This window comes from Micromonospora halotolerans (genome assembly GCF_032108445.1).
In the GTDB taxonomy this organism is placed as follows: domain Bacteria; phylum Actinomycetota; class Actinomycetes; order Mycobacteriales; family Micromonosporaceae; genus Micromonospora; species Micromonospora halotolerans.
Map to the genome: position 1 here is coordinate 4,295,436 of NZ_CP134876.1, position 57,671 is coordinate 4,353,106.

The 57,671-nt window shown below is 72.1% G+C and carries 36 protein-coding genes and 3 pseudogenes (2 of these 39 cut by a window edge); 24 read left to right on the forward strand and 15 right to left on the reverse strand.

Annotation, left to right across the window (positions count from 1 at the left end):
- On the forward strand, positions 1-375 hold the end of the coding sequence (locus tag RMN56_RS20485) for an SGNH/GDSL hydrolase family protein (RefSeq protein WP_313719117.1). The gene continues 429 nt to the left of window position 1, outside the view; the window shows 375 of its 804 coding nt (coding positions 430-804); its start codon lies off the left edge, out of view; the stop codon is at positions 373-375.
- Between the two features lie 46 nt (positions 376-421).
- Here the strand turns inward: RMN56_RS20485 and RMN56_RS20490 are convergent, their stop codons facing one another.
- Together RMN56_RS20490 and RMN56_RS20495 are read right to left on the reverse strand one after the other, a co-directional pair.
- Complete coding sequence (locus RMN56_RS20490; RefSeq protein ID WP_313719119.1) at positions 422-1,714, reverse strand: exo-beta-N-acetylmuramidase NamZ family protein; 1,293 nt, start codon at positions 1,712-1,714, stop codon at positions 422-424.
- Between the two features lie 80 nt (positions 1,715-1,794).
- Positions 1,795-2,286 (reverse strand): glutathione peroxidase, encoded by a 492-nt coding sequence (locus RMN56_RS20495; protein WP_313719121.1) that lies wholly within the window; start codon positions 2,284-2,286, stop codon positions 1,795-1,797.
- A gap of 143 nt (positions 2,287-2,429) precedes the next feature.
- Here RMN56_RS20495 and RMN56_RS20500 point away from each other — a divergent pair, with 143 nt between their 5' ends.
- Positions 2,430-4,070: a glycosyl hydrolase family 18 protein gene (locus RMN56_RS20500; protein ID WP_313719123.1), complete on the forward strand. Its 1,641-nt coding sequence runs from the start codon at positions 2,430-2,432 to the stop codon at positions 4,068-4,070.
- 69 nt (positions 4,071-4,139) lie between these two features.
- Here the strand turns inward: RMN56_RS20500 and RMN56_RS20505 are convergent, their stop codons facing one another.
- A complete protein-coding gene (locus tag RMN56_RS20505) occupies positions 4,140-5,177 on the reverse strand; it encodes an AraC-like ligand-binding domain-containing protein (RefSeq protein WP_313719125.1) in 1,038 nt (345 codons plus the stop codon).
- A 187-nt stretch (positions 5,178-5,364) separates the two neighbouring features.
- Between RMN56_RS20505 and RMN56_RS20510 the strand changes: the two genes are divergently transcribed.
- The 3 genes from RMN56_RS20510 (at position 5,365) to RMN56_RS20520 (ending at position 8,636) form a co-directional block, all read left to right on the forward strand.
- Positions 5,365-5,859: a hypothetical protein gene (locus RMN56_RS20510; RefSeq protein WP_313719126.1), complete on the forward strand. Its 495-nt coding sequence runs from the start codon at positions 5,365-5,367 to the stop codon at positions 5,857-5,859.
- 114 nt (positions 5,860-5,973) lie between these two features.
- On the forward strand, positions 5,974-7,380 hold the full coding sequence (locus RMN56_RS20515; RefSeq protein WP_151465666.1) for a class II 3-deoxy-7-phosphoheptulonate synthase: 1,407 nt from the start codon (positions 5,974-5,976) through the stop codon (positions 7,378-7,380).
- A gap of 224 nt (positions 7,381-7,604) precedes the next feature.
- Positions 7,605-8,636, forward strand: a complete 1,032-nt coding sequence (locus RMN56_RS20520) for a threonine aldolase family protein (protein ID WP_313719127.1) — start codon at positions 7,605-7,607, stop codon at positions 8,634-8,636.
- A 132-nt stretch (positions 8,637-8,768) separates the two neighbouring features.
- Here RMN56_RS20520 and RMN56_RS20525 read toward each other — a convergent pair whose 3' ends face one another.
- Positions 8,769-9,629 (reverse strand): deoxyribonuclease IV, encoded by an 861-nt coding sequence (locus RMN56_RS20525; RefSeq protein ID WP_313719128.1) that lies wholly within the window; start codon positions 9,627-9,629, stop codon positions 8,769-8,771.
- Positions 9,626-11,608, reverse strand: a complete 1,983-nt coding sequence (gene pknB / locus RMN56_RS20530) for a Stk1 family PASTA domain-containing Ser/Thr kinase (protein WP_313719129.1) — start codon at positions 11,606-11,608, stop codon at positions 9,626-9,628. The genes RMN56_RS20525 and pknB overlap by 4 nt, the downstream gene beginning before the upstream one ends.
- Before the next feature lie 143 nt (positions 11,609-11,751).
- On the opposite strand from pknB, the gene RMN56_RS20535 reads away from it, so the two are divergent.
- On the forward strand, positions 11,752-12,144 hold the full coding sequence (locus RMN56_RS20535; RefSeq protein ID WP_376787210.1) for an Rv2175c family DNA-binding protein: 393 nt from the start codon (positions 11,752-11,754) through the stop codon (positions 12,142-12,144).
- Positions 12,145-12,240: 96 nt separating this feature from the next.
- Here RMN56_RS20535 and RMN56_RS20540 read toward each other — a convergent pair whose 3' ends face one another.
- On the reverse strand, positions 12,241-13,323 hold the full coding sequence (locus RMN56_RS20540; protein ID WP_313724806.1) for a polyprenyl synthetase family protein: 1,083 nt from the start codon (positions 13,321-13,323) through the stop codon (positions 12,241-12,243).
- Positions 13,324-14,061: 738 nt separating this feature from the next.
- Between RMN56_RS20540 and metF the strand changes: the two genes are divergently transcribed.
- Both metF and RMN56_RS20555 read left to right on the forward strand, forming a co-directional pair.
- Positions 14,062-14,979 carry a methylenetetrahydrofolate reductase [NAD(P)H] gene (gene metF, locus RMN56_RS20550; protein WP_313719130.1) on the forward strand — a complete coding sequence of 306 codons (918 nt, stop codon included), beginning with the start codon at positions 14,062-14,064 and terminating at the stop codon, positions 14,977-14,979.
- 44 nt (positions 14,980-15,023) lie between these two features.
- Entirely contained in the window at positions 15,024-15,713 is a 690-nt protein-coding gene (locus RMN56_RS20555) for a CDP-alcohol phosphatidyltransferase family protein (RefSeq protein WP_313719131.1), read from the forward strand.
- Between the two features lie 71 nt (positions 15,714-15,784).
- On the opposite strand, the gene RMN56_RS20560 is transcribed toward RMN56_RS20555, so the two are convergent.
- The 7 genes from RMN56_RS20560 to RMN56_RS20590 all read right to left on the reverse strand — a co-directional run bounded on the left by RMN56_RS20560 (position 15,785) and on the right by RMN56_RS20590 (position 21,821).
- Positions 15,785-17,272 (reverse strand): phytoene desaturase family protein, encoded by a 1,488-nt coding sequence (locus tag RMN56_RS20560; RefSeq protein WP_313719132.1) that lies wholly within the window; start codon positions 17,270-17,272, stop codon positions 15,785-15,787.
- A gap of 11 nt (positions 17,273-17,283) precedes the next feature.
- Positions 17,284-18,408, reverse strand: coding sequence for a glycosyltransferase family 2 protein (locus RMN56_RS20565; protein ID WP_313719133.1), 1,125 nt, complete (start codon positions 18,406-18,408; stop codon positions 17,284-17,286).
- Positions 18,405-19,217: a carotenoid biosynthesis protein gene (locus RMN56_RS20570; protein ID WP_313719135.1), complete on the reverse strand. Its 813-nt coding sequence runs from the start codon at positions 19,215-19,217 to the stop codon at positions 18,405-18,407. The genes RMN56_RS20565 and RMN56_RS20570 overlap by 4 nt, the downstream gene beginning before the upstream one ends.
- Positions 19,214-19,783 (reverse strand): GNAT family N-acetyltransferase, encoded by a 570-nt coding sequence (locus tag RMN56_RS20575; protein ID WP_313719136.1) that lies wholly within the window; start codon positions 19,781-19,783, stop codon positions 19,214-19,216. The genes RMN56_RS20570 and RMN56_RS20575 overlap by 4 nt, the downstream gene beginning before the upstream one ends.
- Positions 19,780-20,511 (reverse strand): monooxygenase, encoded by a 732-nt coding sequence (locus RMN56_RS20580; protein WP_313719137.1) that lies wholly within the window; start codon positions 20,509-20,511, stop codon positions 19,780-19,782. Before RMN56_RS20580 ends, RMN56_RS20575 begins: the two co-directional genes overlap by 4 nt.
- Positions 20,508-20,996 (reverse strand): YbaK/EbsC family protein, encoded by a 489-nt coding sequence (locus RMN56_RS20585; protein WP_313719138.1) that lies wholly within the window; start codon positions 20,994-20,996, stop codon positions 20,508-20,510. Before RMN56_RS20585 ends, RMN56_RS20580 begins: the two co-directional genes overlap by 4 nt.
- A 105-nt stretch (positions 20,997-21,101) precedes the next feature.
- Positions 21,102-21,821: a TetR/AcrR family transcriptional regulator gene (locus RMN56_RS20590; RefSeq protein WP_313719139.1), complete on the reverse strand. Its 720-nt coding sequence runs from the start codon at positions 21,819-21,821 to the stop codon at positions 21,102-21,104.
- A 76-nt stretch (positions 21,822-21,897) separates the two neighbouring features.
- Here RMN56_RS20590 and RMN56_RS20595 point away from each other — a divergent pair, with 76 nt between their 5' ends.
- The 16 genes and pseudogenes from RMN56_RS20595 (at position 21,898) to RMN56_RS20670 (ending at position 54,286) form a co-directional block, all read left to right on the forward strand.
- The gene (locus RMN56_RS20595) at positions 21,898-23,085 is read left to right on the forward strand and encodes an FAD-dependent monooxygenase (RefSeq protein WP_313719140.1); all 1,188 of its coding nucleotides are present in this window, start codon (positions 21,898-21,900) and stop codon (positions 23,083-23,085) included.
- A gap of 488 nt (positions 23,086-23,573) precedes the next feature.
- Positions 23,574-24,077 carry an SAV_6107 family HEPN domain-containing protein gene (locus tag RMN56_RS20600; protein ID WP_313719141.1) on the forward strand — a complete coding sequence of 168 codons (504 nt, stop codon included), beginning with the start codon at positions 23,574-23,576 and terminating at the stop codon, positions 24,075-24,077.
- 164 nt (positions 24,078-24,241) lie between these two features.
- Positions 24,242-24,556, forward strand: a pseudogene (locus tag RMN56_RS20605) (ImuA'/RecA-like NTPase); the annotation flags it as partial.
- A gap of 151 nt (positions 24,557-24,707) precedes the next feature.
- A complete protein-coding gene (gene imuA' / locus RMN56_RS20610) occupies positions 24,708-25,400 on the forward strand; it encodes a DnaE2-dependent mutagenesis accessory factor ImuA' (protein WP_313719142.1) in 693 nt (230 codons plus the stop codon).
- A gap of 379 nt (positions 25,401-25,779) precedes the next feature.
- On the forward strand, positions 25,780-27,807 hold the full coding sequence (locus RMN56_RS20615) for a hypothetical protein (protein ID WP_313719143.1): 2,028 nt from the start codon (positions 25,780-25,782) through the stop codon (positions 27,805-27,807).
- Complete coding sequence (locus tag RMN56_RS20620; RefSeq protein WP_313719144.1) at positions 27,804-28,166, forward strand: GIY-YIG nuclease family protein; 363 nt, start codon at positions 27,804-27,806, stop codon at positions 28,164-28,166. Before RMN56_RS20615 ends, RMN56_RS20620 begins: the two co-directional genes overlap by 4 nt.
- A 181-nt stretch (positions 28,167-28,347) precedes the next feature.
- A complete protein-coding gene (locus tag RMN56_RS20625) occupies positions 28,348-29,487 on the forward strand; it encodes a hypothetical protein (protein ID WP_313719145.1) in 1,140 nt (379 codons plus the stop codon).
- Positions 29,488-30,503: 1,016 nt separating this feature from the next.
- Positions 30,504-30,710, forward strand: a complete 207-nt coding sequence (locus RMN56_RS20630) for a hypothetical protein (protein ID WP_313719146.1) — start codon at positions 30,504-30,506, stop codon at positions 30,708-30,710.
- A 207-nt stretch (positions 30,711-30,917) separates the two neighbouring features.
- On the forward strand, positions 30,918-31,916 hold the full coding sequence (locus tag RMN56_RS20635; RefSeq protein WP_313719148.1) for a hypothetical protein: 999 nt from the start codon (positions 30,918-30,920) through the stop codon (positions 31,914-31,916).
- 176 nt (positions 31,917-32,092) lie between these two features.
- A complete protein-coding gene (locus tag RMN56_RS20640) occupies positions 32,093-33,667 on the forward strand; it encodes a reverse transcriptase domain-containing protein (RefSeq protein WP_313719149.1) in 1,575 nt (524 codons plus the stop codon).
- Positions 33,668-33,678: 11 nt separating this feature from the next.
- Positions 33,679-34,260 (forward strand): hypothetical protein, encoded by a 582-nt coding sequence (locus RMN56_RS20645; protein ID WP_313719150.1) that lies wholly within the window; start codon positions 33,679-33,681, stop codon positions 34,258-34,260.
- A 316-nt stretch (positions 34,261-34,576) separates the two neighbouring features.
- Entirely contained in the window at positions 34,577-41,950 is a 7,374-nt protein-coding gene (locus RMN56_RS20650; protein WP_313719151.1) for a SpvB/TcaC N-terminal domain-containing protein, read from the forward strand.
- 18 nt (positions 41,951-41,968) lie between these two features.
- On the forward strand, positions 41,969-49,078 hold the full coding sequence (locus RMN56_RS20655) for a neuraminidase-like domain-containing protein (RefSeq protein WP_313719152.1): 7,110 nt from the start codon (positions 41,969-41,971) through the stop codon (positions 49,076-49,078).
- Positions 49,075-52,383 (forward strand): Tc toxin subunit A-related protein, encoded by a 3,309-nt coding sequence (locus tag RMN56_RS20660; protein ID WP_313719153.1) that lies wholly within the window; start codon positions 49,075-49,077, stop codon positions 52,381-52,383. The genes RMN56_RS20655 and RMN56_RS20660 overlap by 4 nt, the downstream gene beginning before the upstream one ends.
- Before the next feature lie 165 nt (positions 52,384-52,548).
- Positions 52,549-53,040 (forward strand): annotated as a pseudogene (locus tag RMN56_RS20665) (transposase); the annotation flags it as partial.
- Between the two features lie 148 nt (positions 53,041-53,188).
- Complete coding sequence (locus RMN56_RS20670; protein WP_313719154.1) at positions 53,189-54,286, forward strand: type II restriction enzyme NmeDI-related protein; 1,098 nt, start codon at positions 53,189-53,191, stop codon at positions 54,284-54,286.
- A gap of 105 nt (positions 54,287-54,391) precedes the next feature.
- Here RMN56_RS20670 and RMN56_RS32875 read toward each other — a convergent pair.
- Together RMN56_RS32875 and RMN56_RS20675 are read right to left on the reverse strand one after the other, a co-directional pair.
- A pseudogene (locus RMN56_RS32875) lies at positions 54,392-54,522 on the reverse strand (IS701 family transposase); the annotation flags it as partial.
- A gap of 107 nt (positions 54,523-54,629) precedes the next feature.
- Positions 54,630-57,671, reverse strand: partial view of a type I restriction endonuclease subunit R gene (locus RMN56_RS20675; RefSeq protein ID WP_313719155.1) — the 3' portion only. It continues 66 nt past the right edge of the window; 3,042 of the gene's 3,108 nt are visible here — the last part of the coding sequence; its start codon lies beyond the right edge, outside the window — the gene reads right to left on this strand; the stop codon is at positions 54,630-54,632.

Sequence of the window (57,671 nt, forward strand, 5' to 3'; positions counted from 1 at the left end):
CGCACGCAGCTCCCCGGCAAGCTGGCGAACGTCTACAACGGCATCCGGAGCCGCGCACCCTCGGCCCGGGTCGTGGTGGTGGGCTACCCGGTCTTCTACCAGCTCGGCACGGTCTGCGTCGGGCTGAGCGCCACCTCCCGGGCGAAGATCAACGAGGGGATCAACCTGGTCGACGACATCACCCGCACGGCGGCCACCTCGGCCGGCTTCACGTTCGCCGACGTCCGCTCGATCTTCGTGGGCCACCAGCTGTGCAGCTACGGCGAGAAGTGGCTGCACGCTTTGAACGTCCTGAACCTCACGAAGTCGTACCACCCGACGGCCGCGGGGCAGTCCGGTGGCTACTACCCGGTGTTCCGCTCCGCCGCGGGCTGAACCGGCGCGGGCCCGGGGTGCGCACACCCCGGGCCCCGTCGCCGGCTCAGTAGAGCAGGTACGGACGCCGCTGCCGCTCGAAGGCCGCCAGCTCGTCGGCCCAGGCGCCGACCACGTCGTCCACGTCGGCTCCGGCGTCGATCATCGTGCGCAGCCGGGGCGAGCCGGTCAGCTTGTCCACCCAGTACGGCCGGACGGTGTCGTACGAGTCGAACCGCCACGCGAACGCCGGGTACTTCCGCGCCTCCACCAGCATGGCCACCGCGGTGCGGATCGGGTCGTACGCGGACCGGTCGACGACCTTGACCTCGACACCGGCGCAGAGCTTGTTGAGCAGGGCCGGCTTCTGCCCCGCGGCGGTCGGGGAGAAGTAGGCCTCGCGGAACTCGACGCCCGGCAGGTTCCGGGCGTTGAGCCGGTCTCCCCAGTGGTGGTCGAAGTCGCCGGCGAGCCCGCCGATCAGCTCGAACGGCCGGCAGGTGCCCCGCCCCTCGGTGATCGAGGCGACGCCCTCGAACAGGCAGGTGCCGGGGTAGACCAGCGCGGTGTCCGGCGTGGGCATGTTCGGACTGGGCATCACCCACGGCAGGTCGGTGTCGGCGGCGAGCCGGTCACGCTTCCAGTTCCGGCACCGCACCACCTCCAGCTCGACCGGGCGGCCGGCGTCGGCGGGCAGGAACTCCGCGTTGAAGAACCGGGCCAGCTCGCCGACGGTCATGCCGTGCTGCTGGACGATCTCCTTCAGCCCCACGCCGGAGGTGAAGGCGGGCGTCATCATGGGCCCGCGCGCCCGCCCGCCCACCGGGTTGGGCCGGTCGAGCACGACGTACCGCTTGCCGACCCGGGCCGCGGCGACCATCGACGTGTACATCGTCCAGATGTACGTGTAGAAGCGGGCGCCCACGTCCTGGATGTCGAAGACGATCGTGTCCACGCTGGCGGTCGTGAACAGGCTCTCCCACTTGGCCTGACTGGCGCCGTACGCGTCGTAGACCGTGATGCCGGTGCGGGCGTCCGTCCCGGTGCCCTCGCTGCCGCCGGCCTGGGCGGAGCCCCGGAAACCGTGTTCGGGGCCGAACGCCGCGACGACCTGCACGCGGCCCGAGGCGTGCATGAGGTCGACCAGGTGTCGGTAGGCCGAGTCCACGCCCGTGGGGTTGGAGACCACCCCCACCCGCTGGCCGGCCAGTGCGGCGAATCCGGAATCGACCAGCACGTCCAGGCCGGTCGCCACCCGGCGGACGCCGGGCACTGCCTGCCCCGGCGTGCCCGGGCCCGTCGCGACCACCGCGCCCGCGGTGACCGCGCCCGCGCCGGCCAGGAACCTTCTGCGCTCCATCATGACCTCCTCGTCCGGGGGTCATTGAAACTTAGCTACAGCTCGATGGGCGGTCAAGGAAGGTTCCCTACAAGGCGGCGTCAGCCGACCGGCAGCACCTTCTCGACGGCGGCGCGCAGCTCGGGGGCGTCCGGGGTCACCGTCGGGGCGAACCGGGCCGCCACTGTGCCGTCCGGCGCGACGAGGAACTTCTCGAAGTTCCACCGCACGTCACCGGTGTGCCCCTCGGCGTCCGGCGTGGACACCAGCTCGGCGTAGAGCGGGTGCCGGTGCGGCCCGTTGACGTCGACCTTCTCCGTCAGCGGGAACGTCACGCCGTAGTTGACCTGGCAGAACTCCTCGATCTCGGCGGCGCTGCCCGGCTCCTGGCCGGCGAACTGGTTGCACGGCACGCCGAGCACGGTCAGGCCCCGGTCCGCGTACTCGTCGGCGAGGGCCTGGAGGCCGGCGTACTGCGGGGTGAGGCCGCACCGGGAGGCCACGTTGACCACCAGCAGGGCGCGGCCGCGGTAGCGCCCGAGGTCGGCCGGCCCGCCGGCGAGGGCGTCGATCTGCACGTCGAAAACGGTCATGGCACGAGGCTACGGGGCCGCGAGGCTCCGTCGACGCCGGACCCAAGGAATCGATGTATCTACATCTTGACGAAGTGGTGACGCGTGAGTAGCGTCTCAGCATCCAATCTGGAAAGTTTCCTAACTGTTTGGGGAGACGCCGTATGAAGAGATCGCTCCGCCGGGCCCTGTGGGCCACCGGCGCCGTGGTCGCGCTCGCGGTCGCGGCGGTGCCGATGGCGACCGCCTCCGCCGCGGGAAGCGTCACCGCCACATTCACCAAGGTGCAGGACTGGGGGACCGGTCACGAGACGAGGGTGACCATCACCAACGGCACGAGCGCCAGCGTCGCCACCTGGCGCGTCGAGTTCGACCTGCCCGCGGGCACCACCGTCAGCAGCTCCTGGGACGCCGACGTCACCAGCAGCGGCAACCACTACGTGGCGGTCAAGAAGAGCTGGGCCGGCCCGCTCGCGCCGGGCGCCAGCTTCAGCTGGGGCTACAACGGCACCGGGGCGTACAAGGCGCCCCTGACCTGCACGGTCAACGGCGCGTCCTGCTCCGGCGGCGGCACTCCTCCGACCACGACCCCGCCCACCACGACGCCGCCGACGACCACCCCGCCCACCACGACGCCGCCCACGACCACCCCGCCCACGACCACCCCGCCCACCACGACCCCGCCGACCGGGGGCAAGAAGGTGGTCGGCTACTTCGCCGAGTGGGGCGTCTACGGCCGGAACTACCACGTGAAGAACATCCACACCAGCGGGTCCGCCGCCAAGCTCACCCACGTCCTGTACGCCTTCGGCAACACCACCGGCGGCCGGTGCAGCATCGGTGACAGCTACGCCGACTACGACAAGGCGTACACCGCCGCGGACAGCGTCGACGGCGTGGCCGACACCTGGGACCAGCCGCTGCGCGGCAGCTTCAACCAGCTGCGCAAGCTCAAGAAGATGTACCCGAACCTGAAGGTGATCTGGTCCTTCGGCGGCTGGACCTGGTCCGGCGGCTTCACCCAGGCCGCGCAGAACCCGGCCGCGTTCGCCGACTCCTGCTACTCCCTCGTGGAGGACCCGCGCTGGGCGGACGTCTTCGACGGCATCGACGTCGACTGGGAGTACCCGAACGCCTGCGGCCTACAGTGCGACAGCAGCGGCCCGAACGCCTTCAAGAACGTGGTCAGCGCGTTGCGGAGCAGGTTCGGCTCCAGCGCCCTGGTCACCGCGGCGATCACCGCCGACGGCAGCAACGGCGGCAAGATCGACGCGACCGACTACGCCGGGGCCACGCCGTACCTCAACTGGCTCATGCCGATGACGTACGACTACTTCGGCGCCTTCAACGCCCAGGGGCCGACCGCGCCGCACTCCCCGCTCTACTCCTACACCGGGATCCCGCAGCAGGGCTTCTGGTCGGACGCGGCGATCCAGAAGCTCAAGTCCAAGGGCGTGCCGTCGGACAAGCTGCTGCTCGGCGTCGGCTTCTACGGGCGGGGCTGGACCGGCGTGACCCAGAGCGCCCCCGGTGGCACCGCGACCGGCCCGGCGCCCGGCACCTACGAGCAGGGCATCGAGGACTACAAGGTGCTCAGGAACAGCTGCCCGGCCACCGGAACGGTCGGCGGCACCGCCTACGCCAAGTGCGGCAGCAACTGGTGGAGCTACGACACCCCGGCGACCATCGGCGGCAAGATGACCTACGCGAAGAACCAGGGCCTCGGTGGCGCGTTCTTCTGGGAGCTCTCCGGAGACACCAGCAACGGTGAGCTCATCGGCGCCATCAAGGGCGGTCTCGGCTGAGCCGAGGGCCGACGCACCACCCACCCGGCGGGGAGGGGCCGCACCGGCCCCTCCCCGCACGGTGTCCGCTCAGGTACGGATGCTGCGGGCCCGGTGCTCGCGGGGCGAGAGCCCGTACGCGGCACGGAACGCCCGGCTGAAGTGGGCCCGGTCGCGGAAGCCCCAGCGGGCGGCCACCTGGTGCACGGCGAGGTGCCGCAGCCGCGGGTCGGCCAGATCCCGGAAGCAGCGGTCCAGCCGGGCGGTGCGGATCAGGGCCGCCACGCTCGTGTCGCCACCCTCGAAGAGCCGGTGCAGCGCGCGCACCGAGAGGTGGTGCGCCTCGGCCGCGGCGGCCGGGGTGAGCCCGGGGTCGGCCAGATGCTCCCGGATCCACGCCTCCACCCGGGCCCGCAGGCCGGTGATCCGCACCTCCACGGGGAGGTCCCGCTCCGCCTCCACCTGCCCGGCCAGGGTGCCGGCGATCAGATCGAGGGCGATCCGGTCGAGCCGCGGCGCGTCCGCGGCCGCGTACTGCTCGGGATGGGCCACCAGCCGGCGCAGGAAGCCGGCCAGCAGGGCGCCCATCCCGGCGTCGGCGGGGATGGGCGCGGCGAGCAGCGCCGCCGCCCGGTGCGGGGGCAGCGGCAGCGCCCGGTGCGGCACCAGCACGGTCAGCGTCTCCAGCGGGGCGGCGGTGCGGTCCGGCGCGTGCCGGGAGCCGTGCGGGCGGACGGTGTCGATGAGGGCGAAGCCGGACGGGCCGAGCCGGCCCGATCGCCGCTGCTGCGACACCACGCCGTGGCCGTTCAGCGGCAGGGCGAGCTGGTAGAGCTCCGGGTCCGAGCTGCGGATCAGCCGTGGGGTACGGGCCAGCTCCAGTGACGGGTACCGCCAGGCGCCGAGCCGGACCACGCCCAGGTCGACGGCCCGGGCCGAGGCGGCGAAGTCGGCCGCGTGCGCGCTGCTGATCCGGGCGGCCACCGACTCGCGGGCCACGACGTCCTGCCAGAAGTCGAACCGCTCGGCCGGGGGCAACCCGGCGGTGTCGACCGATGCCACGGCGAGGATGACCGTCACCTCCTTGGGGGGTACGCCATTGTCGGCGCCGGCCGGCACGGCGTCCACGGCCCCCCACCAGGTCGATCCGCGTGCCGCTCTGGCCGGCCGGGGTGATCCGGGCGAGGATGGCAGGATCGTCGGGGATCCGGTGGCGGCGGCCGTCGGCGCCCCCGCGGGCCGGCATCCGGCGACGTCGATGTGACAGACTCGCCGCTCGGCATGTGCCGATGTCCACGCCGAGGGAAGGGGACCGATGGGCCTGACGCACCCGAGGGCGGTGGCCGGCGCGGCCCTGCTCGCGCTCCTGCCGGTCACGCTGGCCGGCTGCGGCCTCGGCGGCGGGGACGACGCCCCGGGCGGCCCGGCCAGCCAGTCCCAGCGGGCACCGGCTGAGGAGGCGGCGGCCAAGAGCCGGGAGCGGGTCCAGGCGTACCTGGACGCCATGGCGGCCAAGGACGTCGACGCAGGCCGCAGCCAGCTCTGCGCGCCCATGCAGACCGCCTTCGACGCCGCCGCCACCGGCCCGAACGGCGACTTCGCCGACCACTTCACGGTCCCGCAGGCCACCATCACCGACGTCCGGTCCGGCCCACACGGCGAGGAGGTGAGCACCTCGGTCACCGTGGCCGTCGGGTCCCGTAAGGCCACCCGCTCGCTGCTGTTCACGGTCACCCGTACGGGCGCCGACTGGTGCATCGCCGGCGAGGCGCTGGGCGGCAACACCCCGGAGCCCGGGGTCACCCCCTGACCCCGCACCCGCCGCGACCTGCGGCGGTCCCCGGACGTGTCGCTGATCTCCCAACCACCGGAACCGTCCCCCTCGGCGGCGGGCGGTCCCGGCCGTCGCCGTACGCTTTCTCCCATGCGCCATGAGTGGCATCAGCTGAGTCACCCCGCGGTGGGCAGCCCGGGGCTCCAGACCAGTCGTCCGACCGCCGACTCCGCCGAGGACGCGGCCCTCGGCCTGGACCGTTGGCGGGAGCTGCCGCGTGCGCAGACCCCGCCCTGGCCGGACCAGGAGCAGGTCGCCGAGGTCTGCAAGGTGCTGGACACCGTGCCGTCCGTGGTCGCCCCCTACGAGGTCGACCAGCTCCGGCAGCGGCTGGCGCTGGTCTGCGAGGGCAAGGCGTTCCTGCTCCAGGGCGGCGACTGCGCGGAGACCTTCGCCGACAACACCGAGAGCCACCTGCTGGCCAACGCCCGCACCCTGCTCCAGATGGCGATCGTGCTGACCTACGGCGCGTCGCTGCCCGTGGTCAAGGTGGCCCGGGTCGCCGGCCAGTACACCAAGCCCCGCTCGCTGCCCACCGACGCGCGCGGCCTGCCCGCCTACCGCGGTGACATGATCAACTCGCTGGAGGCCACGCCGGAGGCGCGGGTCGCCGACCCGCAGCGCATGATCCGGGCGTACGCGAACTCCGCCGCCGCCATGAACATGCTCCGGGCGTACCTGGCCGGCGGGCTGGCCGACCTGCACGCGGTGCACGACTGGAACAAGGGCTTCGTGAAGCAGTCCCCGGCCGGCGAGCGCTACGAGGCCATCGCCCGGGAGATCGACCGTGCGCTGGCCTTCATCCGCGCCTGCGGGATGACCGACGACGAGGCGCTGCGCACGGTCACCCTCTACTGCTCCCACGAGGCGCTGGCGCTGGAGTACGACCGGGCGCTCACCCGGATCTCGGGCAACCGGGCGTACGGGCTGTCCGGCCACTTCCTCTGGGTCGGCGAGCGGACCCGGCAGCTGGACGGGGCGCACCTCGACTTCATCTCCCGGATCGCCAACCCGATCGGGGTCAAGCTCGGCCCGACCACCACGCCGGACGAGGCCATCGAGCTGTGCGAGAAGCTCAACCCGGACAACATCCCCGGCCGGCTCACCCTGATCAGCCGGATGGGCAACCACCGGGTCCGGGACGCGCTGCCCCCGATCGTCGCCAAGGTCACCGCCGCCGGCGCCAAGGTCGTCTGGCAGTGCGACCCGATGCACGGCAACACCCACGAGTCCTCGAACGGCTACAAGACCCGGCACTTCGACCGGATCGTCGACGAGGTGCTCGGCTACTTCGAGGTGCACCGCGGCCTGGAGACCCACCCGGGCGGCCTGCACGTCGAGCTGACCGGCGAGGACGTCACCGAGTGCCTGGGCGGCGCCCAGGGCATCGAGGACCTCGACCTGCCCGACCGGTACGAAACCGCCTGCGACCCGCGACTCAACACCCAGCAGTCGCTGGAGCTGGCCTTCCTCGTTGCGGAGATGCTGCGTGGCTGACGCGAGGAGTGAGCTTGCGAGCCCCGCAGTCGGCAGCCGAAGGAATGACAGTGGCTGACGCGAGGAGTGAGCTTGCGAGCCCCGCAGTCGGCAGCCGAAGGAATGACAGTGGCTGACGCGAGGAGTGAGCTTGCGAGCCCCGCAGTCGGCAGTCGAAGGAATGACAGTGGCTGACGCGAGGAGTGAGCTTGCGAGCCCCGCAGTCGGCAGTCGAAAGGATGACAGTGGCTGACGAACTGATCGATCTGCGGTCCGACACCGTGACCCGGCCCACCGCCGGGATGCGCGAGGCGATGGCGACCGCCGAGGTCGGCGACGACGTCTACGGGGAGGACCCGACCGTCGCCGCCCTGGAGGCCGAGGTCGCGGCGCTCTTCGGGCACGAGGCGGCACTGTTCGCGCCGAGCGGCTCGATGGCCAACCAGATCGCCCTGCAGCTCGTCGTCCCACCGGGGGACGAGCTGCTCTGCGACGCCGACGCGCACGTGGTCACGTACGAGATCGGCGCCGCGGCGGCGTACGGGGGGATCTCCTCGCGGACCTGGCCGGCGGTGGGCGCGGAGGTCGACCCCGAGGTGGTGGCCGGGATGGTCCGGCCGGACGGCTACTTCGCGGTGCCGACCCGGGCCATCGCCGTCGAGCAGACCCACAACCGGGGCGGCGGCGGGGTGATCCCCCTGGCGACGCTGCGGGAGCTGCGCCGGGTCGCCGACGACCACGGGCTCGCCCTGCACTGCGACGGCGCCCGGATCTGGCACGCGCACGTCGCCGACGGGGTGCCGCTGGCCGAGTACGGCGCGCTGTTCGACACCCTCTCGGTCTGCCTCTCCAAGGGCCTCGGTGCGCCGGTCGGCTCGCTGGTGGTCGGCAGTGCCGAGAAGATCGCCCGGGCGCGGTTCGTCCGGAAGCGGATGGGTGGCGGCATGCGGCAGGTCGGCATCCTCGCGGCCGCCGGCCGGTACGCGCTGGCCCACCACGTCGAGCGGCTCGCCGAGGACCACGCCAAGGCGGCCCGGCTGGCCGAGGCGGTCGCCCCGTACGGGGTGCTCGCGACCGTGGTGCGGACCAACATCGTCCCGCTCGACCTGGCCAAGCACCCGCTCGACGCGCCCGCCCTGGCGGCCGCCGCCCGGGAGCGGGGCCTGCTGATCTCGGTGCTCGGCCCGCGCACGGCCCGCCTCGTCACCCACATGGACGTGTCGGACGACCAGATCGACCGGGCCGCCGAAACCCTGACCACCCTCCTGCGCGCCTGACCCGCGCACACCGCGTCCCGCCCGACGCCTTGTCGATCAAGAGGTTTGCGTCTCCCACGACGCGGATCCCGACGCAAACTTCTTGATCAACGCCGGGGTCCGGGCGGGCGGGGGGCGCGCGCGTGCGCGGGGTCAGGGGTGCAGGCGTTTCAGGGTTGCTATGTCGGCGGCGTGGCCCACGTGCTTCTCGGTGGGGGTTTCCACCAGGACGGGGACGCCGGCGGTGGCGGGGTGGCGCATCAGCTCCGCGAACGCGGGCTCGCCGATGGTGCCCTTGCCGATGCTCTCGTGCCGGTCCCGGGTGGAGCCGCACAGGTCCTTCGAGTCGTTCGCGTGCACCAGCTTCAGCCGGTCCGCGCCCACCGCCGCGACCAGCGCGTCCAGCGTGGCGGTCATCCCGCCCTCGGCGGCCAGGTCGTGCCCGGCCGCCCAGGCGTGGCAGGTGTCGAAGCAGACGCCCAGCATCGGGTGGCGGTCCACCGCGTCGAGGTAGGGGCCCAGGTGCTCGACCCGGGAGGCCAGTGACCGGCCGCCCCCGGCGCTCGGCTCGACCAGCAGCATCGGCCCGCCGGTGGCCGCGCTCTCGTCCAGCAGCGGGAGCAGGGCCTCGCGGACCTGCCGCATGGCCGCCTCGGCGTGGCCCGCGTCGACGGCGCTGCCGGCGTGGAACACCACGGCCTCGGCGCCGATGGCCCGGCCCCGGCGCAGCGCGTGCGCCAGGGTCTCCGCCGACCGCTCGACCGTGGCCGGGGTGGGGGAGCCGAGGTTGACCAGCAGCGAGGCGTGGATGAAGACCGGCAGGCCGCGCTCGCCGCAGCCGTCCCGGAACAGCACGTCCTGCTTCGGGTCGCCCGCCGGCAGCGCCCAGCCCCGGGAGTTCGAGACGTAGACCTGCACCACCTCGGACGCGGCCGCGTCGGCGTAGGGCAGTGCCGCCTTGGCCAGGCCGCCGGAGGTGGGGGTGTGCGAGCCGACCCGCCGCCGGGTGCTCACAGGCAGGTCACCGTGACCGGGGTGCCCGGCGGCACCGGCGTGTTCTCGCCCGGGTTCTGGAAGCGCGCCACCCCGTTGGGGTTGAGCTGGATGTTGACCGGGAAGCCCTGGCTCTCCAGCACCTGCTTGGCCTGCTGGCATGGCAGGTCGACCACCCGGGGCACGGGCACCTGGGCGGGCCCCTTGCTGACGTCCAGCTTGACCTGGGCGCCCTTCTCCACGCCGGTGCCGTCGGCCGGGCTCTGGCCGAGGACCTCGTCCTTCGGCTTGTCGGAGTCCTTGTACGTCTCGACCGGGGTCAGCCCCAGCCGGCCGAGGGTGGCGCGGGCCTCGGTGAGGTTCTTGCCCACCAGGTTCGGCACGGTCACCGGCGCGCGGCCCTTGCTCAGGACCACCGTCACCTTCGCGCCCGGCTTGACCACCGTGCCCACCTTCGGGTCGGTGGCCAGCACCACCCCGGCCGGCAGCGCGTCGTCGTAGCGGGAGCCGCCCTTGACCGGCACCAGCTTCGCGTCGGTCAGCTCGGCCTCGGCCAGCGCGAAGTCCTTGCCCACCACGTCCGGCACCGGCAGCCGCTCCGGACCGAGCGACAGGGTCAGCGTGATCGTGCCGCCCTTGACGATCCGGGTGGCGGACACCGGGTCCTGGCCCAGCACCGTGTCCTTGGGGATCTTCTCGTCGTAGCGGGGCTCGGCGTAGCGCAGGGTGAACCCGCCCCGGGTGGCCTGCGCCTCGGCGTCGGCCTTGCTCAGGCTCACCAGCTGCGGGGCGACCGTGTAGCGGCCCACCCCGAACCACCAGCCGCCCAGGGCGGCCACCAGGCCGAGCACCACGGCCGCCGCGGCGACCGCCAGCCGGCCACGCGGCGAGCCCATCACCCGGGTGCGCAGCCCGGCCAGCCGGGCGCCCAGGCCCTCGTCGGGGACGGCGCGGCGGCGGTGCGGGCGCTGCGGGCCGCCCTCGGGCAGCCGGGCCCAGGCGGGGCGCTCGGCCGGGCGGACCGCCGCCACCACCATGGTGGGCTGCGCGAGCACGCTCGTCTCGTCACCCACCTGCCGCAGCACCGCGGTGTGCGAGTTGCCGTTGCCCAGCTCGTCCCGCGCGGCCTGCACCTCGGTGAGCAGCGCGCCGGCGTCGGCCGGGCGGGCGGCGGGGTCGCGCCGGGTGGCCCGGGCGACCAGCCGGTCGAGGACCGGGGGCAGCGCCGGCACCAGGGTCGACGGGGCCGGCACGTCGCGGTCGACGTGCTGCCAGGCGACCTCCACGGGGCGGTCGCCGTCGTAGGGCACCCGGCCGGTGAGCATCTCGAACAGCACGATGCCGGCGGAGTAGACGTCGGTGCGGGGGTCCGCGTGGCCCTGGGCGACCAGCTCCGGCGCCACGTAGGCCACGGTGGCCATGAGCTGGTTGCCGTTCTCCTCCTCGGCGCTCGCCTCGACCGCGCGGGCCAGCCCGAAGTCGGCCACCTTGACCACGCTGTCCACCAGGCTGGCGGTGCCGCCGGTGGGCGGCTCGGCGACCAGCACGTTCTCCGGCTTGACGTCGCGGTGGACCAGGCCGGCCCGGTGCGCTGCGGCGATCGCGGCGAGCATCTGCTCGGCGATGGCCAGCGCCTCGTCCGGGTTGAGCCGGCGCCGCTCGGCGAGCACGTCGCGCAGGGTGCGGCCGCGCACGTACTCCATCACCAGGTAGGGGAGGCCGCCGTGGCTGCCCTGGTCGTAGACCGCCACCACGTTGGGGTGGGTGAGCCGGGCGATGGTCTTGGCCTCGTCGGTGAAGCGCTCGACGAAGCCGGCCATCCGGGCCCGGGCCTCGGGCGCCTGGGTCGGGTGAATGATCTTGACCGCCACGGTGCGCTCCAGGCGCTCGTCGGTGGCGGTGTACACGGTCGCCATGCCGCCACGGGCCACGCGACCGCGAATGCGGTAGCGCCCGTCGATCAGCGAGCCCAGCAACGTGTCGGCGACCTGTGTGTCCATCGGCAGGCAGTCTATGTGTCGGGAGGGTGAAGGTTGAACAGGATGCTACAGCCGGCATGCGACGGGGCGGCACCGGCGCACGCTCCCGCCGCGGTACGGGGTGCCGCCGACCGGCCCCGCCGGGCACGTGGCAGGGTGGTCGGGTGACCGATTCCGTACCCGCCGAGAGCGCCACCACCGGGGCCGACCTGCCCGGACCGACCGACCCGGCCGGCTGGCTGACCCTGCCGGACGTGGCCGAGCGCCTCGACCTGTCGATCAGCAAGGTGCACCAGATGATCCGCGACCGGGAGCTGCTGGCGGTGCGCCGCGACGGCGTCCGCCGGATCCCGGCCGACCTGGTGGCCAACCGCACCGTGCTCAAGCACCTGCCCGGCGTGCTCAACCTGCTCGCCGACGCCGGGTACGACGACGAGGAGGCGTTGCGCTGGCTCTACCAGCCCGACCCGACCCTCGCCGGCACCACCCCGGCGGCCACCCTCGCCGGCGACCAGGCCCGCGAGGTCAAGCGCCGCGCCCAGGCCCTGGGCTTCTGACGGCCACCCCGACCAGTCGATCATGAGGTTGGCGGCACGATCAGAGATCGACTTCGCCGCCAACCTCATGATCGCCCAGCGGGGGGTGGGGGTGGGTCAGTCGGTGCGGCGGGTGGCGGCTATGGCCAGGTCGACCAGGGACTGGCGGGCCTCGGTGTCCAGGTCGACGGTCGTGAGGGCGGCCAGGGCGCTCTCGGTGAGGGCGGTGATGCGCCGTTCGGTGCGGTCCAGGGCGCCGCTCACCGTGATCAGCTCGCGCAGGCGGGTCACCCCGGCGGCCTCCAGCGCGGGGTCGCCGAGGCCGCCGAGCAGCAGGTCGCGGCCGGCGTCGTCGAGCGCCTCGAGGGCCGCCGCCACCAGGTAGGTCCGCTTGCCCTCGCGCAGGTCGTCGCCGGCCGGCTTGCCGGTGCGCTCCGGATCGCCGAACACCCCGAGCACGTCGTCGCGGAGCTGGAACGCCTCGCCGAGCGGCAGCCCGTACGCCGAGTAGGCCGCGTGCACCTCGGCCGGGGCGTCGGCCAGCGCGGCGCCGAGCAGCAGCGGCCGCTCGACGGTGTACTTCGCCGACTTGTAGCGGGCGACCTTGCCGGCCCGCTCCAGCGAGGTGTCCCCGGTGGCCTGGGTGAGCACGTCCAGGTACTGCCCGACGGTCACCTCGGTGCGCATCTCGTCGAAGACCGGCCGGGCCCGGGCCACCGTGCGCGGGTCCAGGCCGGCGGAGTGCAGCACCTCGTCGGACCAGACCAGGCAGAGGTCGCCCAGCAGGATGGCCGCCGCGTCGCCGAACCCGTCCGGGTCGCCGCTCCAGCCGGCCGCGCGGTGCCGGGCGGCGAACCGCCGGTGCACCGCCGGCTCGCCCCGGCGGGTGTCCGAGCGGTCCATCAGGTCGTCGTGGATCAGCGCGCTGGCCTGCACGAACTCCAGCGCGGCCAGGGCGGCGACCACCTGGTCGGAGTCGACCCCGCCGGCGCCCCGGTAGCCCCAGTAGCCGAAGGCCGGGCGCAGTCGCTTCCCGCCGCCCAGCACGAACGCCTCGATCGTCTCGGCGACGGGCACCAGGCCCTCGTCGAGGGTGGTCAGCCAACCGCGCTGGCCGGCGAGGAACTCGGTGAGGGCCTTGTCGATCCGCTGGCGCAGGCCGGCGCGGTCGACGGGGGAAACGGGAGCAGCGTGGGTCACGCCGACGACGCTAGCCGGTCCCCGCCGCTGACGCCCGACCGCCGTCCCGGCGTGCCGCGCGCGGCGTGGGCCCGGATCGGCGTGCCGGCGGCGCCCGGGGACCGCCCGCCCGGGCGACCGGGAGGCGGGGGCGGTGCGCGGCCCGGGCCGGCGGAGTCGGTCCGGGCGGCCCCGGCCAGCCCCGGCCCGGCGGCGCGCGACCGGCCGGCGAGGGCCACCCGGCGCGGCGGCGGCACCCGCGGGACGGGCGAGGCGGCGGCTGCGCGCGGCGGCCTCGGCGAGCAGTTCGCCCGGCACTCCGAGGACCACCGCCAGCCAGCCGGACCAGAAGCCGCCGGGGAGCCGGCGCTGCCGCTCCCACCGGGACACCTCGTGCCGGGTCAGGGTCGGCACGCCGGCGGCCGCGCACAGCTCGGCGGCGACCCGCTGCTGGCTCCAGCCGCGAGCGGCCCGCAGCTCGGCCAGGAGCGGCCCGAGCTGGCGCGGGCCGGGTGGCGGGGACGGGGTCATCGGGTCCTCCCGGGGCGACGGCGCGGGTGGCGGCGCGGAGGCCCGGCGGTGCCGGACCGGCGCGTCGCCGATCGTGGCGACCCCCGCGCGGGCCCCCCGGGACCGGCCACCGGCCGGCCCCACCGCGCTGCCCCCTTCCTACCCCCGGGGTACGACGCTCCGCCGCCCTCGTGCTCGCGGGCTGGGAAGATCCTGGGTCGGCCCGGACCCGCCGGTTACAGTCGGTCCGTGGCGCTCGGTCTTCCCTCGGTCCTTCCCAATCCCCAGCCGGCCATCGGGGAGCTGATCCGTCACGGCCGACCCACCTTCTCCTTCGAGTTCTTCCCACCGAAGACCCCGCAGGGGGAGCGCCTGCTCTGGCAGGCCATCCGTGAGCTGGAGTCGTTGCGACCCTCGTTCGTCTCGATCACCTATGGCGCGGGCGGTTCGACCCGGGACACCACGGTCGCGGTGACCGAGCGGATCGCCACCGAGACCACCCTGCTGCCGATGGCGCACCTCACCGCGGTCAACCACTCGGTCGCCGAGCTGCGGCACGTCATCGGCCGGCTGGCCTCGGTGGGGGTGCGTAACGTGCTGGCCGTGCGCGGCGACCCGCCCGGCAACCCGGGCGGCGAGTGGGTCAAGCACCCGGAGGGCGTGCGATACGCCGAGGAGCTGGTCCGGCTGGTGCGGGACGCCGGCGACTTCAGCGTCGGGGTGGCCGCGTTCCCCTACAAGCACCCCCGCTCGCCCGACGTGGCCAGCGACACCGCGCACTTCGTCCGCAAGTGCCGGGCCGGGGCCGAGTTCGCGATCACCCAGATGTTCTTCGACGCCGACGACTACCTGCGGCTGCGTGACCGGGTGGCCGCCGCGGGCTGCGACACCCCGATCCTGGCCGGGGTGATGCCGGTGACCCAGCTGGCCACCATCGAGCGGTCCGTGCAGCTCTCCGGCGCGCCCTTCCCGCCGGCCCTCGCGGAGCGGTTCGCCGCGGTGGCCGACGACCCGGAGGCGGTCCGCCGGCTCGGCGTCGAGCAGGCCGGCGAGATGTGCGCGAAGCTGCTGGACGAGGGCGTGCCGGGGATCCACTTCATCACCCTCAACCGGTCCACCGCCACCCGCGAGGTCTGGCAGCGGCTGCGCGCCCACGCGCGGGTGTGAGCACCCGGCCCACGCCACCGCCGCCGCCCTTCTACGGTTGATCCGTGGTGGGCACACGGCTGAACTGGGACCAGTACGCGACCGCGTGGGCGCGGCTGCACGGCGGCTTCGACCCCCGGGTGGCCGCGCCGGTGGTCCGCGCCTGGCTGCGCTTCGCCTACCACGTGGGCTACATCCTGGGCCGGCTGCGGATCGGCCCCACCCCGGTGACCGTGGTCGGGGTGCTGCTCTGCCTCTGCGTACCCCTGCTGGTGGGGCGGGCCGGCGACGGGCCGTTCCTGGGCGCGCTGTTCGTGCTGCTGGCGGCGGTGGCGGACAGCGTCGACGGCGCGGTGGCGGTGGCGACCCACCGCACCACCCGGCTCGGCTACGTCTACGACTCGGTGGCCGACCGGCTCGGCGAGGCCGCCTGGCTGACCGCGTTCTGGCTGCTCGGCGCGCCCGGGGCGCTGGTCGCCGCGGCCGGGGGCCTGTCCTGGCTGCACGAGTACGTGCGGGCCCGGGCGGTCTCGGCCGGCATGCGGGAGATCGGGGCGGTGACCGTCGGGGAGCGGCCCACCCGGGTGTGCGTGGCCCTGGTCGGGCTGGTGGTCGCGGGCCTCACCGGGCTGATCGACACCGACCTGACCTCCGGCACCATCACCATGGCCACCACGGTCTGGGTGCTGCTGGCCGGCTTCGGCCTCGGCCAGCTGCTCTCCGCCGTCCGCCGCGCCCTGGTCGACGCCGGCTGACCCGCGTCCCGTCCCCGCCGGTGTGAGAAGGGGACCCTTCTCGACCGTAGGCGTTAAGAGGGGGCCCTTCCTTACCAGGCCGGGCCGACGGCGTCGGCGACGATCTCCGCGGACAGCGTCACCATGGGGAGGCCGCCGCCGGGGTGGCTGGAGCCGCCGACCAGCCAGAGCCCGGCCACCGGGCCCCGGTTGGCCGGGCGGAGCAGCCCGCCCGCGGTGCCGTAGATCGCCCCGCCCGGCGCGCCGGTCGCCGCGTCCAGGTCGGCCGGGGTGCGGATCTCCCGGAACGCCAGCCGGTCCCGCACGTCCACGCCCCGCTCGGCGAGCACGTCGAGGATCCGGTCGGCGTACGCCTCGGCCAGCCCCGGCCGCCGCCAGTCGACCGCGCCCGCGGCCGTGCCGTGGCGGGCCGCGTTGACCAGCACGAACCATGCCTCGTGCCCGGCCGGGCGGACCGCCGGGTCGTCGGCCACCGTGACGAAGACGGTCGGGTCGGGCGCGGGCCGGGCCCGGACGCCCCGCCCCGGGTCGCCGAAGACCGCGTCGAACTCGGCGTCGTGGTCGCGGGGGAAGAAGACGGTGTGGTGGGCCAGCCCGGAGTCGCCGCGGACGCCCAGCAGCAGGACGAATCCGGCCAGGCTGCGGTCGGTGAGCGCGGCCAGCCGGCGCGGGGTGGGCAGCAGGTCCCGGTAGAGGGTCAGCGCGTCGACGTTGGCCACCACGACGTCGGCGGGGACGGGGGCGGCCATCCCGGCGAGGCGTACGCCGTGGACCCGGCCGCCGGCCGCGTCGATCCGGGTGACCGTGGCGCCGGTCCGCACCACGACGCCGAGGTCCAGGCAGCGCGACAGCAGCGCGTCGGCCAGGGTGCCCAGCCCGCCGCGCAGGTACCAGCCGCCGTACGCCAGTTCGGCGTAGGGGACGGCGACCAGCGCGGCCGGGGCGCGGCGGGGGTCGGCGCCGGTGTAGGTGGCGTAGCGGTCCAGCAGCATCCGCAGCCGCGGGTCGGCCAGGTGCCGGCGGCTCAGCCCGCGCAGGGTGCGGCCGGGGCCGATGGCGGCGAGGTCGCCCAGCCGCCAGGCCAGCGCGGCCAGGTCGCGGGGGGAGTCGACGGTGCGGCGCAGCACGTCCCGGTGCGAGGCCGCCCACACCCGGCCGGCCCGCCGCCAGAGCCGCTGCCAGTCGGCGGCGGCGCGGTCGCCGAACGCCGCGCCGACGCGGGCGGTGAACTCGGCCGGGTCGGCGCAGGAGTCCAGGGCGGGCCCGCCGCCGGGGAAGACGTGCCGGACGATCGGGTCCAGCGGCACCAGGTCCAGGTATTCGTCGAGTTTCGCGCCGGTCGCCTCGAACAGGTCGTGGAACACCTGCGGCAGGGTGAGCAGGCTCGGCCCGGTGTCGAAGTGCCACGACCCCTCGGGGGTGTCGTGCCGGTGCCGGCCGAGCTTGCCGCCGACCGTGCCGGCCCGTTCGAGGACGGTGACCTCGTGCCCGGTGACCGCCAGCCGGGCGGCGGCGGCCAGACCGCCCACGCCGGCGCCGATGACCACGATCCGCGCCATGCCGCCGCCTCCTAGCTGGTCGGACGACCCCGCCAGGTGAGCCGGCGTCGCTTCCGCAGATGGTACGACCGGAATGTCAGCCAACCGAGGACCACGACCGACACGGGGTGTGCCAGCGCGTCGGGCCAGGCCCGCCCGCCGGTGGCGCGGGCGCTGACGGCCCGTCCGAGCACCCCCAGCAGGTATGCGACGAGCGCGACCATCGACACCAGGGGAGCTGTCGAGGCGAGCCCGAGCGCGATCAGCGGGGGAGCGGTGTAGAGCAGGAGCAGCAGGGCCACCACCAGGGCCGCGGCGGCCGGGTGCCCGAAGGAGGCCCAGAGCGACTTGGTGTAGCCGTCGCGCAGCTGCGGCCAGCTGTCGTACATCCGGCAGGCGGCCAGCCGGGAGCCGTCGGCCAGGGCGATCCGGCCGCCGGACCGCTTCACGGCCCGGGCCAGCTCGATGTCCTCCAGGATCCGGTCGGCCACCGCGGCGTGCCCGCCGGCCCGCAGGTAGCCGGCCCGGTCCACGACCAGGAACTGCCCGCCCGCCGCGGCGAGGGACGGCCGTGGCGAGCGTTCCATGGCGCGCAGCGGCAGGAAGGTCAGCCACAACCACTGCAGCAGCGGCTGCACGAGCCGGTCGGCCGCCGTCCGCACCACGATCCGGGGGTACGGCGACAGCAGCGTCGCGCCCGCCGCGCGCAGCCCGGTCACCGCCGCCGCGACGGCGTACGGGGTGAGCACCACGTCGGCGTCGACGAAGGCCAGCACGGTCGGGGCCGGGTCGGTGCGGGTGGCGAGCTGCCAGCAGGCGTGCGGCTTGCCCAGCCAGCCGGGCGGCGGGGCGACCCCGGTGAGCAGGGTGACCCGCGGGTCGTCGCCGGCCACCGCGCGGACCACGTCGGCGGTGCCGTCCGTCGAGCCGTCGTCGAGCACCACGATCCGCAGCGCGGGCACGCCGCGCTGGGCGAGCAGCGCGCGCAGGCACGGGGTGACCCGGTCGGCCTCGTCGCGCAGCGGCAGCAGCACCGCCACCGCCTCGGTGACCTCGACCGGGCCGGCGCCGGGGCGGCGCAGCCAGGCGGTGGCGTTGACGACGGTGTGCGCGGTGAGCACGGCGACCGCCGCGGCCAGGACCAGCGCGGGGATCATGCCGGCGCGTCGACGCGGGGCGTCGGTTCCGCCACCCCGGCGCCGGCCCGGCGCCGGCGGGCGCGCAGCAGCGTGACCGCCAGCGGCACGGCGGCCACCGCCATCCCGGCCGCGCCCCAGGCCGCCGAGGCGGGCAGCCGGAGGAAGACCGCGTGCGCCAGGACGCTGGAGGCGTACGTCCACAGGTAGAGGGCGAACATCGGCGCGTCCCGGGCGTCGGTGCGGTCGACGGCCGGCCCCGCGAGCGGGCGCAGCGCGGCCGTCAGCAGCACCGCGAAGAGCAGCCAGCCGAGGTAGTTGCTGACCGGGATGCCGGGCAGGCCGGGCAGGGCCGGGACGGCGTCCCGCCAGCGCCAGTAGCCCTCGGCCACCATCTGCGGGTCGAGGAAGAGGTCCCAGGCGGCCAGCCCGACCGCGGCGAGGGCGATCCGGCCCGGGCGGGAACGGGTGAGGCGGACCGCGGTGAGCCAGGCCGGCCAGGCCATCCAGGTCCAGGCCAGCGGGATGACCAGCGGCACCCCGGCCAGCTTCGGGCCCAGTTCCCCGGAGTAGTCGTAGCTGCCGAACGGGAAGCCGGTGGCCACGCCGAGCGCCTCGATCGCGAAGCCACCGCCGGTGGCCACGGCGACCAGCGCGAGCGCGGCGCGCGTGCCCCGGGTGAGCAGGGCGTGCCCGACGGAGAGCAGCCAGCCGAGCCCGACGGTGGCCACGGTCAGCCCGGCCCGGGTCGCGCCACCGGTGAGCGGGTAGCAGATCTGGGCCAGGACCAGGACGGCCAGCAACGCCCAGGGCAGCCGCTTCCCGCTCACGGCGTATCCGGTGCGGGGGCGGGGCCCGCGGGCAGCGGCAGGTCCCGGCCGAGCACGCCGAACGGCCGCTCGTCGCCGGGGAAGTGGAAGTGGCGCAGGATGTCGACGAAGCCGAACCGACGGTAGAGCCGCCAGGCCCGGGACTTCTGCTCGTCGGCCTCCGGCGTGGAGAGCAGGGTGGTGCTGCCCTCGGCCATGGTGAGCAGCGCGCGCAGTTGGCCGGCGCCCAGGCCGTGCCCCTGCGCGGGTGGGCGGACGTGCAGCTCGACCACCTCGAAGCAGTGGGTCAGCCAGCGCTGCCGGGCCTCGCTGTCCAGCGCCCGGTGCACCTGGTCGTGCCACCACTGGCCGGCGGCGCCGAGGTAGCCGTACCCGAAGCCGGCCAGGTGTCCCTCGGAGGTCAGGCTGGCGACGGCGCGGAAGCCGGGACGGCGGACGTGGGTGGCGATGTAGCCGCGCCGGGCCTCCAGCAGGTCGGCGCGGTAGCCCATCGCCTCGCCGTAGACGGCCACCACGTCGTCCAGCCGCCGGACCAGATCGTCCGGCGTCCACCGCACCAACCTCATGCGTTCCCTCTCGCCGCTTCCGGGCCGCTCTCGGGGGCGACCCATCCCAGCACCGCGCGGTCGCCGACCACGTCGGCCACCGCGAACCGCGCGAACAGTTCCTCCGCGTACCAGCCCTCGGTGGGGGTGCGGGTGATCGCGGCCCGGTGCTCCGGGTGACGGTACGCGAACGCGACGAGGTCCGCCGCGTCGCGCCACACGCTCACCGTGCCCTGCCAGCCCAGCGGGGCCTCGCCGACGCCGAACCGGGCGAGCAGCCCGGGCGCGGCGTGCAGGGCCGCGGCGACCGGCGGGATCGCCCGCCAGAAGGTGACCGCCCGGCGGGCCCGCAGCCGGGCCCGGGTCAGCGCCAGCACCGGCCCGGCGACCCGCCCGCCGGACGGCTCGCCGAACGGCCGGTGGCCGGACCACTCGCCCCGGCTGGTCAGCGGGCGCAGCTCCACCCGTACGCGGGCGCGGGCGAGCCGGGCCCAGGAGCGGCCGACCGGGGAGGCGTCGAAGCCGGCCGCCGCGGCGGGGGAGTCCCACACCACCAGGGCGGCCCACCGGGTCAGGTCGGTGTCGCCGGGGCCGAAGCCGGTGCCCGTCCCGGTGCCGAGCAGCTTGGCGAAGCGGACGCCGGGCATCCGGCGCAGCCGCGCCGGGTGGGTCGCCATCCGGGCCAGCGCCCGGGGGACGGCCGTGCGCGGGATCCGCCACACGTGCAGCGTGACGAGCTCGGGAGTCACGCCACCTCGTGCGGGGTGCCGGCGGTGAGCCGCAGCAGCTCCGCGTGCGTGGTGGGGAAGACCGCCTGCGGCACGCCGCCGGCCGCCCACACCTCGTCGTACGCCGCCAGCGCGGTGTCCACGATGGTGCGCAGCGGCCGCGGGTGCCCGACCGGGGCGACCCCGCCGATCACCTGCCCGGTGTGCCGCTTGACGAATTCCGGGGTGGCCCGGCGCAGGTGGGTGACCCCGAGGGACGCGGCCAGCCCGGCGGTGTCCACCCGGTGCGCGCCGGAGGTGAGCACCAGCAGGGGCGCGTCGTCGGCGTCGAAGACGAGCGAGTTGGCGATGGCGCCGACTTCGACGCCGAGCGCCTCGGCCGCCGCGGCGGCGGTGTGCACGGCCTCGGGCAGCAGGCGGACCTGGCTCGGGCCGCCGGAGCCGTCCCGCGCGCCCGCGTCGTCGAGCGCCCGCTGCACCGCCTGCACGTTCGGGTGTGGCTGCATGTCGTTCATTCTCCCCACCGCGCCCTCCCCGCCGCGCCCGGTCCCACCCCGGACGCGTCGATCATGACGTTGGTGCAGCGGCCGTCGGCGTGTCGCGACAACAAATCATGATCGACGGGGTGAGCGGGCGGTGATGAGCGCCTCGATGCCGTCGAGGATCCGGGCCAGGCCGAAGTCGAGGGCCGCGTCGGTGGCCTGCGGGTCGGTGTCGCGCAGGGCGGCGTCCAGCGCCGGGAACCGCTCCTCCCGGCCGCGGATCAGGGCGCCGAAGGCGGCCTCCCGGCCCGCGCCGGGCGCGTCGTCCGGCGCCGCGTGCTGGGCCAGGTTGCGGGCGTGCCCGACCAGCAGCACCGCGACGTCGAGCTGCTCGGCGCCGGTCAGCCCGGTGCCGGCGAGGGCGGCGACCACCCGTTCCAGCCAGGCCAGCTCGTTCGGGCCGGGCAGTCGGGCGCCGGCGGTCGCCGCCTGGGCCCACGGGTGCCGGCGGAACCGGTCGAAGAGCTGCCGGGTCCAGTCGTCGAGCTGGCCGCGCCAGTCGGCCCCGGCCGGGGGCGGGGGCGGCTCGCCGACGGCCGTCTCCAGCATGAGCGCCACCAGTTCGGCGCGGCCGGGCACGTACCGGTAGAGCGCCATCTTGGTGACGTCCAGCGACTCGGCGACCCGCTGCATGGTCAGCCCGTCGAGCCCGTCGGCGTCGGCGATGGTGATGCCGGCGCGGGCGATCGCGGCCAGCGTGAGGGTGGGGCGCGGCCCGCGCCGGGGACCGGTCGGGGTCCCCCACAGCAGTTCCCGCAGCCGGCCCTGGTCGGCGGTCTCCACGATCACCCCTCTTGTCCTCGGTCCGAAACTGTGTCTAGAGTACTCTGTATCCAAGGGACACAGTTTTAGGACGGGGAATGACATGTCCACTCCACTTCGCGGTTTCCGTGTGCTCGTCTCCGGCGCCGGGGTCGCCGGCCCGGCGGTGGCCTGGTGGCTGACCCGGCACGGGGCCGAGGTCACCGTCGTCGAGGCCGCTCCCGCGCTGCGGACCAGCGGCTTCGCGGTCGACTTCCGCGGACCCACCCACCTCGGCGTGCTCGCCGCCATGGGCGTGCTCGACGAGTTGCGCGCGGTGCAGACCCACGCCGGCGCCATGAGCCGGGTGGACGAGCACGACCGGGAGATCTTCCGGCTGCCGGCCGAGTTCGCCGGCGGCGAGCTGGAGGTCCTCCGCCGGGACCTGTCCCGGATCCTCCACGAGCACAGCGCCGACCGGGTCGGGTACGTGTTCGGCGACCGGATCACCGCGCTCACCGAGACCGCCGACGGGGTGCGGGTCGACCTGGCCCGGGGCGCCTCCCGCACCGTCGACCTGGTGATCGGGGCGGACGGGCTGCACTCCGGCGTGCGGCGGCTGGCGTTCGGGCCGGAATCGGCGTACGTCCGCCACCTCGGCTACCACCTGGCCGGCTGGGACGTGCCCGACGACGGCTTCGACGTCGTCCCCCGGCAGTACAACGTGCCCGGCCGGATGGCCAGCGTGGCCGCCGACCAGCGCGCCCCGGGCCGGGCTGGCGCCCTCGTCGTGTTCGCCTCGCCCCGGCAGGACCACGACCGGCTCGACCTCGACCGGCAGAAGGCGTTGATCACCGACGCCTTCGCCGGGCTGGGCTGGCACGTGCCCCGGCTGCTCGCCGGTCTGCGCGCCGCGCCCGAGCTCTACTTCGACGCGATCGCCCGGGTCAGCGTGCCCCGCTGGCACACCGGCCGGGCGGTGCTGCTCGGCGACGCGGCCTGGGGGGTGACCCTCGGCGGGATGGGGGTGGGCACCGGGCTCGTCGGGGCGTACGTGCTCGCCGGTGAGCTGGCCCTGGCCGGCGGCGACCACCGGGTGGCGCTGCCGGCGTACGAGCGGCGGATGCGGGGCTACGCCGGCCGCTGGCAGCGCGGTGCCAGCCCCGGCCACTTCCTCGCGCCGGCCAGCGGCTGGGGGCTGTGGCTGCGCGACCGGCTGCTGGCCACCCGCCCGGTCCGGTCGCTGCTGGTCCGCAGCACCGACTCGCTGGCCACCGAGGCCGACCTGCCCGACTACGCGGCGCGGGTCTGAGCCGCCGGTGTGGACGAGGGCCGCCTCGCGCCCTGGGACCGGAGTTCGGCGCTCCTCTGCCGGTGCTGTGCGCGCCCGGAGAATCCGGTCGTCTCCCGGCGCGCCACACGTTGCGTTTTCGTCGGAGGGGAGGTGTACTGTCAGAGCAGTTAGAACGAGTGTTCGATTCAGTCGTACGCTCGTTCCAACGTCCGGGAGCGGTGTTTCGCGGCTCCGGCTCCCGGGAGGTGCGGTTCCGCGGACCGCACCGGGCTCCGGACAGTCGCGAGTCCGGACCCGTCAAGGCAGGATCGTCGCCCGCCGCCCACGACCCCCGGGCGGCGGGCGACGGACCCGCCGGTACGCCGGCCGGGTGTGGTGTGGGGAAGCATCCACACCCGGCCGGCCCCCACCTGGTGCGTCTTCCTCCGCACCGCCCGTTCCGGGCGTCCCGGGCGACGGTTCCCGTCGCGCGGCCGCCCCGCCCCGGCCCACGCGGAGGAGAGACCATGTCGACCAGTCCGGCCCAGGCGCCCACGGTGCCCGCGCACGTGCTGCCGCACCGCACCCCCGCCCAACTGCTCGTGGTGGCCCGCCACGGACTGGCCGAGGCCGCCCGGACCCGCCCCGACGGCCTCCGGTACGCCGCCGCCCACCTCGCCGCGCTGCGCGCCGCCGCCGCCCTGCTGGCCGCCCGCGCCCGCCCCGCACCGACCCGGCGCAACCGGATCACCAGCGTCTGGGTGCTGCTCGCCGCCGTCGCCCCCGAGTTGGACGAGTGGGCCGCCTACTTCGCCGCCGGCGCCAGCAAGCGGGCCGCCGCCGAGGCCGGCATCCCCCGCGTGGTCACCGCCCGGGAGGCCGACGACCTGCTCCGCGCCGCCGATGAGTTCGTGACCGTGGTGGAGACCGCGCTCGGCCTGGCACACCAACCGGCGCTCGACGAACCGCACCGGCCACTCCGGCTCGGCGTGCCTGACGCCCTGCCGCGACCCGGAGCAGCCGCCGCCTGAGTCGCGGCGCCCGGCCACCACCGGCGGGACCCCGGGTGGCCGGGCGCCGCTCCCGGCGACGGCGAGCACGCCGCGCCGGGCCGCACGCGCGTCCCGCACCGCACGATCCAAGCACCATCCACGGGCCGGTGCCCGTGGTGAACACACGACGGGGGGTAGGTCCGATGGCGGGCCGCATGGTGGTCGGTTCCGCCGCCCTGGCCGAGTTGGTACGCCCGGCCAGCGCGCCCGACCCGGCGGGTGGCCACCGGGTGCTCCCCGTCCGGCCCGAGCTGACCGGGCTGCTGCCCAACCGCGGGCTGCGGCGCGGCAGCACCATCGCGGTCGGCGCCGGCCAGCCCCGGCGCAGCGGCGCCACCTCCCTGATCCTCGCCCTGCTCGCCGAGGCGTCCCGGGCCGGCTCGTGGTGCGCCGTGGTCGGCGTGCCCACCTTCGGGGCGGGCGCGGCGGCCGAGGCCGGCATCGCCCTGGATCGGCTCGAAGCGGGCGGGTTCGCAAATTCCCGCGCGGCAGAGGGTTGGAACCGGCGCCAGACTAACGGATCAACACGTCATGGCAGGTCGGGTTCGCTGGACCCCTGGCGCCGCGCCTCATGGTTGAGGACTCTCGGCGAAAGGGAGGTCGAAAGGCATGGCTGACCTCGCGCGGCTGCGGGCGATGGTTGGACAGACGGATCCACGGGCCGCTGTAGGTGATCGACTGCCGCTGGTAGCTCCGATGGAGAGGTTGCTCGGCCAGAAGCTGCGTCGCGGCACGGTGATAGCGATCGAGGGCGATGCGGCGCGCTACTCGCTGGCGATGGTGCTGCTGGCTGGAATATCCCGGGCAGGGGGTTGGTGCGGAGTGGTGGGTGCCCCCGAGTTCGGCTATGCCGCAGCCGAGGGGTACGGCGTCCAGCTGGACGCGTTGGGCCTGGTCCCGCATCCTGGCCCGGAATGGCCGACAGTGGTCTCCGCCTTGTCCGCCGGCATGGCAGCTGTACTCGTCCGTCCACCCGAGCGGGTGTCCGGACAAATGGCGCGCCGATTGATCGCGAAGGCCCGTCAGGCCGGCTGCGTGGTGCTCACGATGGGATCTGCCTGGGAAGGCAGTGACGTGCGGTTGTCCGTCGTCCGGCGGGAGTGGGTGGGGCTCGGTCAGGGCAGGGGCCGTATCCGGCGGTGCCGGGTCACGGTGGTGGCTTCGCATCGTCCCCATGTCAGGCTCGACATGTGGATGCCAGCCGATGACGGCACGGCTCAGGCGGTTCAAACCGTGTCGGACCTGGCGGGGCCGGCGGTAACAGCAACGACCCAGGTTGGCATTGGAGCTCGGACGGCTTGACCTAAAGAGCCCACTACCCGGAGTGGACCGCCTCGGTGGCGTTTCAGGAGTGACCAATCCATGGACGAGTGCTACGATCGCCGATGCCTGCGACGCGTGGAGCGAAGCAGGATCGCCGCGGGGCTTGCTCCCCCGGAAGGCAACGTGGAGGCTCGCTTCCTCACGCCGCAGATCCTGTCTAGTACCGCGTTGCCGCCGAAGACCACATCGGGGCTTGCTCCGACAAGTTGGAGGGGATGCGCTCGACGGCCTCGGTCGTCCGACCTCCCGGGCACGGATCCCACACCACGTGTGGCACTCCGGGAGCGGACGAGACAATTAGCAGCCTCATCGTCTCGACCTCTTTCGGCGTGCCCGAGACATGCCAGGAGGCATCGAGATGACCACGACCATGGACGAGTCGGTCGCCGTCCACGACCACGTCCCGCCCCGCCCCGTGAGCAAGCTCCCGGAACTCGCGCCGATCGCTGCGCGCCGCAAGGCAGCCGACAAGTTGATCGAGACCTTCAACCTCGACGAGGAGGCCGCGAGCTGCATCGCTGATGCAGTTGTCGATCCCGCCGAGCTGCGTCGCTCAATCGAGACCCCCACCCAGCTTGCCATCACCGGCGGGACGCTCCTCGCCGTACGGGCGAAGGTCTGGGCGCGCCGTACCCTGCCCGACATCCGCAACCCGCGGATCGGAACCGCCCGTCGCCACCCAATCGCCGTCGAGCCCGGCACCGATGAGGAGTCCCGCTTCGCGCCGGTCGGTGACCCGACCAGCGAGGGCACGACCCCGCATCTCACGGTCGAGGTCGAGTCGGCCGAGCACATGCGATGGGCTTCCGGCCTGGCCGCTCGTGCCGTCATCGAGGCTAACGACTGGCGGTACTCCATCCGCAACCAGGGCGTGCTCACCGAAGTGTGGCTGGTCGCCACCCGCTACGACCACACCGAGGACGGCAGCCCCGCGCTATGGGCTATGACCACTGCTGAGGGTTCCTCACGCACCACCGCCGCCCACGACATCCTCGGGATCGGCAACAGCATCGACGCTGTCGTGACGGCCGCCTCCGACACCTACATGCGCGGCCAGATCAAGGAGCTGAATACCGCCTTCGAGCAGGGCCCCACGACCAAGCAGTCCGAGGCGCTGCGCTGTGAAACGCTGCCGGCGCTCATCCTCGTCGGCTACCAGCCCCTCAGCGGAGGACCGGACCGGTTCTCGTCGGCGGTGAAATCGCTCGTGGCGCTGCGCCACGTCGACGCGCCGAAGGCGTGGGGCGACGGCCCCGAGATGGAGTCCCTCGCCGATGAGGCCCTGGCTGTCATGGAGGACCGCGGCATCCTCACGCCCCTGCGGCGCCGCTGGTTCGCCGGTTCGATCAGCCGCGCCCAGGCGAACGCCGCTCACTTGCCCACCGACCAGGCCATTCGGGCGGCCGAGATCATCGCACTGTTCACCAGCGACGACCAGCTCGTGCGCGACGCGATCCGCGACGCCGTCACGCGCCAGTCGACCCGCAAGCGGATCACGAAGAATGTTCGGGTCAGTCTCGCCGTGGCCCTGATCGTCCGGGCTGTCGCCGGCGAAGGCGCCAGCCCAGACCGGGTCCGCCGTTACATGCAACATGGATTCGTCGCCGTACGCGACAGGTACTTCAAGCCCACGCACCGCACCGCCGACGTGGTCGTCGCCGAAGCCTTGGACGAGCTGGACCAGGATCCTGCCGGTGACGCAGGGCCGGCGCGTCTCGAGCTCGCGGCCCGCTCGGCCTACCCGCTCATCGCCACGCTGTCACTGTGGGCCGACCGCGGCACGAAGGACAATCCGAACGCCGACGACCGGCGCCGCCCCGGCGAGGTCATCGACACCATGCTCACGTCGAGGCTCGGCATCCGGCAGCTGCACCGGGCGATCGTCGACCATCACGAGGGCCGCTCAACGCTGCGGGCGGTGAATGAAGACGGCAGCATCCGCCGTACCGAGGACCGTGCCCAGGACCAGACCCTTAACGACGTCTACCTGCGCTCGACGTTCCCGAAGCCGGGCTCGCCGCAGCGGCCGACCAGCACCGACACCCCGGACGACGCGCTGCGGGACGCCGCCGCACAGCTCGGCGCTGCCGTGCGGGCTGTCGAGGACGCGATGGCCGCGATCCGTGGGGTCAAGGCGCTCGACGGCACCGACCACGTCGAGACGGTCGGGGTTGACCGTAACCACGTCAGGGAGTGGAAGAACGTCCTGGATGATGCGACCTCGGACCTGGAGTTCTGGGGCCGGATCTGGGAGCGGCGCAACCGCGGAGCCCGGGCTGCCGCTCGGCGCGATGACAACTGGGAGGCCGAGTACGACGACGATCCCGATCGCGCGGTCGAGGCGTGGGAGGACGAGGAAGCCGACGACCTGAAGGTTGTGTCGTGACCCCTGTCCGCCTCGCGTCGCTCGCCGCCTATGCCGGTGACAAGCTCCATCCCGACGGGCCGTCTGGGCCGTTGCCCTTCAGCCCGCACATCAGCGTCAGCGCACGCAACGTGGTCTACCTCGTGTGCGGCTGGTCCGGAAGGATCCTCTACGTCGGATCCACCACGGTCGGCGTCCGCACGCGCTTCTCTCAGCACCTCGCGAGCCTGACAAAGACGCTCGATTGGGCGAGCGTGTACATCATTCCGCTCACCGATGGCACCTCAGAGAGGGACGTGCGCCGGATCGAAGGACGCATCGGGCTCGCTGTTGGGCCTGAGCGGAACAAGGCGTTGCCTCGCATCGCCGTCGATTGCTGAACTGCGTTGCGCTGGCCCTGGCCTTACCCAGGGCCAGCGCAACGCCGCGGCGATGCAGATGGGCAGATCTGACCGCGCTGGCCCGGCTTGCCTCATCCCGACTAGGGCGTGTCCTCCGCTGCTCAGGTTGCCGAGGCGTGGCAACCTGGCAGGGCGTAGATCAGCTGGGGGTGGACCTGCCATGGCCGAAGCTTCGATCGAGGTTGCCGACGACGGCGGCGAGGGAGGTGTTGACGCTTCCTGGCGGGCGGCTGTCGTACGTCGAATGGCCGAGCTGCGCGAGTTCGCCAAGGGGCTGAGCGGGGCCGACTTCGAGTCGGGCGACTGGTTCACCAAGTTGTGCATGCATGTGCTGAGGACATACGCCGCCAAGGTCGATGCGGAGTACCTGCTGAGGCGGAATCCCGGCATGCCCGCGAACGCCTTGGTCGACCAGCGGATCAAGCTGGCGGCCCGGGAGGCCGCGATCGCGGGCGGAGTTGCGGGCAGTGTGTACACGGGTGTCTTCGTGTCCAAGCTGGGCCCACGTGGTGGCGCTGGCTCTTCCAGCTCTGCCACCCTCGCGGCTGGCGGTATGTCCGCCCTGGGCAACCTCGCGTACGTCTCGCGGGTGCAGCTGAGGTTGGCCTGGGACATTGCGGTGCTCTACCGGGTGCCGCCTGACCTGAACGACCCGGAAGAGCTGGGAGAGTTCGTCCGGGTGGCGTTCGGGATCAAGGCTGGGGAGCTGCCTGTTGCGGGCGCGGTCACGGTGGCGCCGGAGATGACGCGCAGGGCCGTCAAGAAGGTTTACTCGGGGAAGAGGCTGGAAGCGGCGAAGCAACTGCCGATCATCGGTGAGGACCTGCTGCAGCGCAGGGTCATGAGAACAGCGATCCCGGGTGTTGTCGTCCCTCTCGCTGCGCTGGCGAGCCGCACCATGACCAAGGCCGCGGGCGAGCACGCGCGGTTGGTCTTCGGGGATAAGGCGAAGGTGTTGGAGCGGGCCGAGAGGCTGATCAGACGGACCCGGCATGTGGAGTTGATGTTGTGGGTCGCCTGGCTGGTCATCGAAGCCGACCAGAAGAGAAGCGACGAAGAGTACCTGCTGATGAGGCACCTGCTGAGGCTGGCGAAGGAGCAGCATCAGCACGTCGACGACCAGCTCGAGAAGGTCATCGCGGTTGAACCCGCCGAGGTGTGGGAGCGCGTGGCCGCCGCGACCGGGGAGCTGAGTGACGTCCTTGACGCTGCGCAGCAGGTAGCTGAGGTGGACGGGCCGGTCAACGAGCAAGAGAAGGCCGTCCTCGACGAGCTTCACGACCGCTGCCGGCGGGACTGACGCCGCCGTCCCGACCTCAGCCGACCTGATGCACGGGCGTCGGTGGACTGGTGGATCAGTGGGCGGGGTGCAGGATGCGGCCGGCGGTGGCGAGCAGCTCCGCCGGGCGAACGTGTCAGCGATGTGGTGCAGGCCGGCAGCTTCGCGCAGCTGAACGTCGGTGTCATGGTGGGTCGGGGATCAGGGTCGCGGCGATCTGCTCGGCCGGTTCGGCGGTGCTCAGCCCGCCGACGTGTAGGTCGTTCTCGAGCCACAAACCTGCGTCCGAGCACAACTGCTCCTCTGGACCAGTACAACGTTCGCCCTGTTGTTGCCTGGCGTTAGCTCGTGCTGGCTAGCGTGGTTTGCTCAGTCTCCGGCGACGCCGGTCGCCATCGCCTCGGCCAACCGATCCAGGCGCTACTGCCGAAGCCGTCCGACTCGATCAAACTCTCACAGTCTGCTGAGGGCGCCGTCGTATGGGTCAACGTGCACAACGTGCACAGCCAGGTACATCGTGCAGATGGCGGAGGCACGTCCGAGCCTTCAACCGACCGCGAGCCGGCCGGCCAGCGGACTCAGCGAGACCCAAAGGAACGAGCGGGCGGCCATCGTGACGTTCCGTTACCAGCGAGCCGGCACCGACCGTGTGGCGTATCCGCGTCTGCCGATGCCAGCTCGTCGAGATGACCAACAACGACGTGCACTCACCGCGCTCGACGTGCAGTCAGGGCCGGTCCTCTAGGCAGAAGCCATAGCGGGTCCCTTCGCCGGCCTAGCCCGCGTTTCCACAGAAGCCGCAGGGGTCAGAACCTATGAGGCCCTCGGTACTCACAGTCGCGGTAGCCGGGTGGAGCACCCCACGATTTTCCGCACGAGCAGAAGTAGACGTGGGTGTGGACGCCCGGGTAGATCATCGCGTCGCGCCGGACCGAGTGGCCGAGGCGTAGGGCGTGCCACAGGGCTCGGATCACAGCTGCCACCTTACTGGGTGTCCCTATTCGTCATCGCGCGCTGGGCATCCGTGTTCTCCGGACATGCCTGCGGGTTCAGGCAGCCGGGCGGAGGACGCCGCCCGCCGGGTCGGCGCCGATGTGGCCGCCATCGGCGAGGTCGAGCTGATGGCGTTCGCCGGTGCGAACTGCCAGGGCGAAGCTGACGAGTGGGCGCTGATCGAATGGCGGGCGATCCGGTTGGCAATGGTGCTGTCCGGGCTTGACTTCGGCGGTCCGCTGCCCCGATGAGGCTGTGGCTGTGGACGATTCGCTGCACCGCAACCTCGGTGATCTGATGCGGATGACCGGCTGAGGGCGCTACGTCGACACCTCGCCGCGTTCGTAGTGGTCCCCAGCCATATCCGTCGGTTTTTCCGCTAGGACTACGGAAACCCGTACGACTGGTCCGAAGGCGACGATGTCGAAATGGTCGGTGGCCGATCGTAGGATGCGCTCGTGGCGCTGATCTATGCATTTGAAGACGAGGACGGCAGTTGGCACGGCAACCCTGGCAGGACCTATCGAGGGATGGGCCGGGCGACGTACGCGACGTTGACCTTTTGCCCTGGCCCCGCCGAGCCGGGTGCCGACAGCAGCTTCGCCGGGCAGACGTTGCGCGTCGCGGTGGCTAGCATTGACGAGCAGGTGGCCGGCGAGATCGCGTATCGGCTCGACAACGGTACGGTGCACTACGCAACCGACGAGGTCGACGAGCTGCTGTTCGGCATCGACGTGCACCGGCTGCCCATCAGCTCCTGGCCACCGGTCGTGCACCATCCGGTGCCAGCTGCTCCCGCCACACCAGCGGAGCCGGATCCGACGCCGCTGGTGCTGTCGTGGGAGGTCAGCGACGCCGGGCGGCACTACACGCTGACCCTCACCAGGGGCATGGTCGGCCCGACCGTCGAGGTGACCGGCGCCGACACCGAGGGCCAGCTCATCGCCCAGCTCGCCGGACACCTGCCGGGCGACGATCTGTCCCTGGTGGCGCGGGTGTTCCTTGCCGCCGTGGCGAACCCCGGCGTGTCGACACGCGTTCCGGCGGCCCGCCGTCCCCGATCCTGGTCGGAGCAGGAGACCGCGTACGTGGCCAGCCGGCACCGCGACGGCGCCGATGCCGAGGCGATCGCCGTGGAGCTGGGGCGGACCGCCAACAGCATCCGGTACAAGCTGCACGCCCTGGGCCTGGCCCCGTTTCCCGGGCCGAACACCAGCCGCCCACCGGCACCCCCGCGAACGCCGGCGTACACGATGGAAGACCTGCGCCAAGTCCACTCGAACTCGCACAGGCCGTGGGAGCCCGAGGACGACGAACGGCTCGCCCGACGCGCCGCAGAAGGCGCGAGCATCTCCGAGTTGATGGAGGAGTTCGGCCGTAACCACGGCGCGATCACCTCCCGCCTGGCACGGGTACAGCCCCCGGTCGCCCCCAGCCCGCCGCCAGCCGCTCCCTGAGCCCACCAGGCGGCCGCCCGCAGGCATCGATAGCCGGTTCCTCGCGTACCTGACGCGGCTAGTCCGCTGAGGGGACCAGCGGGCGCGGGAAAGTAGCCAACGGAACGCCACAAACTACATAGCCGGTCTCAATGGCCGTTGCGGCCACCTGAGTGCGGCGTGCTTTCATACCGGCTATGCGATCCGTCCCTCTAGACATCCTCTCTCGCCTGGATCTGGAAGGGGCCGCGCGACGGGAGGCCGACGCCACGGAGCCGCTGATCCCGTCGTCGCCCGGCACCGACCAGTTGAAGGACAACGCAGCTCCCTTCGCCTCCTGGCTCGGCGGCCAGCTCCGGGCCGGGCTGCCGACCGGCCGCGGCCTGGTAATCGCCGTCGCCAAGCCGGTGACCGGCAGCCGGCCGGTCGCGATCTGGGGATTCGCCGAGCGGGTCACCTACCGGGCACTCACCGACCTGCTCATGACCGAGGCGAAACACGAGGTGGACCGCTCGCCCGAACGGTACCGGGACTTCATCTCCGCGCCGATGACCTACGCCGAGGAGCGCGGCACGCGGCCGGACGACAACGAGGATGGCTCCCCCTTCGCCACCCCCTGGCCCGCCGATGCGATCATCCAGTACGTCGTGAAGGCCGACCTCGCCTCGTTCTATGACTACATCGACCACGACATCCTCGGCCGTGAACTTCTAGTTCGCACCGGAGACCATGCCGCCGTCGAGTGTCTGCTCGACCTCCTTGGCGAGGTCCAGGGCCGGCGGTACGGGCTGCCCCAGTTGCTCGAGCCTTCGGATCGTCTCTCCGATCTCTACGCGGGCCGGGTGCTGCGCGCGCTGCGCCGGAAGCAGTGGGCGGCCTGGCGCTTCAACGATGACTTCCGGATCGCCGTCGAGACGTTCGAGGATGCCAAGCGCGCGCTTGATGATCTGGCGGCGGCCGCTCGCGACAACGGCCTTGTGCTGAACGAGTCCAAGACCCGCACTCCGTCAATCACCAGCTACTGGCACGAAACAGTGATTAGTCAGGTCGACGCCCATCTGCCGAGGGACGGGGCCGAGCACGACCCAGCTGACTTTGTGGCCGACTACACTGAAGGGGCCCGCGACAGCGACCCCGAGTGGGCCCTCAGCTTCCTCGAGTCGACCGTCACACCCCGCGGCCTAAGAGCTGGGGTGCAGGCCGAAGGACAGACAAACCTGCGCGATGTCGACCGCTTCGGCATCCGGTACATCCGACGTGCGCTGATCAGACTGGCCGATCCCGGGGAACCGCGCGCGCTCTCGGTGCTGTCGAAGACGGAAGGCATCGTTGCATTCGTCGCGTCCGCGACGCCATACGTGCTGCGCTATCTGCGGGCCATGGTCGCGCTCGACCGGTCGGCGGTGACCCGCATTGTTGAGGCCATCACTGCGGACGTCAGCCTCAGCAGCTGGCAACGGCTCTGCCTACTTCGCGCAATCGGTGATCTGGACTTGCTCGACTCGGAACCACTCTCCACCTGGGTCGAGGGCCACCGCGCGCAGCGTTTCGAGCCCGTCGTGCGCGCCGAAGCCGCCCTGGCCCTCGCGGCCGTGAACCGAATCGAGGCGCAGGAGATCACCCGCGGCCTCGACGAGGAACCGTCGGCTCTAGCCTCCTGGTATTTGGTGGCCCTGCAGCGACTGCACGACTGCGGAGCCGTCAACCGGGAGACCTGCGACGCCGTCCGCGAAGAGGGCGGCCTGCACGAGACGCTCCTGGTCCGGTCATGACCCTGGAACCCGTGATGCTCGACATCACCGAGGGCGCCCTAGAAGAGCTGACAACGACCTATGCCAGGCACAACGCCACGACGACCGGCCGGCCGCCGGCCCGATCCCTGCGCCGTTACCGAGACGGAATCGTCGGCGACGCTGCTGCGGCTGACCGGGCGGCCTGCTGGCTACGCCTGGTCAGCGTCGTCGAGATCTATACGGAGACTCTTCTGCGGCGTCTCTCCGATGAACAACCGGGGCGGGCGCCGCGCGGTTGGAGTGACGTCACGGAGTCGTTGAAGCGCCACCACAACATTGACGTCGCAGCCGTCGAGGGTTGGGCAAGGTTGGATGCCAGCTTCACCGTTCGCAACGCTGTCGCCCACGGGCTGGGACGCTTCACCGCCAGGCAGATCGAAAAGGGGGAGCCCCGCAAAATGCGCCTCATCGCCGTGCAGGTGCGCGACGGAGCGGTGGTGATTACTCCCGAGGCCCTCGCTGCCTGTGCCGAAACCTGCCGGGTCTTCGTCACTGCGCTGGACGCGTGCTCGAGGCCGTCCACGGCATTCGGACCAGCGCAGACGGAGGCTTGCCGACGCTTATCTGGCTAGGCGCCAGCCGGGCGATCGATTGAGCCGCATCTGCTGGAGTCGGATCAACGACGCGTGGGCGGCCCTAGGAAACGGTGCCGCTAGCCTTTCTGCAAGGCCGGTGCGTGTCGCTACGGAAAGGCTAGATTCGCCGCGGGGGCTTCTAGCCGGCTCCGAAGTCCGGCGCGCAGACCGTGAGGTCATGCTCGGGTCGCTGCTCTTCATCCACGGCATCGGCAATGGGGATAAGCGCATGTAAGGCGAGACCGGCAGCTGGCCCGGGACGGCGTCCAACATTCGTCAGGCCCTGGGGCCGTCGATCAAGGGATGAACCGCGATGGCTGACGACGCGTCCTCGACGGTCCCGCCCCGGGCGGCCGCCCCATCGATCACGATGCCCAAGGGCGGCGGTGCGGTTCGGGCGATCGGGGAGAAGTTCGCCGCCAACCCGGTCACCGGCACCGGCACCCTGACGATTCCGCTCCCGACCAGCGCAGGCCGCTCCGGCTTCGGGCCCGAGCTGCGCCTGGCGTACAACTCCGGCACCGGGCAGACCGCGTTCGGCCTGGGCTGGGACGTCGATCTGCCGCGGATCACCCGCCGGACCGACAAGGGCCTGCCGACCTACGACGACGCCCGGGACGCCGACGTCTTCGTCCTCTCCGACACCGACGACCTGGTGCCGGAACTGGACGCGGACGGCCGCCTGGTGCGGCGCGACAGCCCGCAGGGCGATTTCCGGGTGACCCGCTACCGACCGCGGGTGGAGAACCGGTACGACCGGATCGAGCGCTGGACCGGGCCCGACGGGCAGATCCACTGGCGCTCGATCAGCCGGGACAACGTCACCACCGTGTACGGCCGCGACGGCAACTCCCGGATCGCCGACCCGGCCGACCCGCTGCGGCGCATCTTCAGCTGGCTGATCTGCGAGTCGTACGACGACCGCGGCAACGCGATCGAGTACCGATACGCCGAGGAGGACGACGCCGACGTCCCACTGTCCGCCGCCCACGAGCGCAACCGTCCGCCCGCCGCCCGTACCACGAACCGATACCTCAAGTCGGTCCGCTACGGCAACCGGATCAGCCGCCTCGCGCCGCCGCGCCCGGTACCCAAACGGCCCTGGCTGTTCGAGCTGGTCTTCGACTACGGCGAGCACGACACCGGCGGTTGGGTGTGCCGCGCCGACCCATTCTCCACCAACCGCGCCGGCTTCGAGGTCCGCGCCTACCGGCTCTGCCAGCAGGTGCTGATGGTCCACCACTTCGCCGGCGAGCCCGGGGTCGGCGACGACTGCGTGGTCCGGTCGCTGCGGCTGGCCTACCGCGGCGACGCCCAGCGCGGCGAGCCGGCCGGGTCGCTGCTGGCCTCGACCACGCTGACCGGCCACCGCCGCTCCGGTGCCGGCTACGTCCACCGCAGCCTGCCCTCGCTGGAGTTCACCTACACCACCGCCACCGCCCACCCCGAGGTACACGACCTGGAGCCGGCGGGTGTGGACACGGCCGGCGCCGAATGGGCCGACCTGGACGGCGACTCGATCAGCGGCCTGCTCACCCGGTACGCCGGCGCCTGGTACCACCGGGCGAACCAGGGCGGCGGACGGCTGGCCCCGCCGCGCCGCCTGCCCAGCATGCCGTCGGCCGGCGACCGCGGGCAGCTCATGGACCTGGCCGGCGACGGCCGGCTCGACGTCGTCGACTTCGCCCGCCCCGTCCCCGGTTTCGCCGAGCGAACCGACGACGGCGACTGGTCGCCATGGCACAAGTTCGGCGCGCTGCCGGCCCGCGCCTGGGACGACCCGAACCTGCACTTCGCCGACCTGGACAGCGACGGCCTGACTGACGTGCTGGTCACCGAGGTCGACGCAATCGTCTGGCACCGGTCGCTGGGGGAGGAGGGCTTCGGCGAGGCGATCAGGGTGCCGCTCCCACCGGACGACGACACCGGCCCACGGCTGCTGTTCGCCGACGGCTCCCAGTCGGTGTACGTCGCCGACATGACCGGCGATCGCCTGCCCGACGTGGTCCGGGTCCGCAACGGCGAGATCTGCTACTGGGCCGGCCTGGGCCGTGGCCGGTTCGGGCCGAAGACGGTCATGGACGGCTCGCCGCTGCTCGACCACCCGGACCGCTTCGACCAGCGCCGGGTACGCCTGGCCGACCTGGACGGCAAGGGCCCAGCCGACCTGCTCTACCTGGGCGCCGACGGCGCCGTCCGATACACCAACCTGATGGGCAACGGCTGGTCCGGCCCGGACCGGTTGCCGCTGGTCCCACCGGTCGACGACGTGTCGGTGGTGGACCTGCTCGGCTCGGGCACCGCCTGCCTAATCTGGTCCACGGCGGCCGGCGGCCGCCGCCGGGTCCGGTACGCCGACCTGACCGGCCAGAAGCCGGATCTGCTGGAACGGGTGACCAACAACTTCGGCGGCGAGACCACGATCAGGTGGACCACCTCCACCCACTGCTGGCTGCGCGACGACGCGGAAGGCCGCCCGTGGCTGACCCGGGTGCCGTTCCCGGTCCACGTCGTCGAACAGGTCGAGACCGTCGACCGGGTCGCCCGCACCCGCTTCGTCACCCGCTACCGCTACCGGGACCCCTGGTTCGACCCGGACGACCGGGAGTTCCGCGGCTTCGCCTTGGTGGTGCAGGACGACGCCGAGGAGATCGCCGCGCTCGGCCGCACCGACCGGCTCGCGGCGAACGAGGACCCCGCCCACCGGCTGCCGCCAACCCGTACCCGCAGCTGGTTCCACACCGGCGCGTTCCTCGGCCGCGACCGACTCTCGAAGCTCTTCGCCGAGGGCTACTACCCGCCGCCCGAGCACGCCACCCCGGCCGCGCTGAGCTGGCTGCTCGACGACACCCCGCTGCCCGGCAGGCTGCCCGAGGGGGAGGAGCGGGAGGCCTGCCGCGCGCTGAAGGGCCGGCTGCTGCGGCAGGAGGTGTACGCCCTCGACGGCACCGAGCGGGAGCCGCACCCGTACACGGTGGTGGAGCACAACTACGGCATCCGCACGCTGCAGGCCCCGGTCGCCGGGCGCGCCGGGGTGTTCGCCGTGGATCCGCGGGAGACGGTCACCGCCACCTGTGAACGCCAGCCGGACGACGCCCGGGTCAGCCATGAGGTGGTGCTGGACGTCGACCCGTTCGGCACGGTGCTGCACTCGGTGACGCTCGCCTACGGGCGATCCGCCGAGGACTCCACCCTGCCGCCGCGCACCCGGGCGGTGCAGGCGACCACCCTCGCCCTCGAAACCCGGGTCGAGGTGACCGGGAAGGTCGACGAGGACGGCGCGTACCGGGCGCCGGTGCCGTACGACACCAAGCGGTTCCAGCTCAGCGGCCCGGCGATCGACGGCGCACGGCCGCGACTGGACCGTGCGTACGTGAAGAAGATCCTCGCCGGGCTCACCCGCCGCCTGACCGGACGCGAACGCGTCCGGTTCTTCGCCGACGACCTGAGCGGGCCGCTCGCCTGGGGCGAACGGCAGTCGCGTGGCCTGGTGCACGAGACGTACCGGCTCGCGCTGCCGGACGCGCTGCGTGACGAGCTCTACGGCGTCCGGGTGACCGGCGCCGACATGACCGCGGCCGGCTACGTCGCCGCGGACGGCGGCTGGTGGGCGCCGTCCGGCACGGTCCGCTACGGCGCGGACCTGGACGACACCCGGCAGCACTTCTTCGTGCCGCGCTCGTACGTCGACCCGTTCAACGCGGTCACCGCCGTCGAGTACGACGACTACGACCTCCTGCCGGTACAGACCGTCGACCCGCTCGGCAACACCGTCACGGTGGGTGAGCGGGACGCGGCGGGCGGCCGTACCCCCGGCATGGACTACCGGGTGCTCGCGCCGACGCTGACCACGGACCCCAACCGCAACCGCACCGCGGCGCTCTTCGACACGCTCGGCATGGTTGCCGCGATCGCGCTGCTCGGCCGGGTGGGCGCGGAGACCGGCGACCGGCTCGACGGCATCGACCCCGACCTGCCGGACACCGCGATCACGGCGTTCTGGACCGATCCGTACGGCGCCGCCACCGCACTGCTCGGCGAGGCGACCAGCCGTACGGTCTATGACCTGGACGCCTACCGGCGCACCGCCGCCGGCGCCGACCCGCAGCCCACGGGGGTGGCGACCATCGCCCGCGAGAGGCACGTCAACGACCCGCCCGCCGCCGGTCCACCGCAGGTGACCTTCGCCTACGCCGACGGCGGCGGCCGCGAGCTGCAGCGCAAGCTGCCCGCCGAGCTTGACCCGGCGATGCCGGGCCCCGGTCCGCGGCCGCCACGCTGGGCCGGCACCGGCTGGGTGGTCCTCGACAACAAGGGCAATCCGGTACGTCGCTACGAGACATTCTTCACGCCCCGGCACACCTTCGAGTTCGCCGTCATGCACGGCGTCAGCCAAGTGCTCTGCTACGACCCGCCGGGCCGGGTGGTGGCCACGTTCCACCCCCACCACACCTACGACAAGGTGGTCATCGGCGCCTGGCAGCAGCAGGCCTGGGACGCCAACGACACCGCGGGCCTTCCCGACGGCGCCGGGCGCCCGGCCGGCGACCCCACCGGCGATCCGGATGTGGCCCGCTTTGCCGCTGCCTTGCTCACCGCCGACTACCTGCCCACCTGGATGCGGCGGCGGCTCAACGGCGGCCTGGGCCAGCGGGAGGCCGACGCCGCTAAACGGACCCTGCCGCATGCCGGCACGCCACTGACGACCTGCCTGGACCCGCTCGGGCGCCCGGTGCTCACGGTGGCGCACAACCGCACCCCCGACGAGGCCGGCGGCCCGCCGGTGGACACCCTGCACCGCACCCACACCGTTCTCGACATCCTCGGCAATCACCTGGAGGTGGCCGACTGCACCGACGGCACGCCCGGGCCGGGCGATGGCACCGCAGACCGGACGCTGGCCCGCATCGACCACGACCTGCTTGGCAACCCGCTGCGCGAGCACGGCGTGGACACCGCGGCGCGGCTGCTGCTGGTAGACGTCGCCGCCGAATCGGTCACCGGGTGGGAGGTCGTGGACGAAGCCGGTGCGGAGCGGGCGCGGACCACGAGCCGAGACCAGCTGCGCCGGCCAGTCGAGGCGATGGTCCGGGAGAGCGGCCAGGACCGAGTCGTGCACCGGATCGAGTACGGCGAGCAGGCCTCCGATCCGGAGGCGGGGAACCTGCGCGGGCGGGTGTGGCGGGTGTACGACGGCGCGGGTCGGGCCGAGTCCGCGTACGATTTGCACGGCAACGAGGTGCGCGCGACGCGGCGGCTGTTCGCCGGGGCGGCGTACCAGGACGCCGTGGACTGGGCCGCCGGGCCGGCGCTGGAGGGTCACGAGTACCTCGGCGCCGCCCGATTCGACATCTCCGGCCGCAGGTACGAGCAGACCCATCCGGACGGGACGGTGGTGCGCCACGAGTACAACCGGGCGGGTCTGCTCAGCGGTGTGGCGGCGACGTTGGCGCCGTCCGGCCGGGAACTGACCGTGGTGGCGAGCGTCGAGTACGACGCCAAGGGCCAGCGCACCGCGATCACCTACGGCAACGGCACGACGACGACCCTGACGTACGACCCGGATACGCTGCGGCTGCGGACGGTTAAGAGCAGCGGCGGGGCACAGGATCTCGGGTACGTCTACGACCCGGCCGGGAACGTCACCCACGTCGCCGACGCCGCCCAAGCGTCGGTGTTCCGGCTGAACACGCTGGTGGAGGCGGCCACCGACTACACGTACGACGCGCTGTACCGGCTCGTCGTGGCGCACGGCCGCGAACACGTCGCCCCGCTCACCCCGACCGGCGCCAGCGACGCGTCCCGGGTGAACCCGGCGGACCCCAACGCCCTGGGCCGCTACCGCGAGCGGCACACCTACGACGTCGTCGGCAACCTCACCGAGCTGCGGCACCGCGGCACTGACCCAGCGCATCCGGGATGGACCCGCACGTTCGCCTACCAGGCGCAGAGCCGCCTGCCCGGGACGCCGGCCGGCGTGCACGGCAATCGGCTGACCGCCACGGAGACAGCGAACGGCGGGCTGGACGCACAGGCGTACCACCATGACATGCGCGGCAACATGGACATCCTGCCGCCGCTGACGCTGGTCCGCTGGGATCACGACGACCGGTTGCGGGCCACCTCCACGCAGAGCGTCGGGCCTGGGCTGGTGCCGGAGACCACGTACTACTGCTACGACCAGGGCGGCGAACGGCTGCGGTGGGTGCGCGACGGGCAGGTGGCGGCCCCTTCCTCGGCAGCGCCCGTGGACGAGCGGATCTATCTCGGCGAGTTCGAGGTGTACCGGTCATTCGGCGGGACTGGCGCGGTGACGCTGGAACGCACCACGGTGCACGTCATGGACGGTCCACGACGGATCGCGCTGATCGAGACGCGGGTGGACCCGGGCGCGGCCGCCGACCCGGACCGGCTGGTGATCCGCTTCCAGTACGCGAACTACCTGGGCTCGGCGGTGCTGGAACTGGACGACCAGGGCGGGTTCGTGTCCTACGAGGAGTACTACGCGTACGGGTGCACGGCGCTGGTGCACTGGCGGGCCAACGCGCCGCCGAAGCGGTACCGGTTCACCGGCAAGGAACGCGACGCGAACGGCCTGTACTACCACGGCGCCCGCTACTACGCGCCCTGGCTCTGCCGCTGGACCGCCCCCGACCCTGAGCCCGCACCCAACCTGTACCGCTACTGCGACGGCAACCCGGTCATGTTGTCGGATCCCAGCGGGCGCAGCCCGAACGGGAACGAGTGGGTGGCCAGCCCGGCCTTCCCTGAGGACATCGAGAACCTGCACCAGGTGCTCGGACCCGACTACGACCAACTGCCGCAGGCGCTGGATCTGGAAACCGGAACGTCATCGCCGGTGCTGCCGAGCGAAACGATGATCGTCCGGAAGCAGCTGAATGAGGGAGGCGCCTTTTTCCTAGCCGGGAAGTATCAGGCCCTGACGGTCCACGAATACTTCATGATCGAGAAGTCGGACGTGTTCGTCGCCAACCGCGACGGCTCGTTCACGGTGCACAGCCGGCCACAGATAACTTCGCTCGGAAGGATGGCCCCCGCGCTCCGGGACACCCCGATATCGGAGCAACTGCAACTCGCCGTCGAGTTGGGGCTGATGTTCTTCCCGTGGGACGAGGCCGCAAAGGCGCTCCCGGGCGTCGCCGCGGCGGCCAAGGGTGGCGGCAAAGCAGCACAGGTGGCCGTGTCGGGAGTCCATGAGTCCTTGCTTCAGCAGGCGCAGGTTGTCGCCCTCCGGTCCACCGAGGAGCAGGCTCGGTTCCTTGCCGAGCTCGTCCCCGGGCTGGAGCGGGAACAAGCCATAAAAATCCTGGAGAGCGCCTTCAAAAACGATTCTTCCGCGGTATTCGGCGGGAGCCGTATCCGGGGGAATTTTCATATGGGAAGCGACCTCGATGTGGGCTTCAGCAAGCTCACCGCGAATCAGGCGACGAAGGTCACGGCCCGCCTCTCGAGAGCGGGGCCGTTGGGGTTGGAGCAAAACGTTCGCATCGTCACGGGAAATATTTCGAGAAATATTCCCCACATCGTCTCGCCGGAGGAATTCTTCCAGCGTATCGGTATCCGCGCGATGCAGGACGCCCAGGCAGGCCGGGTCTTCCTGCCCTCCGGGTCGGTCACGGCCGTTCCCGGAGGAAGGATCTTCTACATCCCACCCGGCATCCGTTGACGAGGTGAAGGGTTTCGCATGGAAGCGGCACTCTGGCTCAACAGTCGTGGGGATGACGTGCGGGTGTTGCACGAGGACCTGCAGGCGCTCGGCTTCCACTTACCGGACGCCGAAATCGAGGAAGCCGTGTTCGGTGTCGGCACCTGTTCCGCCGTGCGGGGTCTGCAGGCCCAGGCGGGTCTGGAACCGACCGGGACCGTCGACGCCGCGAGCTGGCAGGCCCTCGCGCGGGCGCAGGCCGTCGCGACCCTCGCGGTGCCGCGGGTCGAGGGGCGGCTGCGCACCGAGTTGGCCGGGCCGGCCAGCGGCGCCCAGGTCCGCCTCTACCTCCACCTGCCGAACGGCCGGGCGGTCTCGATCGGCGAGGCGCAGGCCGACCCGGACGGCTACTTCCGGATCGACTACGACGTGACACCGGAACCCGGGACCGCGATCGACCTGCGCGCCGTCACCCCCGACGGCACCGAGGTGCCGCTCACCACGCCGCGGCCCACGGCCGGCCGGTACGAAACCCTGAACCTCGTCGTCCCGGCGCCTGTGACTCCGGTCGCGGACGAGCTGGACCGGGTCACCACCGACGTCGAGCGCGCCGTCGGCGGGTTCGGCCCCCTCGCGCGGGCTCTCGGCGAGAACGCGCGCGGCGGTGAACGCGCCGTCGGCGGGTTCGGCCACCTCGCACGGGCCCTCGGCGAGAACGCGCGCGGCGGTGACGACATGCTGGCCGCCGCGCACCTGGCGACCGGCTGGGACGCGCGCCTGCTGGCCCTGGGTGCGGCGGCGGAACGCCTGGCAACGACCACCGGCCTGGACCGGCGAGGTGTCTATGCGCTGGTCCGGCAGGGGCTGCCGACCGGGGCCGCAGAGTTGTCCGCCGTACCGGAAGAGACCGTGCGCGCCGCGCTCGACCGCGCCGCCGAGACGGGCCTGGCGACCGTCGATGCCGCGGCCTTTTTGGAGAATTTCGCCGAGTTTGCGCAGCGGACCCGATGGGCGAGCCGGCCCGCTGGCGCACTCTCCAGCTACGGTGAGTTCCTAGACGCGACCGGCCTCGACGCCGGAAAGAAGGCTGCCTTCGATCGGGCCGTGGTGGCGCACGTCAACGACCCGGAGGCGCTGTGGGCGGAGGCCCGCGCCGCCGGCATCGACGACGCCCAGCTCGCCGACCTGCGCTTGCAGGGCAAGCTTGCCCTGCTCACCACCCAGAACCAGCCGCTGTCCGCGGTGCTGCTCGGCCGCCTCCCGGCCGGCGAGAACGGCCGGGAACTGCGGCAACTCGTCGCCGCCGACCTGCACCGCCCGGAACCCTGGCGGGAGCTGCTGAACGAGGCGGCCAACGGCGGCGAACTGGCCGCCGTCATCCCGCCCGCGTTCCGCGACGGCCGGTCCGTCGAGGAGGCCGCCGACCGGTATGCAGCCGACCTGGCCCGGCATGTCCGGCTCGCCTTCCCGACCTCGGTGGTCCGTTCCGAGGTGGCCGCCGGTCGGCTGTCACTCGGTGATGGCCTGGCCCACCTGACCGCGCCGCTGACGGAGGTCATCGGCCGGGCCGAGGACCGGGGCTTCTCGTTCTCCCGCACTCCGCTCGGCCCCTTCCTGCGCGAGCACGGCGAGGCGCTGACCGCCGGGCTGGACGGGCCGGTCGCCGAGGCGGTCACCGCGCAGCTGCAGCGCCTGCAACGGCTCTACCAGATCACGCCCTCCAACGGCGCACTCGCCACGCTGGCCCGGCTCGGCGTCCGCGCGGCCGGCGAGCTGGCCATGTTGGACAAGCGCGAGTACGTCGAACGCTATGGCAAAGAGCTGCCCGACCCGCAGGAGATGGAGCTCGTGTTCCGCCGGGCGGTGCAGGTGGCCGCGACGACCTACAGCTTCTACGGCATCGCCAAGGACGCCGGCGGGCTGCAGACCACGGTCACCGCGACGCCGGAGCCGCGCCGCTCGCAGACCCTCGAATCGCTGATCCGGCGCTTCCCGACCGTCGAGGAGCTGTTCGGCTCGCAGGACTTCTGCGACTGCCCGGAGTGTCGCTCGGTGCTCGGTCCCGCGGCGTACCTGGTCGACCTGCTGCACTTCCTGGACCGGCCCGGCCCCGGCGGGGTCAACCCGTTCGACGTGCTGACCACCCGTCGGCCGGATCTGCAACACCTGCCGCTGACTTGCGAGAACACCAACACCACGCTGCCCATGTTGGATGCCGCGAATGGGATCATGGAGTACCTCGTCGCGCACGACCGGTTGGACGCCGGCGCAGTGCAGGACACCGGGCCGGCGGTCACCGAGGACCTGCTGGCCGAGCCGCAGTATCTGCTGCCCGCGGCGTACGACCGGCTGCGGTCGGCGACCTATCCGATGACGTTGCCGTTCGACCTGTGGCACGAGACGGTCCGCGGCTTCCTGGACCGGGTCGAGGTGACGCCGGGCGAGCTGCTGGACGCGCTGCGGCGTACCGACGAGCTGCTGCCGGGCCCGCCGCCCGTACCGCCGGAAGAGCCCGGATACCGGCGCTGGCAGGTGCACCTGGCCCGGCTCGGCCTCGCCCCGGCGGAAGTACGCGTGCTCACCGGCGCCTCCACCGTGGACTGGCACACCCTCTACGGCTACGACACGATCGCCGCCGCCCGTACCTCGCTGCGTTCGGCGAAGACCCTCGCTCGGCGTCTCGGCGTCACCTACACCGAATTGGTTGCCCTGGTCCGGACCTGGTTCGTCAACCCCGGCCTGGACGCCGTAGCCACCCTGCGCACGATCGGCATCGAGGTGCTCGACGTGCTGCGCTACTTCGGCGCCGACGGGGTCACCCGGCTGACAGGCCTGGAACACGACGCGATCACTGCCAAACTCGACGCCGCCACGGCCGCCTACGACCGGCCCGATTTTGACGCGGCCGCCTGGCTGACTGACGCCTGGCAGGCCGGGCGATTCGACGCCGTGCTGCTGCTCGCCGACGACGACCCCGGCTGCGGGTTCGAGAACACCACGCTGCGGCTGGCCGGCACCGAGCCGCCGGCCGACCTGGCGGCCGACGCAAGCCTGGACGAGCCGCTGCTGCGGGTCAACCTGCTGGTTCGGCTGTGGCGGCGGCTCGGTTGGCGATTGTCTGAGCTGGACCTGGCGCTGTCCGCGCTGCTGCCCGGCGGAGCCGGCGGCTTGGCGGCGGCCGGCCTGGGTGGGGGACTGCGGACCGCCCTGATCTACCTGGCCCACTTGAGCGAACTCACCGATCGGCTGGGTTCCCGGGCGCCGCGGAGGCTCGACCTGGTCACCCTCTGGGGGCCGATGCCGACCAGGGGGCAAGATTCCCCGTACGCGAGGCTCTTCCTGCGTCCGCGCACCGCCACCCCGGACCCGGTCTTTGACCACCCGGCCGGCGACTATCTGACGGCGCCCGGCACCCTCGCCGAGCACCAGCAGGCGGTGCAGGGCGCGCTGGGCCTGACCGCAGGTGAGATCGCGGCCATCATCCCGCCAGACACTACCCCGCTGACCGTCGAGACCGTCTCCCTGCTGTATCGGCACGCGCTGTTCGCTCGCGCGCTAGACCTGCCGATCACCGGCCTGCTCGCCCTGCGCGAGATGAGCGGGATCGATCCGCTGCACCCGCTGCACGCCGGGCCCCTGCCCGCCGGTCCGGGCGGCGCGGCTGCCGACTACCCGTATGCGGGCACCCTCGCCTTCCTCGACCTGGTCGACGACCTGCGTGCCGCCGGGCTGTCCGTCGCCGGGGCGGACTACCTGCTGCGCCACCGCTACGACCCGGAGGGGCCGTTTGCGCCGGACGAGGACGCGGCGGTGCGGACCGCGGTCCAGGTCGCGGACCGGCTGCGCGACCTGGACCGGGAGTACCCGCTGGGCGCCGGCGACGCCGTGGACGACGCCCTGGTCGCGCGGGTACTCGGCCAGGTGCTGCCGGCCGACGTCGCGGCCCGCGTGGTCGCCGCCTGGCAGCGGCAGATCGAGTACTCGGCCACCGAGACCGGCGTCGACCCCGCCGAGCGCATCGATCCCGCGCTGCTGGAGGCGTTCCCCGAGGTCACCATCCAGTACGACACCGACCTGCACATCCAGCGGCTGGTCTACCGCGGCTTCCCGGTCCTGGAACGGACGTTGGCGATCCAGGCGGTGGACCCGGCGGGGTCGCTGCTGGACCACCTGCTGGACCGGATCGCTACGGACGCCGACCGGGAACGGCGGGCAGGCTTCGACTGGTTGATCCGCGACGAGGACGTCACCCCGCTGTTCCGGCCGCCGCCGGACGTCTCCGGACTGCCCGAGATGGAGGCAGCCCGGACTCTGCAACTGTACGAACGGGACCGCCGCGCCTGGTTCGCCGGCCATATCGTGCCGCGTGCCGTGGAGGCGCTGCGGCGCCGGCTGGTCGCCGACACCGTACTCGGCACCGTCGCCGCCGACTCGGCACTCCTGGAAGCCCTGCTCACCGACGCCAGCCTGCTCGCCGTGCCTGGCGACCCACGACCGCTCTGGCAGGTGCTCGCCGGCGTGGCCGCCGGCGGGCTCTCCGCTGCGGCGCACGATCCGGCCGGAGCGCCGATCGGCCCGGACCAAGCGCCCGACACTACGACCGCGGGCTTCGACGGCGCCGCAGAGGTGCTCGTCGAGGGCTATCTGCAGGTGCCGACGACCGGCCTGTACCGCTTCGAGCTGTCTCTCGGGGCGGCCGGGGACACCGGCGAGTTCTGGCTTGGGATCGGGGCGGACCCGGTGCTCAGGCGCACCGCCGCCGGGCCGCGCGAGACCACGGACACCCTGGTTGATCTGCAGGCGGGGAAGGCGTACCCGATCCGCCTGCGTGCCACCGGTAGCGCCGGGCCGGCGCCGCTGGCCGGCGTGGTGTCCGTCGCCGTGGCGGCGGCGAATCTCTCCGCTGGGCCGCTGCGGCGGCTGACCCTGCGCCCGGCCGCTCCGATGCGCCGGTTCACCGGCGCCTACCTGCTGTACCGGAAGGCGGTCGCACTGTTGAGCCGGTTTGCCATGACCGAACGCGAGTACCGGCACCTGCGCCGGTTCGCCGCCGACTTCGCCGGGTTCGACCCGGGCGAGTTGCCGGTTGCCGCGCTCGATGGCGCCGCGCCGCAGTTCACCGCGGTGCGGCGGCTCGCCGCCTACACCCGGCTGCGTGCCGCGCTGGCCGGCGGCGGCCCCGACCTGATCGACGTGTTCGAGTTATGCCGTGGGCAGCGGCCGGCGGGGGCAGCGCCGACCCAGGTGTACGAGCGGCTGGCCCGGATCACCCGCCGGGACACCGAGACCATCGCTGTGCTCGCCGGGCACCTACGGCTCGCGCCGACGTCGTCCGGGACCGGCCGCGGCCTGGCGGACGAGCGCGGAGTGGGCCGGCTGTGGGCGGCGCTGAGCCTGGTGAACCGGCTTGGCATCACCGCGGCGGCGGCGATCGCCGCCGCCGACCCGGAGTCGGACGCCGCGGTCGCGCTGGGGCTGCGCGACGCGGCCCGGGCCGGCTACGACGCAGGGGCCTGGCGCTCGCTGGCCCGGGCGGTCAACGACCCGCTGCGCCGTCGGCGCCGGGACGCGCTGGTCGCCTTCCTGCTGCACGCGCTCGATCTGGACCGGGTCGAGCAACTGTATGAGTATCTGCTCATCGACCCCGCCGTGGAACCCGTGGTGCAGACCACCCGGATGCGGCTGGCCATCTCGTCGGTCCAGCTCTTCGCCCAGCGGTGCCTGCTCAATCTGGAACCGCAGGTGCCCGCGGTGCTGATCGACGGCGAGCGCTGGGAGTGGATGCGCCGGTTCCGGGTCTGGGGCGCGGCCCGGGAGACCTTCATGTACCCGTTGCTCGACCCGGAGTTGCGCGACGACCAGACGCCGCTGTTCACGGCGCTGATCGGCAGCCTGATGGAGGGCGACGTCACCGACGAGCGGGCAGCGGAGGCATTCGCCGGCTACCTCAACGGGCTCGCCGCCATCGCCCGGCTGGAGATCGTCGCGACCTGTGTCGAGCCGGACCCGCACGAACCGGCCCACAACACGCTGCACGTCATCGGCCGCGACCACAACTCGCCGCGGGCGTACTACTACCGTCGGTACGTGGACCACAGCTGGACGCCGTGGCAGCCGGTCGGCGCGCAGATCGAGGGCGACGACGTCGCCGTGATCGTCTACCACGGCCGGCCGCACCTGTTCTGGGCCACACTGCAGGTCAAGGCCGCCGACGCCACCGCCGGCTCCAACACCACCCTGCGGCACCTCGCCGATCAGCCGGCCGAGTCGCTGCGCCGCTACGACGTGCAGGTCCAGCTCTTCTGGACGGAACTGGTCGGCGGCACCTGGACGGCCGCCTCGGCCAGCGACCTGATCACCGTCGCTCAGGGGCTGGAGCGCTGGCAGGCCGGGCTCGACGAGCTCATCCCGAAGAACCGGTACTACCGGGCGTACGCCAAGCACGAACGGGACGCCGACGGACGGGAACGTGCGGTGACCATGCGCCTGGGCTACCTGATCAAGTACCCCGACAGTCAGTATTTCTACCGGTACGAGCAGCCGGTGCTGCGCTTCGTCTCCCGGCTCGGCCGGCCGTCCGCGAGCACCGCGGTGTGGGAGTCCTCATCATCGGCGGTCTCCTCCGAATTCGGCTCGCCGGACGCATTCCACGGGCCGCTCTGGCTGGAGACGTACCCCTTCGGCGTCGGCGGGGTCGTGCTCGCCGAGCCCCGCCAGGTCGGCACCGTGCAGGTCAGCGAACCCGCGCCGATCGCCACGCCGGTGGTCGACCGGTTCGTCAGCCCGTTCTTCTACGCCGACGCCCCGGCCGCCGACGCGCAGCACACGTTCTTCGCCGAGCCACAGGCCGCCCTCGTCGAATGGGTGGAGTACGAAGGACCCTTCCGTCCCGGGGTGCCCGACAGCTCGCACACCGTCGAGTCCCTGACCGCCCGCGCCGTCGAAGCGGCCGCCGCCGCGCCGGTGCGGATGCTCGCGACCGGTCCCGCCGTCGCCGCCCCCGAACCGGTCGACGCGTCCGCCCGGTACGCGCTGCGCCGACCCGGCGACTGGGCCCTCGGCGACGACCGTCCGCTGAGTGTGGGCGACCGCGTCGTCACCATCGACGGCCGGCCGGAGGCCGGCCCCGCACTCGTGAGGCGATCATGACCGCACCGTCCTTCCACGCCCGGGCCGACCGGCGCGAACCCGAGACGCACAGCTGGCAGGAGTGGCAGCTGTCGGTGCGGTTCGCCCCGCACTTCCACCCCTATGTTCGCCAGTTGCTGGAACGGCTGATCCAGGACTCGGTGCCCGGCGTGCAGGACGCCGACACCGGGGTGCCGGCCCTACACGCGGCTCTCTTCACCGACCAGCAGTTCCGGCCGCAGCCCCTCGTCGCCGAGCCGTACCCGGTGGCCGAGCTGGATTTTGACCCGGCCGGGGCGTACGCGGTCTACAACTGGGAGCTGTTTTTCCACGCGCCGGTCGCGATCGCTGTGCACCTCGCCGACAACGGCCGCTACGACGACGCCCTGCGCTGGTTCGGCTTCGTCTTCGACCCCCACGACGACAGCGCAGGGCCCACGCCGGAACGGTTCTGGAAGGTGAAGCCGTTCCGCACCACCGATGTGCAGTCCATCGAGGACATCCTGGTCAACCTCTCCAGCGGCGCCGATCAGGAGCTGCTGGAACGCACTTGGGACAGCATCCGGGCATGGGCGAAGGCGCCGTTCCGGCCGCATGTCATCGCGCGGCACCGGCCGTCGTCGTACATGATCTGGACGGTCATGCAGTACGTGCGGACCCTGATCCGCAAGGGCGACAGCCTGTTCGCGCAGGACACCTCGGAGTCGGTGGCGGAGGCGACCCAGGCGTACGTGATGGCCGCGAATATCCTCGGCCCGCGGCCCCAGGCGGCGCCGCCCAAGGGCACGGTCCTGCCGCAGACGTACGCCACCCTGCGCGGTCGCCTAGACGCCATGTCCAATGTTCTGGTTCGCTTAGAGAACGCACTCCCGTTCGACCGTTTCCCGGCGCCCGGCCCGACCGCACCCGGCACCGCGCCGCGCCGGCTCGCCGGGCTCGGCCAGAGCCTGTACTTCCAGGTCCCGCCGAACCGTAAGCTGCTGGAACTCTGGGACACAGTCGCCGACCGGCTTTTCAAGATCCGCAACAGTCTCACCGTGCAAGGCGTGTTCCGGCACCTGCCGGCGTTCGAGCCGCGGATCGAACCGGCGTTGCTGGCCCGGGCCGCGGCGGCCGGCGTGGATGTGGCCGCGGTCGTCGCCGGGCTGGACCAGCCGCCGCCGCTGGTCCGGTTCACCACCCTGCTGGCCCGCGCCGACCAGCTCTGCCAGGACGTCCGCAGTCTCGGCGGGGCGCTGCTCTCGGCGATCGAGCGGCAGGACGAGCGGGCCCTGGAGGCGCTGCGGGCCAGGCACGAGACCGCGGTGCTGGAACGGGCCGAGACGATCCGGTACGCCGAGCACCAGGAGGCGATCAAGAACCGGGAGGGGATCGAGCAGTCCCTCACCCTGGCAAAGTCCCGCTACCGGTATTACCAGCGCCTCCTCGGCCGGCCTACGGAGGAGCAGACCGTCACCGATCCCGACCCGCTGGACCCGGCGGAGCTGGAGAGCGGCCGGTTCACCGCGACGGAACCGGTGATCGCGTTGCCGGACGTCGAGGTGGACCTCGACCCCACGGCCGTACCGGCCGGAGGTGGCCCCGCCGAGGGCCGGAAGGTCAGCCGGTACGAGGCCGCCGAGATCGCCCAGATCGACTTGGCGGAGAAGGCCCGGGACGACGCGGCCGACAACGAGCGCCAATCGGCAGAGATGAACCGCTACCCGACGGGTAGCGTCTCGTACACACCGTTGGGTGTCGGCTTCGGCGTGTCGTACGGCGGGTCGAACCTGGGCGCGATCTGGAGTGCATACGCCGCCCAGAACCGCACGGATGCCCAGAACGAGGAGCAGGGCGCCAACCGCAAATCCAAGATCGGCGGCTACCAGCGGCGGGAGCAGGAATGGCAGTACCAGCGCAACCTCGCCGCCGGTGAGGTCAACCAGCTGAACAAGCAGCTACGGGCCGCTCAGATCCGCGAGTTCATCGCCGGGCGGGAGCACGCCGACCACCACCGGCAACTCGAACAGTCCCGCGCCATCGAGGAGTTCCTCGCCGGCGAGGGACCGGTCGGGGCCACCACGACGGCCGGCTACTACGCCCGGCTGCGCCGCGACGTCCGCGGCCTCTACGGGCAGTACTACCAGCTCGCGATCGAGACCGCCCGCAAGGCCGAGCGGGCGCTGCGCAACGAGCTCGGCGACCCGTCGCTGACCTTCATCCGGCCCAGCTACCTGGCCGGCTCGGAGGGCCTGCTCGCAGGCGAGCGGCTGCAGTACGACCTGCGCCGCATGGAACTGGCCCACCTCGACCTGAACCGCCGCGAGTACGAGCTGACCCAGCAGGTGAGCCTGGCGCAGATCGCGCCCCTGGCGCTGCTCCAGCTTCGCCGCACCGGCGGGTGCACGTTCACCGTGCCCGAGGAGGCGCTCGACGTGATCAGCCCCGGCCTGTACTTCCGCCGGATCCGCTCGGTCGCGGTCACCATCCCGTGCGTGACCGGGGACGTTCCCGGCGTCCCGTGCACCGCCCGGCTGTTGCGCAGCCGCATCCGCGCCAGCCCGCTCGTCGGCGACGGCTACCCGTACGACCCGGACGGCGACGACCGCTTTACCGAGATCGCCGGCGCCCCCGACGCGATCGTCACCAGCCGCGGCGTCGACGACACCGGCACGTTCGAGCCACCTGGCGCGGACGAGCGGCTCGCCCCGTTCGCGCTGCGCGGCGTGATCGGCGAGTGGAGCCTGGAACTGCCGGCCGATCCGGCGCCGGTCGACTGGGACACGCTCACCGACGTCGTACTGACGTTCCGGTACACCGCCAGGGACGGTGGTGAACCGCTGCGCCGTGCCGCCGGAGCTCATTTGCGTGGACTCCTCGCCGCCGGCGGGGCAGCGGGCTGCCTGCGGTTGCTCTCCGTTCAGCACGAGTTCCCGAACGCATGGGCCCGGTTCACCGCCAGCGCGGCCGGCGACGGCGCTGCCGGCGCGCCGCGCGCCGCGCTCGCCCTTCAGCTCGACCGCAAGCATTACCCCGTCTTCGCCGGCGCCGGCCCTACGGCCCTGGTCAGCATCGACGTGGTGGCCGTCCCGGCGAACCCTGCCACCACCGCGATCACCATGTCGGATCGGGCACTGGACACCGACAATCCCGGCGTACCTCGGCGGTCGCTCACCCTCGCCGCCGCCGCCGAGCTGGGCGGGCTGCTGCGCGGCGAGCTGCCTCGCCCCGCGGTGCGTGCGGATCCTGGCTGGCCGACGGTCCCGCCGGCGGCCGGAGAGCTATCCCTCTTCTTTGAGGACAACGCGATGGAGAGTCTCTTCCTGCTGCTCCGTTGGCGGGCGTAGACGCCGGGCTGCGGCCAGCTGGTCTGTATTTCCTGCAAGTGGTATTGACTACGTGAACGTCGCTATGCCGATCATCACCGAGGGTGAAGCCGACCCATTCAGACAGCTGCGATATCCGACAGTGGCGGAGGGCCGCACTAAAGGGGGCACGGAGAAACGGACGAACCACAAGGTCACGCCCTCGGTCGAAGTCGAGGTGGACTGACCACCAAGATCCACCTCGCCTGCGCCGGCCTCGGACGAACCCTGGCGTTCGTGCTCTGCGGCGGCAACGTCAACGACTGCAGCCGCTTCATCCACGTAATGGCCGCCATCCGCGTCGAACGCCCAGGTTCCGGCCGGCTCCGCGTGCGCCCGGACCACGTCATCGCAGACAAGGGCTACAGCTCCAAGGCCATCCGGGCCGACCTGCGCCGACGCGGCATCGGACACACCATCCCCGAGCGCGCCGACCAGCAGGCCGGCCAACCGCCGCCGACGAGGCAGCCGCGGCGGCCGGCCACCGGCGATCGACAAGCAGCTCTACAAGCACTGCAACGTCGTCGAACCTGCTTCAACCGGTTTAAGCAGTGCCGCAGCGTCGCCACCCGCTACGGCAAGACCGCCACGTCGTGCCGGGCCACCGTCACCATCGCCGCGCTACCGCAATGGTTGTAAGCCCTTCGAAGACACCGCCTAGCGCCTCTCGGTGGCTGGCATCGGTCAGTAACATCGAGCGCTATGGCCGATGTGGACGTTCGGCCACCGCTACGGGGAGCATTGTCAGGGCCGGAGTCGGCGGCCGGACTGTGGCACAGGGGGACGAATGACGTACTGGCTGAACCTCTTCACAGTCGAGACTTGGCGCGAGTTCAAGGACGTCGGCGGAACCGTGTCGGGATTCAGCGGCCGCCGTTGGAACACAGCTCAACGCCTTCAACCCGGCGACCGGCTGCTGTGTTATCTGGTCCGCGCCTACCGGTGGATCGCCGTGTTGAAGGTCACCGGGCCGGCCTACCTGGATGAAGACGAGAGTCACCGGATATGGGCACAGGCTCTCTATCCGGTGCGGGTTCCCGTTGAAATCGAACTCGAGCTAACACCCGAGACGGGCGTACCAGTGGCGGACATGCTCGACGACCTTCAGGCCACCCGTAGCATCGAGCGCCGTGACCGTTGGGGCATGGCGTTCAGAGGAAGCCCGGTTCGCTGGACAGATGTCGACGGGGAGCTCGTGGCCCGGGCTGTCGAGGATGCGATCGCGAAGCCGATTGTCCGCGAGGTCCCCAAGGCCGCTCTGACGAGCGTCGCGGTCGTCGAGACTGACGACGGCGTGGTCACGGTACCGAAGGAAGACGAGGACGCAGACGAGGTTCAGGCCGAGACGGCCACGGAGCATACGCACATGCAGTACCTGCTAGCCCGCATGGGCGCCGCTATGGGCTATGACGTCTTCATACCGGCTAGCGACCGAGGACGGGTATGGCGTGGGCAAGCACTGGGAGCAGTGCCACGGGCGGTCGAGCATCTACGGCTGCCGCTTGTGTCCCAAGCGATGCGGGTCATCCAAAACATCGACGTGCTATGGCTAGACCGGGATGCCGTCCAAGCTGCGTTCGAGGTGGAAAGGACCACGTCGATCTACTCCGGCATACTCCGCATGACGGACCTGCTAGCTCTCCAACCCAACCTCGACATCTCGTGCTTTCTGGTGGCGCCTGACGATCGGCGAGACCGGGTTCGTGAGCAGGTCAACAGAGCCACCTTTGCGCGCATGCGGCGGCCGCTGTCCTCGATTTGCCGGTACATCCCCTTCAGTGCTTTGGTCGAGGAGGAACAACGCGGCGAAAAGGGTTGGCGGCACCTGCGGTTTAGCTACATCACAGACGAACTAGCCGAGACCTTGGAACCTGACGAACTCTAGGCCCGTCCCGCGGGCGGCAGTTGGTCGCGTCGGGCGTCGGACGTGCCCAGGTCCGGTCCGGACCTGACCCGGCCCTACCAGCACGCCTGGTGGGACGTGGCCGCGCAGCTCCTCCATGCTCCGGCAGGTGCCGGCCACCTGACAAAGGGGGTGGGGGGCACCGGGCAGGATGAACAGCACAGGTAGAAGGCCAGCTCACCTGTGCGGTTGCGGCGGATGAGCAGCCACCGATACTCAGTGCAGGGTTTGCAGTACCAGGAGTACCTGCCTCTGTACTCGGGCGTGCACCTTCACACCTTTGTGTTTGTCGGCGACCACAGGTTGCTGAGACGCCGTGCATTCGTCAGTCAACGAGGTAGTGGGCTTCGATGTAGGCGACGGTGGAGTCGTACGGCTCCCCGACCGGCTTCAATCTGTACCGGCGGAAGACTGCGGCGGTGGCGCGGCGGACGCCTCGGTTGCGAGCGTCTGCGTTGTCCCATGATTGGGCGAGGGTTCGGGTGACCACCTGGTCGATCTCCTCGGCCAGGTTCCTCTCGGTGACAGTGAGGCCGGAGGGTGCGTGGTCATGGATGATCCGCGACAGGACGCCTACGTGGTCGTCGTCCAGCACTACAATGGCTTCGTCGGGGTGCTTCTCGGCGTTCACGATGGCGCGGGCGATCCGGAGTGCTTCGGACAGGAACTCCAGGGCGTCCTGGGCGTTCTGGATGATCCGGTCCCGCAGCAGCCTGATCCGCTCCGCGAGGGCGGTGTACTTCGCAGACCCCGGTTCGACACCCCTTTCGAGGGCGGCCTTGATGTGGTCCAGGATTTCCGCCGCGGACGGCGGCGTCTTGTCGTCACCGTCGCCCTTGTTGGGCTTGGGGCGGACCAGGGCCATCAGCTCTTTGAGGACGGCGATGCCCTGGGCGTCCAGGACGAGGGCTTCTTCCTGGGAGGCGACCACGGAGAAGGAGTGGACGTGGGCGTTGATGATCTCCAGGACCATCGGCCCCAGCTCGCCCAGCCGTTCCTTCCTCTCCTCGTCGGAGGACTTTTTGAACAGGGTCGTGTACACGGACCCGAACAGGCCGAAGCCGTCCCGGTACTTGGCGACCCGCTTGTCGGTGTTGATGAGCGGGTACAGGCGGGCCAGGAGCCGGTAGTCCTTGGAGAACACCTCGGCGGCGCCGGGGTTAGCGTGGAGGAAGACGTTGATGGCCCGCACGGATTCGTAGCCGTGGACCGTGAGGTCTAGGCCGTTGACGTCCGCGAGGAGGTCTTCGATGCGGGCGAAGGTGGTGCGGAACTCGGCGACCAGCTCGGACAGATCGGTGACGAACCCGCCGCCCTTCTTGCCGGCCCCTTCCGCGGTGGGGTCGACAACGGCCCGCTGGACCTCTTCGGCCAAGCCGATGTAGTCCACCACCACGCCGCAGGTCTTCACGAATCCGGTCGGGGACACCCAGGTGCGGTTCGGGCGGGTGATCGCCTGGAACAAGGTGTGGGCCTTCATCGGCTTGTCCAGGTAGAGGACGCCCTCATTCGGGGCGTCGAACCCGGTCATCAGCTTCGCGGTGACCACCAGGAAGCACAGCGGGTCGTCCGGGGTGAGGAACCGCCGCTTCTGCTCCTCCTCTTCGGCCTCCGAGAGCTGGTACGGCCGCATGGCGCGGTCCTCGTCCTTCGAGTCCGAGACGGAGATGTTCACCTCGGCGATGATCCGGTCGTGCTTCCCGACCTCGGCGAGCACCTGTGACGCCTCGAAGCCGGCCAGCAGCTCGTTGATCTTGTCCGTGTACGCCACGGCTAGTTCGCGGTTGTAGGCGACGACCTGGGCCTTGAGGCCGTTGCGGTAGGCGCCGGCTAGGTAGTGGTCGACGATGTCCTGGCAGACCGTGTGGATGCGATCGGGGTTGGCGAACACCGAGGTGAGGCGTCCGAACTTGCGGGACAGGGCCTCGCGGTCGGGGTCGTCGAGGTCGAAGTCGTCGGCGAACTGGTCGAACTCAGCCTGCAACTCCTGGTCGTTCATTTCGAAGGAGACCGGGTGCGGGTCCAGCATGACCGGGACGGTCGCCTCGTCCAGCAGAGATCGGGACACCGAGTACCGGTGTAGCACCCTGCCCGGGTCGGTCTCCTCGCCGAAGAGGGCGAAGGTGTCGGTGGCGAGGTTCCTGACGGGGGTGCCGGTCATGCCGAAGAACTTTGCATTCGGCAATGCTGCGCGCATCTGCCCGGCCAGGGACTTCGACTTGACGAGCAATCTCCCCCCTTCCCGGCTGACAGCCTGGGTGCGGTGAGCCTCGTCGACCATCACGATGATGTTGCTCCGGGTCGACAGGTCCTTGCCAGCGTCGGCGAACTTGTGGATGGTCGTGGAGATGATGCCGCGTACGTCGTCGGCTAGCAGCGAGCGCAACTCCTGGCTGGTGGCGGGCTGGTGGAAGTATGCGTGCCCCATCGCGGAGGTGAACACGCCGGAGGTCTGCCGGACGAGCTGGGTTCGGTCCGAGAGCAAGATGATCGTGGGTGACTCGGTGCGGGTGTCGGCCAGCAGCAGTGAGGCGGCGAACACCATCAGCAGCGTCTTCCCGGAGCCTTGGTGGTGCCAGATCAGGCCCTTCGACCCGTCCTCCAGGACGCGCTCGTGGATCAGGTGCGCGGCCTCCATCTGCGGGTAGCGGGGCAGATACTTCTTGTCCACTCCACCACCGGAGGTGTCGAAGAGGGCGAAGTTCTCCAGCATGTCCAGGACGGTGGCCGGGTTGAGCAGCAGCTCGACGGAGCGGTGCACGTCGGCCTGGCCGGACAGGTTCTCGTCGTCGGCGGTGGACCGGAACGGCTGCCACAGGTTCAGGGGCGCGCCAACGGCAGCGAACCGCAACTTCAGCCCGTCCGAGGCAACCGCGAAGACATTGGGGGTGAAGAACCACGGGTATTCGGTGGCGTAGACGTCGTTGATCTCGCGCGCAGCGTTGGCCCACCCGGACTTCGCGGTCGGCGACTTCACCTCGACCACCACCAGCGGCAGCCCGTTGACCCAGAACACGAGGTCGAACCGGCGGGAGGTCTTGCCGGGAACGGTGATGGTCACCTCGTCCGACACGATCAGCGTGTTTGCGGTCGGGTGCTGGAAGTCGATGACCTTCAGGGCGTGCCACGCGCCGTCGGCGTCCCGGAACTCCTTATGCCCGCGCAGCAGGCGTAGCACCTGCTCGTTGGCCCGCACCAGCCCGCCTTCAACAGCGTTCACCGTGGCGATGATCTCCTCGACCACCGCGTCCACGTCGAACCCGTCGATCACCCCAGGATTGAGCCGAACGATGGCATCCCGCAGCTGGCCAGCGACGACCGTCTGCGTCGTCTCACGCGGCAGCGACCTGCCCGCTGTGAAACGCCA

Bases quoted from the DNA above. Each gene is read 5' to 3' on its own strand.
- RMN56_RS20595 (WP_313719140.1), top strand. From the start codon at position 21,898: ATGTCCACTCCACTTCGCGGTTTCCGTGTGCTCGTCTCCGGCGCCGGG.
- RMN56_RS20625 (WP_313719145.1), top strand. From the start codon at position 28,348: ATGGCCGAAGCTTCGATCGAGGTTGCCGACGACGGCGGCGAGGGAGGT.
- RMN56_RS20650 (WP_313719151.1), top strand. From the start codon at position 34,577: ATGGCTGACGACGCGTCCTCGACGGTCCCGCCCCGGGCGGCCGCCCCA.
- RMN56_RS20640 (WP_313719149.1), top strand. From the start codon at position 32,093: ATGCGATCCGTCCCTCTAGACATCCTCTCTCGCCTGGATCTGGAAGGG.
- RMN56_RS20500 (WP_313719123.1), top strand. From the start codon at position 2,430: ATGAAGAGATCGCTCCGCCGGGCCCTGTGGGCCACCGGCGCCGTGGTC.
- RMN56_RS20655 (WP_313719152.1), top strand. From the start codon at position 41,969: ATGGAAGCGGCACTCTGGCTCAACAGTCGTGGGGATGACGTGCGGGTG.
- RMN56_RS20490 (WP_313719119.1), bottom strand. From the start codon at position 1,714: ATGGAGCGCAGAAGGTTCCTGGCCGGCGCGGGCGCGGTCACCGCGGGC.
- RMN56_RS20495 (WP_313719121.1), bottom strand. From the start codon at position 2,286: ATGACCGTTTTCGACGTGCAGATCGACGCCCTCGCCGGCGGGCCGGCC.
- RMN56_RS20600 (WP_313719141.1), top strand. From the start codon at position 23,574: ATGTCGACCAGTCCGGCCCAGGCGCCCACGGTGCCCGCGCACGTGCTG.
- RMN56_RS20565 (WP_313719133.1), bottom strand. From the start codon at position 18,408: ATGATCCCCGCGCTGGTCCTGGCCGCGGCGGTCGCCGTGCTCACCGCG.
- RMN56_RS20630 (WP_313719146.1), top strand. From the start codon at position 30,504: ATGCCTGCGGGTTCAGGCAGCCGGGCGGAGGACGCCGCCCGCCGGGTC.
- RMN56_RS20515 (WP_151465666.1), top strand. From the start codon at position 5,974: ATGCGCCATGAGTGGCATCAGCTGAGTCACCCCGCGGTGGGCAGCCCG.
- RMN56_RS20615 (WP_313719143.1), top strand. From the start codon at position 25,780: ATGACCACGACCATGGACGAGTCGGTCGCCGTCCACGACCACGTCCCG.
- RMN56_RS20510 (WP_313719126.1), top strand. From the start codon at position 5,365: ATGGGCCTGACGCACCCGAGGGCGGTGGCCGGCGCGGCCCTGCTCGCG.
- imuA' (WP_313719142.1), top strand. From the start codon at position 24,708: ATGGCTGACCTCGCGCGGCTGCGGGCGATGGTTGGACAGACGGATCCA.
- RMN56_RS20575 (WP_313719136.1), bottom strand. From the start codon at position 19,783: ATGAGGTTGGTGCGGTGGACGCCGGACGATCTGGTCCGGCGGCTGGAC.
- RMN56_RS20560 (WP_313719132.1), bottom strand. From the start codon at position 17,272: ATGGCGCGGATCGTGGTCATCGGCGCCGGCGTGGGCGGTCTGGCCGCC.
- pknB (WP_313719129.1), bottom strand. From the start codon at position 11,608: ATGGACACACAGGTCGCCGACACGTTGCTGGGCTCGCTGATCGACGGG.
- RMN56_RS20585 (WP_313719138.1), bottom strand. From the start codon at position 20,996: ATGCAGCCACACCCGAACGTGCAGGCGGTGCAGCGGGCGCTCGACGAC.
- RMN56_RS20660 (WP_313719153.1), top strand. From the start codon at position 49,075: ATGACCGCACCGTCCTTCCACGCCCGGGCCGACCGGCGCGAACCCGAG.
- RMN56_RS20670 (WP_313719154.1), top strand. From the start codon at position 53,189: ATGACGTACTGGCTGAACCTCTTCACAGTCGAGACTTGGCGCGAGTTC.